We start from the raw sequence: 48999 nt of genomic DNA, 5'->3' as shown, positions 1-48999 counted from the left end.
GCCCCAGGTAATTGCGTGGGCCAAGAATCACAGTGCGACCGCCGTGTACGTCCATGGAGCGCAGGATGATTTCGCGCATCATTTCGGTCATGTGGTACTTCATCATGGCGGTAACCACCGAAGGTGCACACTCGGCACACGCTGTGGCGGTCAGAATACGCGACGCTTCCAGCTTGTAGGTGAGGCCGCCAATTTTACCGGTGGCTTCCTGAACACCTTCAAACTTGCCGATGGGCAACTTGAATTGGCGGCGAATGCGGGCATAAGCGCCAGTGGCCAGATACATGCCCCAACCTGAGGCGGCAGACAACGCTGGCAGGGAAATACCGCGGCCAGCCGACAGGCACTCCACCAGCATGCGCCAGCCTTTGCCGGCCATTTCACGACCACCGATGATGGAGGTCAAAGGAATGTACACATCGTTACCGATGATGGGGCCGTTCATGAACACAGCACCGGGGAAATGACGGCGGCCAATTTGTACGTTTGGCGTGTCGGCGGGCAGCAGTGCGCAGGTGATGCCGTAATCCACTTTGGTTTTGTCGCCCAGAAGACCATCGGGGTCTTTCAGTTTAAAGGCCAAACCAACCACAGTGGCCACTGGGGCCAGGGTGATGTACCGCTTGCTGAAGTTCAACACGATACCCAGCTCTTCTTTGCCGTTTACAGTGCGCTTTACCACCACACCTGTGTCGGGCAAGGCGGAGGCGTCTGAACCCACTTCAGGACCGGTCAGGCCGAAACAGGGAATTTCACGACCATCCACCAAACGTGGCAGCCAGTAGTCTTTTTGCTCTTGCGTGCCGTAATGCATGATCAGCTCGCCTGGGCCCAAGGAGTTGGGCACCATCACAGTGACCGATGCGGTCAAGGAGCGGGTTGCAATTTTGGCCACCACACAGCTTTGTGCGTAGGGAGAGAATCCCAAACCGCCATGCTCTTTGGCGATCAGCATGGCAAAAAACTTCTTCTTGCCCATGAAATCCCACACTTCTTTGGGCAGGTCTTTCAGTTCAAACGTGATCTTCCAGTCGTCGAGCATTTTGCAAAGCTCTTCGGTTTCGTTCTCGAGGAAAGACTTTTCATCGGCGGTCAGCTCGGTGTACTTCACGTTCATGAGCTTGGACCAATCGGGTTTGCCACCGAACATTTCAGCTTCCCACCAAGTGTCACCGGCTTCCAGAGCATCCTTTTCAGTTTGGCTCATGGCAGGCAACGCCTTGGAGAAGGCTTTGAAAATTGGCGCTGTGAGAATGCCGCGACGAAGCGAGGGCACATTCAGCAACACGGCCACAGGCACGTAGATGGCAGCAAATACGGTGAGGCCGACCTCACCCAAGCCACCCAACATGTAAAAGCCCAAGGCTGTGGCGCCGATGGCTGCGGTGAAAGTTAAAAGACTTGCGCCTGTGTATACCAAGCCCACCAAAACGGCGGCGGCGAATACGGCGAACAGAGTGTTTGACATGGCGATACCCCTTGAATGTCATCAAAGTTACTTAGGCGTAACATGCGCCTTAAGTGAACAGCTGTCAACCTCATTGCACCAAAAAAGCACCGCCTTTTCTAGAGCCTGAATTCGAAAAAAATCATGAATTTACGCCGCACCGCAACATTGTTTTCAAACGTTTGATGGACAGCGTTGAAAAGCCCGGGCTTGTGAAGCGATTATGGATATTGCAGCGCACAAGCCAAAATTGTGAACAAATGGGTGCTGCAAAAAATTAGAACAAGTCCCCCAACAGGCCGGGTGCAGATGTGTATCGGCCCTGACAAGCGCGCCAATTAACCGATACACTGCTTGCAAAGGTAAAAAAACAATTCTTTTAACACCACACCAGCGAGGAGAACCATGGCTGTTAACGTCAACGTGAAGATTGAACGCTCTTTCAAAGTTGCCTGCAGTGCCAAAAAAGCTTTTGACCAGTTGGCCGATGTGGCCAGCACCGTGGCCATGTTTCCCAAGCTCGACAAAATTGTCGATCTGGGTGACGGCGTGTGGCGCTGGGAAATGGAAAAAATTGGCGCCGCCGGCTTGTCTCACCAAGTGAAGTACACCGTGAAATACACCAACGACGGCAGCTCAAAGATCGACTGGAACCCTGCCCCCGGCGAAGGCAATGCCAAAGTGTCTGGCGGATGGGTGATTACCGCCAGCGGCGACAAGGCATGCAATATTGCTTTTCGATCCACCGGTGAATTCGACATGCCTGTGCCTCGATTGATGAAAGGCCTGGCCGAGGGTTTGGTGAAATCTGAATTTGACGCGCAGGTAAGTACCTTCATTGACCGCGTGAAAGCCAAACTGGAATCCTGAACTTATCTAAACAGAACAACAATAAGCCCCCGGCCCACGGGGGCCTTCATCCACACTAGGAGATCCAATGCCCTGGATGATTTACGGTGCCAATGGGTACACCGGAGAAATGATTGCTCGCGAAGCCGCTCGCCGTGGCATGCGCCCTATTTTGGCCGGCCGCAACGGGGCCGCCATTTCGGCTTTGGCCGACAAATTGAGCTTGCCCAGCCGGGTGTTTTCGCTTGACCGCGAAGCCGACGTGCTGGCTGGCCTGAACGAGGTTGATCTGGTGCTGCATTGCGCTGGGCCTTTTTCTGAAACAGCCGAACCCATGATGCAGGCCTGCTTGCAAACCAAAACACATTACCTGGACATTACCGGGGAAATTTCGGTGTTTGAGCTGGCGCAAGAACTGGGTGGAAAAGCCAAGAAACAAAAGATCGTGTTGTGCCCCGGTGTTGGGTTTGATGTCATACCCACCGACTGCGTGGCTGCGCGCTTAAAAGAACTATTGCCCGATGCCACGCACCTGGCTTTGGGGTTTGATTCGCGCAGCGGTTTGTCCTCTGGCACGGCCAAAACCACGGTCGAGGCCATGAAATTGGGTGGCCGTATTCGCCAAGACGGCGAAATCAAATCCGTGGGCTTGGGTTACAAAACCCGGGAGATTAATTTTGGCAATGGCACCAAGTTTGCGGTGACCATTCCGTGGGGGGATGTATCCACTGCCTTCCACAGCACAGGCATTGGCAATATTGAGGTGTACATTCCATCGTCAGCCAAATCCGTGCGCATGATGCGCGCTGCCAACCTGGCCCGCCCTATTCTGGGTTTGGGCTTGGTACAAAACATCATGAAGAGCCAGGCCGCCAAGGTGGAAGGCCCCAACGAAGAGCAACGCGCAAAAATGCCAGCTTATGTATGGGGCGAAGCAAGCAACGCCGAAGGCAAAAAAGTGGTGGCGCGTGTTAAAACAGCCAATGGTTATTCGCTGACAGTGTATGGATCACTGGCTGTTGCCAGCTATATTTTGATGGAAAAAAACATTGTGGGCGGTGCCTACACCCCATCCAAATTAATGGGCAGCGATTTGGTAGAGCGCTTGGACGGCTCCACCAAGATACAAATTTACGAACAGTGAATGAAGCAAAAAGCCCCGCGCTTTTGGCACGGGGCTGCTTTGAAAACCTACGCTTTTATTTGCTGAACTCTTCGCGCTGAATTTTCCAGTTACCAGACGCCTTGGAAAGCACCAAAGTTTTGGTGCCCACGTCTTTGTAGCGGTTGGATGTGTACTCTTGCTTGAACTTCACTTCAGCCAAGGTCTCTGACTGCAGATCGATTTGCACATCGCTAACCACCACCTCGATGGTGTCAGGCCCGTTGATTCGGGACTTGCGTTGGCTCTCCCATGCGCCTCGGGATTTCTTGCCGTGCTCAAAAGTATCGGCATAAAAGCTGAGGTAACCATTGACATCTTTGGCAGACCAAGCCGCCGCCCAATTGGTCAGCAGGTCGTTGATGGCCGCAGCATCGCCCACATCGGCTCCCACGGCCAGGCTGGCCTCAGGCGCTTGCACTTCCACAGCATCTGGCGAAACTGCCACGGCAGGCGCAGACTCTGGAGAGCTGACCGCCGATTCAGCCGCATTGGCATCGGCCAACGCTGGGGGCGGAGGAGTGAGCGGCGCAACCCGGATCACCTTTTGATCTTTGAAGTAAATGGCATAAGGCACAAACTCCTCTTGCGCCCCGGTGCCCTGCTTCACAACGTAATCCCAACGCGATTGGTCGTTTTTGTCGCTCAACATGGGGAAACCGACACGGTTTTGCACTTGAAGGGGCGACATGCCCAACCTGATTTTGGCCAAATCGATTTTGGTGATGAATTCCCTTGGACCCACATGCTCGAACTCGGAGTCGAGGTACTCGGGCACATCTTTGAGGGAGGTGATGGACCCACAAGCAGCCAACACCGACACAGACAAAGCCAGCAACAGTGCTTTTGCGGATTGTGAAGGGCCGATGCGATCAAATGTACTCAAAGTTGTCTCCCTTTGATGTGTATTGTGTTTAAGTCGTTCGATAATAAAGGATTGCGCGCACGCGTAGGCGCATCTTAACGAAAGCCAGGCGATTTGATAATACTTCGCCACATTACACAGGAATTAGACGCATGAACACCACCATTATCGGTAGCGGGGTGGCCGCGTGGACGCTGGTGCGCGAACTGCGCAAAGCAGACCCAGACCACCACATTCGCCTCATCACAGCCGACAGCGGGGATTTTTACTCCAAGCCCATGTTGAGTAATGCCCTGGCCAGCGGCAAAACAGCTGACACCCTGGTGATGACCCCCGCCCCAAAATTTGCAGAACAGCAAAAGGTTGAGTTACACCCGCACACCACCCTTAAAGCCATCCACACGGCGACAAACACCATCGACACCACGGCTGGGCAATTTGAGTACAACAACCTGGTGTTGGCCTTGGGGGCCGACACCATCAAACTGCCTTTACAAGGAAGCGGCGCGGCCGATGTCATCAGCGTGAACGACCTGAACGATTACGCAGAATTTCGCAAGCTGTTGGAAGGCAAAAAGCAAGTGGCGGTGTTGGGGGCAGGCTTGATTGGATGTGAGTTTGCCAACGACCTGTTGAAAGCCGATGTACACACCACGGTATTTGATTTGGCAGATCGCCCACTTGCACGCCTCCTTCCACCCGAGGCCAGTGCATTCATGCAAAACAAGTTGCAAGACAAAGGGGTGAGCTGGAAGCTTGGGCGCAGCGTGGAGAGCGTCGAAGGCCACGCTGGGCAGTACACCTTGCGCGATTCAAGCGGCGAAACTACGCAGGCAGAGTTGGTGCTGTCTGCCGTGGGGCTGACCCCGAGAACAGCGCTGGCCAAAGATGCAGGCCTTGAAATTGGCCGCGGCATTGTGGTGAACACTTTGGGCCAAACCAGCAAAGCCAATGTGTATGCCATCGGTGATTGCGCTGAGTACGCGGGCAAGTATGTGCTGCCTTACATCATGCCTGTAATGCAGGCGGCCAGGGCCATGGCGCAAACCCTGGCCGGCAAACCCACAGACATTAAATTCCCGGCCATGCCTGTGAGCATAAAAACCCCCGACTGCCCCGCCGTGGTCAACCCGCCCTTGCCCGAGCATGAGGGACAGTGGGAGATCACCCCCACAGAAGACGGCATCAAAGCCCTGTTTAAAGGGGCCGATGGTGCGCTGCTGGGCATGGCTCTGCTGGGGGATGCCAGCAAAGAGAGGCAAGCCCTAACCCCCCAGCTTCCAGCGATGCTTTAAAATCGCAACATTCATTTTTACACTGGAATCCAGATGGCCCAATATGTATTCAGCATGAACCGGGTGGGGAAAATTGTTCCCCCCAAAAGGCAAATCCTCAAAGACATTTCTCTGAGCTTTTTTCCCGGCGCAAAAATTGGTGTGCTTGGCCTGAATGGCTCGGGCAAATCCACGTTATTAAAAATCATGGCCGGCGTGGACAAAGACATTGAAGGCGAAGCCGTGCCCATGCCCAACCTGAACATTGGGTATTTGAGCCAGGAACCCGAGTTGAACCCCGAGCACACCGTGCGGCAAGCCGTTGAAGAAGGCTTGGGCGACTTGGGCGTGGCCCAGCAAAAGCTGGAAGAAATTTACGCTGCCTACGCCGAACCCGATGCCGATTTCGACAAACTGGCTGAAGAGCAAGCCAAGTGGGAAGCTGTGATTGCAGCGGCCGGCAACGACGCCGACCATTTGATGGAAATTGCAGCAGACTCCCTGCGCCTTCCACCTTGGGATGCCGTGGTGGGTAATTTGTCGGGGGGCGAAAAACGCCGCGTGGCCTTGTGCCGCCTGCTGATGAGCAAACCCGACATGCTGTTGCTGGACGAACCCACCAACCACCTGGACGCTGAATCCGTACACTGGCTTGAACAGTTTTTGCATAAATTCCCGGGCACCGTGGTGGCCGTGACCCACGATCGTTACTTTTTGGACAACGCGGCTGAGTGGATTCTTGAACTGGACCGTGGCCACGGTATTCCCTGGAAGGGCAATTACAGCAGTTGGTTGGAGCAAAAAGAAACGCGCTTGAAACAGGAAGAAGCGAGTGAATCAGCCCGCCAAAAAGCACTGAAGAAAGAACTGGAATGGGTGCGCCAAAACCCCAAAGGCCGTCAGGCCAAGTCCAAGGCGCGTATTGCACGCTTTGAAGAATTGTCCAGCCACGAGTATCAAAAACGCAATGAAACCCAGGAGATTTTCATTCCCGTGGCTGAGCGCCTGGGCAATGAAGTGATCGAGTTTGAGAATGTGAGCAAGGCTTTTGGCGACCGTTTGCTGATCGACAACTTAAGCTTCAAGATTCCACCCGGAGCGATTGTGGGCGTGATCGGCCCCAATGGTGCTGGTAAATCCACGCTGTTTAAAATGATTGCCGGCAAAGAGCAACCCACCAGCGGCAACATCAAGGTGGGACCCACAGTGCGCATGGCCATGGTGGACCAAGCCCGAGACAGCCTGCCCAACGACAAAACAGTGTTTGACGGTGTGGCGGAAGGAGCCGACATTTTGACCGTGGGCAAGTTTGAAATGCCTGCGCGTGCCTACTTGGGGCGGTTCAACTTCAAAGGCGGCGACCAGCAAAAAATGATCGGTAATTTGTCTGGTGGTGAACGCGGGCGTTTGCACCTGGCCAAAACGCTGATTTCTGGCGGCAACTTGCTGATGCTGGACGAACCCTCCAACGACCTGGACGTAGAAACCCTGCGCGCGCTGGAAGACGCCCTGCTTGAATTCGCGGGCACAGTGCTTGTGACCTCACATGATCGCTGGTTCCTGGATCGAATTGCCACTCACATTCTGGCCTGTGAGGGAGACTCACAATGGGTCTTCTTTGATGGTAACTTCCAAGAATACGAAGCTGACAAAATAAAACGCTTGGGTGAGGAAGGCGCTCGACCCAAGCGTGTGCGTTACAAGCCTTTGAAGTAATCAGCCCATTTAAGCGGGATTTGCTTTGTCTTGGGTTTTGGTTTCAAAATCACTGGCATCGTGACGCTCCCACAACTGCTCCTCGGGCTTGCCCCAGGTGCGGTTGACCATGCGGCCCCGCTGCACAGCGGGCCGTTTGGCCACCTGCTCGGCCCAACGCAGCACATGGGTGTATTCGTGCGTGCTTAAAAATTCGGCCGCGTTATACACAGCGCCCACAGCAACACCGCCGTACCATGGCCATATGGCCATGTCTGCAATTGTGAATTCGCTGCCGGCCACAAATTCATTGTTGGCCAACTGTCTGTTGAGAACATCCAATTGGCGCTTGACTTCCATCGCGAAGCGGTTGATGGGGTACTCGTATTTTTCGGGCGCGTACACATAGAAGTGACCAAACCCACCGCCCAGCATGGGTGCGCTGCCCATTTGCCAGAACAGCCAATTCAAGGTCTCTGTTCGCTTTGCAGGGTCTTGGGGCAAGAAAGCGCCAAATTTTTCGGCCAAATACACCAAGATAGAACCCGACTCAAACACCCGTGTGGGCGGGTTGGTGCTGTGGTCTACCAACACAGGAATTTTGCTGTTCGGGTTGGCCTGCACGAAGCCCGAGCTGAATTGATCTCCCTCGCCGATTTTGATCAGGTGAGCGTCATATTCTGCCCCGGAGTGCCCAGCTGCGAGCAGCTCTTCCAGCATCACCGTCACCTTTACCCCATTGGGTGTGGCCAGGGAATACAACTGCAAAGGATGCTTGCCCACGGGCAGCGGCTTGTCGTGTGTGGGACCGGCAATTGGGCGGTTGATGTTGGCAAAGGTGCCGCCGCTGGCTTTTTCCCACTTCCAGACTTTGGGGGGTGTATACACGTCTTGACTCATCGCAATACTCCTGAAACGATGCTTGGTTGATGCTTATGTTGTAGCACAGTGTTTGCGCGTAGGCATTCAAGTTACCTGAACTACACCTTGAAAAAAATGGTCTTGACCCAGTAGGCTTATCGGAACTTCCTATAGAGGAATTTGATAATTCCGATTGGACTGATAGTTTTTGCAAGCCTACACTGATTTTGCTAAAACAATTGCTTAACAGCAGAGGAGAGAAGCAATGAGCAATGAATTGAAGTGCCCAGTGATGCACGACACACCCGCCAACGCACGCGCTGGTGTGTTCACCAATGCCGATTGGTGGCCCAACCAGATCAATCTGCGGCTCTTGAATCAGAATTCCCCCCTCACCGACCCCATGGGCGAGACCTACAGCTATGCCGAAGAGCTGAAAAAACTGGACGTAGAGGCACTGCTGAAAGACATGCGTGCCCTGATGACCGACTCCCAAGAGTGGTGGCCGGCCGACTATGGCCACTATGGACCGTTGTTTGTGCGCATGTCTTGGCACGCGGCAGGCACCTACCGTATTCACGATGGACGCGGCGGTGCTGGCACCGGAATGCAGCGCTTTGCACCTCTGAACAGCTGGCCCGACAACGGCAACCTGGACAAAGCACGCCGCTTGCTGTGGCCCATCAAGCAAAAATATGGCAAGCAAATTTCATGGTCTGACCTGTTTGTGCTGGCTGGCACCTTGGGTATGGACACCATGGGCTTTAAAACCTTTGGCTTTGCTTTTGGCCGCCCCGACGTTTTCGAACCCGAGGAAGTGTACTGGGGCCCTGAGGGTGAGTGGCTGGCCACCAGCGACAAACCCAATAGCCGCTACTCTGGCAAGCGCGATTTGGCCAACCCCTTGGCCGCCGTGCAGATGGGTTTGATTTATGTAAACCCAGAAGGTCCAGATGGCAACCCCGACCCCAAGCTGTCTGCCCATGACATCCGCGACACCTTTGCGCGCATGGCCATGAACGATTATGAGACAGTCGCCTTGGTGGCCGGCGGTCACACCTTTGGTAAAGCGCACGGTGCCGGCAACCCCAACTTGGTGGGCCCTGCCCCAGAGGGTGCACCCATTGAAGAGCAAGGTTTTGGCTGGATCAACCAACATGGTTCCGGCAAAGGCGCCCACGCCACCACCAGTGGCATTGAAGGTGCTTGGAAGCCCAACCCCACCAAGTGGGACATGGGTTACCTGGAAACCCTGTTTAAATACGAGTGGGAGTTGACCAAGAGCCCCGCTGGCGCGCACCAGTGGAAGCCCAAGGGCGACGCGGGCAAGGGCACTGTGGTGGATGCACATGACCCCACCAAGTTCCACCAGCCCATGATGACCACCGCCGACTTGGCCCTGCGCATGGACCCTGACTACGAGAAAATTTCGCGTCACTTCCTGGCCAACCCAGATGAGTTTGCGGACGCGTATGCTCGCGCCTGGTTCAAGCTGACCCATCGCGACATGGGTCCGAAGAGCCGCTATTTTGGCCCGCTGGTGCCCAAAGAAGACCTGATTTGGCAAGACCCAGTGCCCGCTGTGGACCACAAGCTGGTGGACGATGCCGACGTGGCTGCGCTGAAAGCCAAAGTGCTGGCCAGCGGCTTGAGCACCGCTGAGTTGGTGAGTACCGCGTGGGCCTCGGCAGCAAGCTTCCGCGGCAGTGACAAACGCGGTGGCGCCAATGGTGCCCGCATTCGCCTGGCCCCTCAAAAAGACTGGGCGGTTAATCAACCAGAGCAATTGAGTAAAGTGTTGGCCAAATTGGAAGGCATCCAGAAAGATTTCAATGCTTCTGCAAGCGGCGGCAAAAAGATCTCTCTGGCAGACCTAATCGTGCTGGCCGGTGGTGCTGGCGTTGAAGCTGCCGCGAAGCAAGCGGGTCACAATGTCACCGTGCCCTTCCACCCTGGCCGCACCGACGCGTCTCAAGATCAAACTGATGTGGATTCGTTTGAGGTGTTGGAGCCCCATGCCGATGGCTTCCGTAACTTTGCGAAGCCCGGTCTGGAAGACAGTGCGGCAGAGCGCCTTATCGACAAAGCCTCATTGCTGGGTCTTACCGCGCCAGAAATGACAGTTCTGGTAGGTGGTCTGCGTGTGATTGGTGCAAACACCAATGGCGCCAAGCACGGCGTATTCACCCAAAACGTAGGCAGCCTCACCAACGATTTCTTTGTCAACCTGCTGGACATGAGCACCAAATGGTCCAAGACTGACAAAGCTGGCGTGTTGGAAGGCCGTGATCGCAAGACGGGCAATGTGAAGTGGACCGGTACACTGGCTGACTTGGTGTTTGGTTCCAACTCACAATTGCGCGCATTGTGTGAAGTTTACGCAGCCAATGATGCGAAGGAAAAGTTTGTAAAAGACTTCGTTTCGGCCTGGGTGAAGGTGATGGAAGCAGATCGATTTGATTTGCATCCCTGCTAATATTCGCCAGATGACGCAATGAACAAAGCCCACCGGAAGGTGGGCTTTTTTATACCTGCAATCTTCACCCAACGCTACTTCGCAGCGAGCTTGCGAAGTTCTGTGACCTGTTCGCCACGGATTCCCCAGTTGTCGGTGTTGACTTCATCAATTACCACAAAGGTGGTTGCTGGGTTTTTATTTAGAACCTCTTGTAACAAGGTGGTCACGCCCTTGATGAGCGCAGCTTTTTGCTCTTTGGTGACCCCTTCGTCTGTGATTTTGATGTTGACGTATGGCATGGTTGATTCCAATGGTTGAAAAATGACCGGGTTAATCATAAACGCCGGCATTTGGAAAACTAACTAGGCTGGCTTTAATGCCGCCAAAAACTTCTCTCTCAGATCGTCCACCGAATAGGCCTGTTTTGCGGGAATTGCAAGAAGGGGAAGCTCAATAGCCCGACACACCTGGGTTACCAAAGTGTCTCTGGCCTGTGCCCGCTGTGAAGCATGCGACTTATCATTTAACTCCACGGCACAAACAATCGATAGATCACTAGACTTGCAAACAACGAAATCTAGATGCTTTCCAGAGACTCGATTGAGCGCACCTTGTCGCGCGGCCTTACTGAGCCCGGGCTTGACCTTTGCCAGATCAGCCAAACGGACTTTGCCAAGCACCCTGTAGTCGCTACCCACAGCTTGGTCCAAAACGCCTAAAAAGGAACGCTCCGCCGCTGAAAAGAGAAGTTTGGTAGGTTCGTACGGGTAAGAAATCTTGCCACCAACTCCGACATTCTTGGCTTTTAAAACAAACACAAGTATCGAAGCAGCGACTGCAATCAAAACCAAAAACACGAGAAAAAACCACATCATGAAGGCCGCCTGTTGAATCTTTGGGTTTAACGTAGGTGTGAACAAAGACACCAATGAGGTGCAAGCGGCAGAACTTAAATGAAAAGGATATGCAATTCAATCCTGGACAACACTCACACCCAACATCAAAAAGCGGATCTTTCTAAAAGCGCGTTGATAACATAGGTTTTATCAATTTTGGCTTACTGCTCTACCCCGCATTTGAGGGGGCCGAAGACTGAAAAATTACCCTCAAGATCAGTTAAGTGGCGAAGACGCGTGAGGCTCTCTCAATCCTACAAAATTCACTGCCGACGATCATTCTTGCCCTGCCTGTTACCTCCCTTCTTGCCTCGGTACATGGCCTCGGCCCAGTCTTCGGAGGGTGATTTACTCACCTTCACCTGTTCCCCGCGCATGGAGCGTCGGGCCAGCCAAACCGCAAACACGAGAACCAAAAATGGCCCAAGCCACAGCACTGCGTTCTCTGGGCTGTAGGCGGGTTTATAAATTACAAACTCGCCATAGCGGTCTTGCATGTAACTTTTAATTTCGGCGTTGGTTTTACCCTCTCGAATTTGTTCTGCAATTTTTTCTTTCAGGTCTACCGCCAAAGAAGCATGGCTGTCTGCCAGGGATTGGTTTTGGCACACCAAGCAGCGCAATTCACTAGCCACCTCTTTGTATTGCTCGCGTTCTTGGGGGGTCAATTCGTTCAAATTCATCGCGAAGCCTCCAAAGCAGGCAATGCCATGGTGTTCCAGTAATCTTTAGGCACTGGCCCCACTTGTTTGTGCACAATTTTGTTCTGGGCATTCATCAGAAAGGTTTCAGGCACACCGTATACACCCAGCTCGATACCGAACTGCCCCTCTTGATCGACCAGCACCAAGCTGTATGGATTGCCATATTGAGCCAGCCAACGTCGTGTGTTGGCCAGATCGTCTTTGTATGCCAAGCCGACCAGCTTAATTTTTCCTTCGCGGGCCAAGGCCAGCAAATGGGGATGCTCCACCAAACAGGCTTGGCACCACGATGCAAACACATTCAAGACCCAGGGCGTGCCCAACAATGCGTCGGTGCTTTGCAGCGTAGCAATATCGGCAAGCTGCACAGCCTCGCTTTCAGGCCCATCAAAAGCCAATACGGGCAAATTGGCCACAGGTACGGGCTTTCCCAACAATGCAGAGGGCAGTTTTTTGGGGTCTAGCCACAGGCCACGCAATAAAAAAACGCCCAGAAACAGCAGCACCAGCAAGGGCAAATACAGGCGCCAGCGGGGGGCTTTGCTCATGCTATTTCCCCCTGGGGTTTGCTTTTGTACCGGCGATCCCACACGGTAATCAAGCCCCCCAAAGCCATGAGTGCGCAACCCCACCAAATGAGGTTGATCAGCGGTTTGTAATACAAACGTACGCCCCAAGCTCCAGCATTGCTGCTGCTTTGAACAGGATCGCCCAGCCCAATGTACACATCGCTGAACCAATCGGAATGGATGGCCGCCTCGGTCATGATTTGTTCAGAACTTTGGTAGCGACGTTTCTCGGGTTGGATGAGGTGAATAACATTCCCCTCGCCTCGGGTCAGCTCAAATACGCCCAACGCGGCCACGTGGTTTTGGCGTTGCACCGAATCCACCCCAATGAAGGTGAGGCGCCAGGGGCCGATTTCGCTGGACTGCCCTGGCTTGAGCACAGCATCTGTTTCCGTTTCAAAGGTTTTAACCCAGGCCACCCCGACCACGAACACGGCCACACCCAAATGCGCCAGCACCATGCCCCAATATGACAGCGACAAGCGCCGAACGCGATACAACAAACCACTGTGGGGCATGCCTGCACCTGCCTTGCTGGTTGCCTTGGCGGCATGGGCCAAAGTGGCCACCGCCATAAACACGGCGCAGACCACACCCACGGCCCATACCACTGAAAAATGCGAGTGCCACAACGCTGCCCCCAACAACACCAGCAAGGCAACTCCCATGGCCACACCGCCCGGCTTGATGTAATTGGACATGGGCGTTTGGCGCCAACGACTATCGGGCCCCAAGGCCATCAGCAGCACCGCGGGCAACAGGATTGGAGCAAACACCGCCTCAAAGTATGGTTGACCGACCGACATTTTTCGACCGCCAAGCACTTCCACCACCAAAGGGTACAAAGTGCCTAACATCACGGTGACCAGTGCTGCACTCATCAACACATTGTTGGACAACAACAGCGATTCACGGCCGGTGGCCTTGAAATCGCCACCATGTCCCACATCGCCCGTTTTCATCGCGTACAGCACATACGACGCACCCACCACCAAAAACAGCAGCGCAAGAATAAACACACCGCGTTCTGGGTCGGTGGCAAATGCGTGAACTGAGGTAAGCACCCCTGAACGAACCAGGAAAGTGCCCAAGAGCGACAGCGCAAAGGTGGTCAGGGCAAGCAGAAGCGTCCAGCTGCGCAAAGCACCACGCTTTTCGCTCACGGCCAATGAATGAATGAGTGCCGTACCAGCCAACCAGGGCATGAGGGATGCATTTTCCACGGGGTCCCAAAACCACCAGCCACCCCAACCCAGTTCACGGTAAGCCCACCAACTGCCCAAGGCAATTCCAACGGTAAGGAAGGCCCATGCGGTGTTGGTCCATGGCCTGCTCCAACGGGCCCAGGTCATGTCAAAGCGGCCTTCCAACAGCCCCGCCACGGCAAATGCAAAGGTGACAGCAAACCCCACATACCCCATGTACAGCATAGGGGGGTGAATGATCATGATGATGTCTTGCAACAGAGGATTCAAATCGCGCCCATCCGCTGGGGCGGGGTTCAAGTATTCAAAAGGATTGCTGGCCAACAGCAGGTAGAGCAAAAAACCAACCAACACCAATTGCAATGTGCACAGCACCCTGACCTTGAAGCTGGCCGACACATTGAAACGCGACCAAGCCACTGCCATGGTCCAGCCCGCGAACATCAACACCCAGAGCAAAAACGACCCCTCGTGCGACCCCCAACTGGCCGCCACTTTGTAAAACACGGGCAATGCAAGGTTTGAGTTTTCGGCCACATTGCGCACGGTGAAGTCACTCAGCACAAACGAAGCCAACAGCCCTGCAAAGGCCACGCTGACCAAAGCAAACACTAGGTATACATTGCGCTGAATGGACTTTAACAAGGGCAAAGACTGGGCGTGGTTAAACACCCCACGGATGGCCCAAAAGCCGGCCAGGGCGCCCCACAAACTAAGCACAGTGGCCAAAGCCAGACTAAATTGCGACACAAGCGAAATCACTGTTCAACCCCCGGCGGCATGTAGGCTTCATCATGTTTGGCCAGCACTTCGCTGGCCATGAAGGTTTTACCATCCCAGCGGCCATCAGCCACCACGCCGGTGCCTTCTTTGAAGAGGTCGGGTACGATGCCGTTGAATTGCACTGGCACTCGGTTGACTTGGTCTGAAACCACAAAGCGCACCAACAGGGAGTCGGATTCACGCTGCACACTGCCCACCTCCACCATGCCGCCCAAACGATAGGTTTGTTCGCCTTGGGGTGTATCGCCACTTAATATTTGGGTCGGCGTGTAAAAGAACACCAGGTTGTCGTTGAAAACCTTGATCAACGCCACGCCAAAACCCAAGGCCACCACCAACACCGCAGCCAGCCAAGCGGCTCGGCGTCCACGTGCATTACTCACTTCTTTCTCCTTGCTCAAAACGCGCTGTGCGTTTGCCCCGCATGCCTGCCCGGGCCACATCTTCCTTGCTGGGGCCGGCCCTGTTGGCCAACCATGCGTCCAGCAACACCACCAAGAGGCTTAACCCTGTGCACACCCAAACAGTTTGCCATGCTGTCAACATTTGCCCCCCCAACACTCAAAATCAATCATGACTCAATTCCAACGTCGCAGAACCAACAAGCGGCGCCCGCGGTTAAGCACCGTGCCTGCACACAGCAACCAAAAACCCAACACACAAAGCCACATGCCGCGCGCAATGTCGGGGTGAATTTGGCTGCCGCCAAGCGACACGCTGTAGCCCTGGTGGAGTGTGTTCCAAAACACCACCGACAAATAAATCAAGGGAATGTTGACTGCACCAATCAACAATCCAATGGCGAGCACTCGATCAGCCTTGGCGGGGTTGCTTGCCATTTGCCCCAAGGCCATCAAGCCCAAATAAATAAACAACAACAAAAGCTCGGAGGTCATGCGGGCATCCCACACCCAGTAGGTGCCCCATGTGGGCTTGCCCCAAAGCGCTCCTGTGACCAAGGCAACGAAGGTCATCCAGGCGCCCGTGGGAAGCAGGGCACGCATCATGACGGCGGACACATCGTTGCGATACACCCAATTGATAGCCGCATAAGCGCAAGCGACCAAATACAAAAACATCGACATCCACGCGGCTGGCACGTGAACATAAATTGCGCGGTACACCTCACCTTGCGTGACATCGGTGGGCGCCAGCACCAAACCCAGGTACAAACCAAGTCCTAACAAAACGGCGCCCACACCACTCAGCCAAGGCCACAATCGACTGGCCAGGCTGTGGAATCGAGGCGGCGATGCGATTTGCCAAATCATGCTTATTCCTGCAACAAATTATTCAAGCGTTGGGCCACCCATGGACCCAACAAATAACCCAGCACGCCCAGGCTACCCAACACAGCCAGTGGCGCTTGGGCTGAGCGACCAAAATCAGCAGCCTGGCTGGCCTCCAGACCAAAAATTAAGACCGGCACAAGCAAAGGAAGTGCAAACAAATACACCAGCACCGCACCGCCCCGCGTCAGCATCACCAACAAGGCCACCAAACCCAGCAAAGGAGCACTGGCCCACAAACCTGCGGCCAGCGCCAATGTGAGAGCCGACGCCTGTTGCGTGCCCAGACCAAATTGCAAGGCCACCAGAGCGCTGACAGGCACCAACACGGCGATATTTGCCAAGGCAGACACCAAAACACGCATCAGCCAATAGCCCTGAAAATTACGGGGATGCCAAACAAACAGATGGCGCACCCAGCCCACGCGCTGATCTTCTGTAAACCAGTCTTTTGCATTGAGCATCAGCGCCAACAACACGCTGACCCAGGCAGCCACCTGCGCAAATTGGGCACCCGGCTTGTTTAAACCAATGCCAAAAAAACTCAGCACCACCCAGTGAAACAACGCTCCCCACAGCACCAGTTGCGGCGTTGCCCTGAGGAGCGATAACTCACGCCGCAGCAAAGCCAAAGGGCGCGCAGTTGCGGTGTTTGTCTGGTTCATTTGCGCGCTGGCACCAGGCGTGTTGCCATCAACCCCTTCCACCGCGGTGATGCGCCCGTCTTGAAATTGAAGCAGTTCGATCTGTAGGCCCCGGGCATGTGCCTGCAACTGAGTGGCGTCCACATGGCTGGCCATCACCACAAAGCCACCGGCTAAAACCTGTTGCTGTATGGCACTTGCCATCACTGCAACGCCTTGTTGGTCAAGTGCGTTTAGAGGCTCATCAAGAAGCCAAACCTCGCTGGGGTGAGCCAGCATGGCGCACAAAGCCAAACGAGCCCGCTGCCCGGAAGAGAGAGTCCCAATGTGTTCGTACTGCCATTCCAGCAAACCCACCTTTTGTAACAGCTCATCCGATTGCTCGCTGGGCTGCCCCAACATCTGCAAAACAGCACTCAAGTGTTGCTTGACGGTGAGCTCATCACGCAGCCCAAACTCTGGCTTAAACACATGAACACGTCCCACCAAACCATTGGCCATGCCACGCAACAGGGTGGACTTGCCAACGCCATTTTGGCCTTGTAGAACATACACCCGACCTGCCTTCAAACTCAGGCCAATTGGGCCTGTAAGCTGCACGCCGGCCACATCCAGTTGATCGGCCTGTACCTGCAGACAGTGGGCTTGGACAGAAACTTGCATGCGCCTACTTGGAAAACTCGATCAAAACCGGTGAATTTAACTGCGCACGCTGCACCTTGACCCAATCAGAATTGATGTCGCCCTGCCCTGCCTGGGCCACACCCTGCACCGAAAGCCGGGCTTGCATGTACAAGGTGGCTGGCAAATCACTGGCACCACTGGCTTGAATAAAATCGCGCTCCTGAAATTGAACCGTCTGCGGGCCAACCACCAGTTGGTCTGCAGGAATACGCACCACCGCAAGGGGCATGCCCGGGCCAGGTTGTGCCTTGATTTGAACAAACATGGCCGACCCTGGGTTGAGGGTATCGCGGTGTTGGGCCAACACGGTGACCGTGGCACTTGCAATGGCGGGTGGACCAGCTTCCTGCTGGGCTGGCGTGATCAGCTTGGCTTGCTGAACAGCACTCAAACGCTGCCAATATTGCTGTGCCTGTGCAGCATTGCCTGCCTGCTCGGCTGCACTGGCCGCCAAGGCAAGAGCTTTTTCGTGATTAGGGTCACTTTGCAGGGCTTGCTGCACATGCACCATGGGCTGGCCGGCCAACACACGCCCATTGGCCATGGCCAGCATGTCGGCCAAATCGGCCAAAATATCTGGATGACCCGGAGCGAGCCGTAGTGCCTGAGCCAAAGCGTCAGCACTTTTGCTGTAGTTGGACAATGATGCATGGGTGCGAGCCAACAAAACCCAGCCATTGAGGTCTTCAGGCGAATTTTTCAAGCGAGACTCCAATGCGGCCAAACGCTCTTCCATATTGCTGCCATCACCCGGGTGCCCACTGCCCGGGTTGCTGCTCGGAACTGGCTCTGCCGGCGCTGAGCGATTGGCCGCGAGCGCGGGCCATTGTGTTGAACCCGCGTGAAAGCCGCCAACAAAATACGTTAATAGCGAAGACAAAGCCAGAAGCAGACCGACGAATACGGGAAAAGATAGCCATGCGGGAAGTCGGAGTTCTAATTCGCCCCCTTTTGAACTCATCAAAGGGCGGGTCTCGGTGGCCATGTCACGCCAGTGATTAATTAACAGTTTTTTGCTGTCATCGTCCATCACTGGGTCATTCTCAATTTCTTCGCGCCGTGAACTCAAAGCTTGCCATTCTGGAGTACCGATTAAACCATCAGATTCAACTGTAGATTTTTCGAGTTTTGCCGTAAAAATCGACTGCCAGGCTTTGTAAATGCAAACTGTGAGCAAAAGTAAAAAAATTATTCCGGCAAAGACCGCACCAAGACTCAATTGTTAACCCCCAGACTAGAAGTAGGGATACTATCATTGTCAATACTGAAGTAACATCTTCAATTAACACAGTAGCACCCTGCAGTTCCCGCATTACATATTTTGATTAACAAGCAAGGCGAACTGAATGATTCAGGATAATTTATTTAACTATAAAAAATTCGTTTTCCTGAAGTGGGGTTTGGTGTTGATCCTTGCTTCTTCATTGGCCTACCTTTTTGACCAACCCAGAATAAGTGCCAATGGCGGGACGCCCTTGGGCTACACACTGGGTACCATTGGTGCTCTGCTCATTGTTTGGCTAATGTGGTTTGGAATCCGAAAACGCCAATACTACAAACAGGCGGGTAACTTGCGCGCATGGGTGTCGGCCCACATTTACCTTGGCTTGGCGCTATCGGTGGTGGCCACTCTGCACACCGGGTTTCAAATTGGCTGGAATTTGCATTCCCTGGCCTATGTGCTCACCATGGCCACCATTGCCAGTGGTGTGTGGGGTTTGGGCTTTTACCTGCGCTACCCCAGCGAAATGTCTCGAGTGTTGAATCAACGCAGCCCTGAGCAAATCGTGGCCGAAATCGATGGCCTGGACAAAGAAGCACAAAAGCTGCTCAAAAACGCTGAGGCTGCAGTCAGAAGGCAAGTTGAACAATCCATTAACCAAGGGATTTTTAACAGCGCCGCCCAACGCCGACGAGGCAGTGTAAAAAATTGCGCCACCCAGCAAGCGGTGGATTTTCTGCAAAACGAACTCACGCGCTCAGAGTCTGTGGCCGCCCTTCACGCAAACCAAGTACAGCGCTTGCGCGCGTTAAAACAACTGCGCCGTTACCATGGCCTGCGCTACTGGCTTGAACTCTGGCTGGCGGTGCATGTGCCTTTGTCGTTTGGCCTGCTTGCGGCCCTGATTGGGCATGTGCTGTCCGTATTTATTTATTGGTGAAGCAAACAATGGCTGATCAAAAAACCAGCAAGCTGCAACGCGAGCAGCAAGCACTGCAAAAGCCTTTGGGTTTAAAACGCCCGCTTTCCTGGATTGCGTTCTGGCCAGTTTTGTTTGCATTTTTGGTGCTTCCGCTTTTGGCCATCTACCAACCGGGCTTGTTTTCGTGGCTTGAAGTGGGTTCACAAACAGAGGCCGCCGAGCGAACCACCACCACGGCCATGCCCGTGAATGCTCACCCCAGCCTTCAGATGGACGGGCAGGATGTTGCACAGCCCAGGCCAGTCACCGCATTGTCGCTTGACACCGTGTGGAACCCTGGCCCTTTGGCCTCGCCACACTCCAACCTGGAGGGCGATTGCCAAGCCTGCCACGCGGGTGATTTTTCCCGAGTCAAAGACGAGAGTTGCCTGGTGTGCCACAGCAACATGGGCTTACACGTTAAAAAGGCCGATTTGCCTGGCATGCAATTTGAAGAGGGCCGTTGTGCCAGTTGCCACCGCGACCACAAGGGCCGCGAGAGCTTGGCCGCTCAGAACAAACATTTTGTGGGGCAAGATTGCGCCGACTGCCACAAAAACATTGCAGCGGTTGCCCCAAACACTGAAACCCAGCCGGTGAGCGATTTTGTGGGCAACAAACACCCTGCGTTTCGCATTACCTTGGCCAATAGCAGCGAGCCCGGAGACCTCCGCCGGGTGCGCATGTTGGCAGACGCCAAACTGGTGGAAAAAACCAGTCTGAAATTTCCGCACGATGTACACCTGGATCCCAAAGGCATTGATGGGCCCAACAAAAAGGTGGTGATGAATTGTGCAAGCTGCCACGAGGCAAGCGCCACGCCCACGGGTTTCAAACCCATCTCGATGGAAGCCCACTGCCAAGACTGCCACACCTTGTCGTTTGAGCCCGCCCTACCCGACCGGCAAGTGCCGCACGGTTCGGTGCAAGAGGCTTTGAGCACCGTGGAGGAGTTTTATGCCTACCTGGCTTTGCACCCCGAAGAGCGCAACCGCGTGAATGCCCAGCGCGCCGTGTTGGCGGCCAGGCCCGGTGAACAGGGCGAGCGCCGCTCTAACCTGAACAAGCTCAGTGGAAGCCCGCGCGCCCAGGCCCAGTTTGCTGCACGCGAATTGTTCGAGAAAACAGCTTGTGCGGTGTGCCACGAGGTAACGCCACTGCCAGGCAAAGGCAACACAAAAACCACGGGCGCCAACATGCCGCAATACGCCATAGCGCCGATTGTGCCCTGGCACCCATGGATGCCCATGGCGACTTTTGACCACCAGGCCCACGCGTTTGAAAGTTGCGAGAGTTGCCACAAAGCCAGCAAGTCAGAGGAAGCCAGCGATGTATTAATGCCTGCCATCGACGGCTGCCAAAGCTGCCACGCTGGCAGCAAACCCGTGCTGAACAAAGTGCAATCCGACTGTGGTGTTTGCCACGGCTACCACATGCACAACCCCATGGAAGAAAGCAAAGAACAACATGCAAAGAAAAACTAAAGCCCTGTGCGCTTTGGCGCTTGGCCTGGCACTGCCTTTGGGAGTCACCTCGTGCGGGGGTGGAGGCGGGTCTGCGGGTTTCGTTGAAAGCCTGAACTTCACCGTAGAGCCACTGGGTACGCAAAGCCTCGATGTTGCGGATGTGAACGACATCGTAGCGCGTGCCGTGCAGGCATCGATTTCCCGCGGTGTGCAATCTACCATCGCTGTCACGGACCGGGTGGGCAATGTGCTGGCGGTCTACCAAATGAACAACGCGGCAAGCAACACAACCATCACCAGCGGCTTGGCAGGGGCCAACGGCAGAGGCCTGGATGGCCAGGTGGTGCCCAGCACTTTGGCCGCCATTGCCAAAGCCATCACAGGGGCTTATTTGTCGTCCACAGGCAATGCGTTTAGCACGCGCACCGCGAGCCAGATTGTTCAAGAGTTTTTTCAGCCCGGTGAGCGTGGTCAGCCCAGTGGTCCGCTGTATGGCGTGCAGTTTAGCCAACTGCCCTGCTCTGACCTCAACGTGTGGTTATCCCAAAGCAGCAGCATTGGCCCCAAACGTTCACCATTGGGCCTGTCGGCCGACCCCGGGGGTTTCCCAATCTACAAGGGCGGTCGAGTGGTGGGCGGCATTGGCGTGATTTCCTCGGTGAATGCCAGCACCAATGGCATTTACAGCCTGGATCGCGACATCGTGACCAACGAAACCGACCTGGATGAAGAAATCGCATTCGCAGCGCTGAACAACAACTTGCGTGCCCCTGAGCAAATTCGCGCCAATCGCATCACGGCCAACGGCCAAACTTTCCAATTTTCAAATACCACGCCGGCAGTGGCGGGTTTGGCTCCTCTTGTGATTACCGATTTTGTAAACGTGCCCGGTTATACCACCGCCGCAGGCCCAGTGGCGGGAACAGCCTATGGTGCGTCCCCATCCGGCTATGTGGCCACCACCAACCCGGCCTTCAACGGGCTGGACACCTTTAATTTGATCACCAACCCCGCTGATAACACCTCTACCCGGTTCCCGGTTACAGCAGGCAGCAACCTCAGCAGTGCAGAAGTGCAAAACATTCTGGTGGAGGGCATGAAGATCGCTAATCGTGCACGCGCTCAAATTCGCATTCCCTTGGGCGCTGCTGCCCAAGTCACAGTGACCGTGGTAGACACCAACGGCAATGTGCTGGGTTTGGTGCGTTCGTCCGATGCGCCCATTTTTGGTACAGACGTGGCGGTGCAGAAGGCACGTTCGGCGCTTACTTTTAGCGCCGCAGAAGCGCTCACCGACTTCAATTCGATCGACGGTGGAGCACACGCGGCGTTTTCAAACGCAATGAACACGTTTTTTTCCCAGACAGCCAACTCGCTCGATGGCAGCGCGGCATTTTCTGCGCGGGCCATTGGCAACGTTCACCGCCCATACTTCCCAGATGGTGAAGAAGGACGGCCAGCTGGGCCGCTATCCTCGCCTCTGTCCCAGTGGAGTCCTTTTAACCTGGGCTTCCAGCTGAACATTGTGGCCAACAAAGTGCTGGCCACATTCAACGCCCCCGCCCGCGCGGTGGTGGGAGGCAATGCCTTCAACCCAGATTCCAGCCAAACCTGCGTGGACAACGCCAACATTCCGGCAGGCAGGCAAAACCGTTTTGCCAACGGCATGCAAATATTTCCTGGGGGCTTTCCAATCTACAAAGGCGACACCTTGGTGGGTGGCATTGGCGTGTCGGGCGATGGCGTGGACCAGGACGACATGGTGGGTTATTTGGGTGTGATCAATGCGGCCAACGCCATTGGCAGCACCATGCGGCCGGCGCCTGCAAGCCTGCTCAACGCCAGCCAGTTGTCCAACTCTGGTCAGTTTTTGAAGTATGTGCAGTGCCCGCAAACCCCTTTTAACAACAGCAGTGAACAAAACGTGTGCCCCGCGCCATGAAACACAGCCTCAGCAAACACAAACAACATGCATGGCGCGCCAAACGCCTGGTGCTGGCTTTGGCCTTTGCGGGCTTGGCGCCTTGGCCGGCTTACGCGCAACTGCACCTGGGCATCAACGAGCCCACCCAGTTGGCACAAGCCAAAGCGGCCATCAACAAGGCCGCCAACAAAGTGGCAGGCATTCCCGATGAAAGCGAGCTGAACCAAGCTGAGCGCCCTACCGCGCTTCTTCAGGTGTTTGAGCAACGCGTCATCGTGTATGACAAGCCAAGCACCGGTGCCAAACCGATCGGCGAGTTGTTTAAGGGCCAGTTGGTGGATGCCTTTGAGGAGCAACAAGGCTGGTACCGAATTCGCATCCAAGACAGCCTGTTGGGCAGCACCCACGGATGGCTGCAGCAGCGCAGTGGCGAGTATGGCGACCTGGCCCTGGGTGTGTTTGAGCCGCGCGCTTTTAGCAACGACCCTTTGAGCAATCAACAAGGTGCAGCCGTTCGCCCAGCGCACAACGCAACGCCAGGCATAGCACCATCGCCGGTGATGCGGGCCATTCCTGGACGCGACACCATGCTTGCCCCTCGGGATGTGGCCATTCCAGTGATCGACCCGGAACAGGTGCCACCGCCACTGCCCAACCTGCCTCGCGAGAGTGTGGCTGTGCCTGACCGCTGGCGCATCATGCAGTCGCTTGGATTTAAATTTCCACTCTACGACCCGTACAATCAAAACGTGATCAAGGGCGACCTGCCGGTGCTGCAAGACACCCTGGGCCCCGACTGGTTTTTTAACCTGGGCGTGATTGCCGACACCCTCTATGAACAACGGCGCTTTCCTGTGCCAGTGCCGCCAGCATCCTCCAGCCAAAGCAACCAACGCAATATTTTTGGAGACGGCGACCAATCCATTTTTGCGCACAACTTGATCGTGAGTTTGTCGCTCACCAAAGGCAACACCACTTTCAAACCACCAGATTACGAATATCGTCTAACCCCGGTGTTCAACTACACCGATGTGCGGGTCAACGAGGATCGCCTGTTAAAAATTTCCCCTTCCTCGGGCACGCAACGCTCGGAAGGTTTTGTGGGCATTCAAGAAGCTTTTGTGGACGTGCATTTGCGCAACGTGTCCGAGCGCTATGACTTCGACAGCTTGCGCGTGGGTATTCAGCCATTCATCAGCGACTTCCGCGGCTTTTTGTTTCAAGACCTGCCTTTTGGTGTGCGCTTGTTTGGCAACCGTGACAACAATATTTACCAATACAACATTGGCTACTTCAAGCGAGTAGAAAAAGACACCAACAGCGGCTTGAACGACATTCGCCAGCCGCTGCGCGACGATGACTTTTTTGTGGCCAACCTGTATCGGCAGGACTTCCCGTTTTTGGGTTTCACAAGTCAGGCCTCGTACATACACAACCGCAACAATGAAGACGATGCCCGCTATTTCGATGCCAACGGCTTTTTGGCACGCCCGGCGGCCATTGGTGACCAACGGCCGTTTGCCTACCATGTGGACTACTTCGGACTCAGTGGCGATGGCCACTATGGGCGCTTGAACATCACCACATCAACTTACTACGCCGCAGGCAAAATTGACCGCCATCCCCTGGCCCAGCGCGAACAAAACATTGATGCCTGGTTCCACGCCACCGAATTGTCCAGGGATTTCGACTGGTTCCGCCTGCGTGGGCACTTTTTGTATGCCTCTGGCGACCGAGACCCCTTTGATGGCAAGGCAGAGGGCTTTGATGCAATTTTCGAGAACCCACAGTTTGCCGGGGCAGACACCAGCTTCTTTATTCGCCAAAACATTCCTTTGGTGGGTGGCGGCGGCGTGTTTTTATCGGGCCGAAACGGCGTACTGCCATCGTTGCGCTCCAGCAAAGAGCAAGGCCAATCCAACTTTATCAACCCCGGCTTGTTGTTGCTGGGCGTGGGTGCAGACATCGACGTGCTGCCTGAATTGCGTGTGGTGACCAGCGTCTCCAAGCTTGAATTCGAGAACACCAATGTGCTGGGAGTGTTGCGCCAACAAAAACCACCCTCTACAGACCTTGGGATCGATGCCTCGGTGGGCTTCCAATACCGTCCGTTTTTCAATCAGAACGTGGTGATTAATGGGTCTTTGGCCCGTCTTTTCCCGGGAAAAGGTTACAAAGAGTTGTTTGACAATGAGAATGCCAAGCGCCCTTATTCCCTATTGTTCAACGTGATTTTGAGTTTTTAAAGCAGGTTGCTGCCCATGAATTTTAGCTTTGCCAAAGCCAGGCTGTTTAAAACGCCAAGCGGGGCCCGCCATTGGGCTGCCTTGGCCTTGGCTGTGAGCGCTGTTGCCTTGGGTTTTACAAACACAGCCCATGCAGCAGGGGCCAAGCTACCCGAGAAAACGTACACCATGGCGCCTCCAGCGCCCGAGCGCCAGACCGCGGAGCAGGCTTTTGCCAAAACCGAAGGTTGCATGAGCTGCCACACCCAAACCGATCAACACACCATGCACGCAAACCCCGGCGTGGTGCTGGGTTGCACCGACTGCCACGGAGGCAATGCCTCGGTCAAATGGAACGGCCCCGAGAAAAAGCAAGGCTCGCTGGCCTATGACCACACCCGCGCTGCCCGTGAAAAAGGTTTTGACCCAGCGTACCGGGCTGCCTTGGACAAGGCCCACATCGCTCCGCGCGACGAAAAGTTTTGGAATTACCCATCGTCGGCCAATCCGCAGCGCTCCTATGCGAAACTCAACCGCGAGCACCCTGCGTATATACGTTTCATCAACCCTGGCGATTTGCGCGTTGCCCGTGAGGCCTGCGGCGCCTGCCACCTGCCGGTTATTCAGGCCCAAGAACGCAGCCTGATGAGCACATCGGCCATGCTGTGGGGGGGTGCCTCTTACAATAACGGTATTCTGCCCTTCAAGCGCTACATTCTGGGCGAGGCCTACACCCAAGACGGCCAGCCTGCCGCCCTGAAAAACCCGGTGGACGCCAACAATGAGCTGTTTACCCACAAGGGCATTTTGGGCTCGCTGGCGCCCCTGCCCGCCTGGGAAACGGCCCCACCCGCGGACGTGTTTCGTGTGTTTGAACGTGGCGGGCGCGTAATCAACTCAATTTTTCCTGAAGTGGGATTGCCCAACGTGCTGGGGCAGATTCAAAGGTTGGACGAACCGGGCCGCCCAGACATCAAGCAATCCAATCGGGGCCCGGGTACTGGCCAACGAATTGCTGTGCCTTTGATCAACATCACCAAAACCCGTTTGAACGACCCGCACCTGTGGTTTTTGGGCACCAATGAACAGCCAGGCGACTACCGATCCTCGGGCTGTACAGGGTGCCATACCGTTTACACCAACGACCGAGACCCCAAACACAGTGGTCCGTACGCCAAGTTGGGCAACGATGGCAAAACCCAAACCATCGACCCCACCATTCCCAAGGGCGAAAGTGGACACCCTGTAAAGCACGAGTTCACTCGCGCCATCCCCAGCTCACAGTGCATGGTTTGCCACATGCACCAGCCCAACGTGTTTGTAAACAGCTATTACGGCTACATCATGTGGGATTACGAAAGCGATGCGCCACACATGTGGCCAGAAAAGCAGCGTTACCCCACCGATGCCGAGATGCGCGAAATTCTTGACCGCAACCCCGAAGAGGCAGCAGTGCGCGGCAAGTGGAGCGACCCAGAATTTTTGAAAAACGTGTCTACCCTCAACAGCAAACTGAAAGACACCCAGTTTGCCGACTACCACGGTCACGGCTGGAATTTCCGGGCTGTGTTCAAGCGCAACCGCAAGGGGGCATTGCTCGATGCCCAAGGCAATGTGGTGGCCGATGACGATCCCAAAAAATTTGAGAAGGCCGTGCACCTGAGCAGTATTCACCTGGATGTGGGCATGCACTGTGTGGATTGCCACTTTGCTCAAGACATGCATGGCAACGGCCACATTTACGGTGAGGTGGCCGCTGCGGTGGAAGTGGACTGCGCCGACTGCCACGGAACCGCCACCCAATACCCCACCCTGCGCACCAGTGGCCCGGCAGCCCCCCCTGGCGGCACCGACCTGACCCAACTGCGCACCCAAGATGGTCGAAAGCGCTTTGAATGGCGCGATGGCAAGCTATACCAACGCGCAGCGCTGGACCCCAACAAAGAGTGGGAAATGAGCCTGGTCAAAGACACCATGAACCCAAGCAACCCTCACTACAACGCCAAGGCTGCCCGGGCCAAGCTCATGGGCGCAGGTGACGAGGGGCGCGATGGCAAGTGGGGGCCCGGTGTCAAAGAGCTGGCGCACGACAACGAAAAAATGACTTGCTTTACCTGTCACCTGAGCTGGACCACCAGTTGTGCGGGTTGCCACCTGCCGATTCAGGCGAACTGGAAAACCGAGCGCCTGCATTACGAAGGGGGCGAGACCCGAAACTACGCCACCTACAACCCGCAGGTTGCGCGTGACGATATGTTCCAGCTCGGTGTGCATGGCCCCGTGAAAGGCAATCGCATTGCTCCCATTCGATCCAGCTCTGCTTTGGTGTTGTCCTCGATGAACGCCAACCGGGAGCGGATTTATATTCAACAACCCCCTGTGGCTTCCAGTGGATATTCGTCGCAGGCCTTCGCCCCCCATTACCCGCACACAGAGCGCAAAGAAGAGACCAAAACCTGCACAGACTGCCACCTGTCTCGCGAGGATGACAACAACGCGATCATGGCGCAGCTGCTGTTACATGGCACCAACTTTGTAAACTTTGTGGGCTTTAACGCCTGGGTGGGTGCAAGCGATCACATCGCCGCCATCACAGTAACCGAATGGGATGAACCCCAAGCCGTGATTGGCAGCTACCTGCACAAATACGCCTATCCCGACTTTTATCAAAACCATTTGAACAAGAACCGTGAACTGGCTGACACCGTGGTGCCTGCGCTGATGGACGACACCACCATAGGGGTCGCGAATTGCATCCAACTGCGCGGGGAGTACGTGTTTGTGGCTGAGGGCAAGGGCGGATTCAGGGTGTACGACGCCGCCAACGTGGCCAACAAAGGCTACGGACAGCGGGTAATTACAGCGCCGTTCAGCCCCATGGGCCACGACACCCATGTGGCCAGCAAAAACGCGACCTGCATGGCCCTGCCCACCAACCAGCCTATTGCGCCCGAACGGAACCAGGGCGACTTGATGCGCATCACCAACATGGAACAGCCTTTCCACCCCATTTACAACTACGCCTTCATCACCGACAGCGAAGAAGGCCTGATTGTGGTGGATGTAAACACCCTGGCCGATGGCGAGGCGCGTAACAACTTTTTGAAGCGCGCTGCCACCTGGAATGCCAATGGAGTTTTAACCGGCGCTAGCCACATCACCTTGGGTGGGCATTATGCCTACATCACCACACCCAAAGGGCTGGTGTTTGTTGACATCAATGACCCATTAAAACCCCGCCATATCACCACCCTGCCCCTGCAGGATGCGCGCGCCACGGCAATTCAGTTCCGCTATGTGTTCGCAACCACAGCGCGCGGGCTTGAAGTGATCGACGTCACCCATCCAGAGAAGCCCACGCACACAGGTACGGTGCTGCCGCTTAAAAATGCGCAACGCCTTTATTTGGCGCGCACCTACGCCTATGTGGCAGGCAAGGAAGAAGGTTTGGTGATTGTTGACATTGAAAAACCCAGAAAGCCTTTTGTGCTGACCAAATACACAGCCAACGGTCAACTGAACGACGCACGCGACGTGATTGTAGGCTCCACCAATGCCTCGCTGTTTGCCTATGTGGCTGACGGGGTAAACGGCCTGAAAGTGCTGCAACTGACATCGCCTGACACTCAGCCGAAGTTCTATGGGTTCTCGCCCACCCCCGTGCCTGAGTTGGTGGCTTGGCGCAAAACACCAAGCGCAGCCGTGTCCATTTCAAAAGGCCTGGATCGTGACCGAGCGGTGGACGAAACCGGAGGGCAGATTGCCGTGTTTGGTCGAATTGGCTCACGCCCCTTTAACCGCAAAGAAATGGATGTCTTCTATATTCGACCCGATGGTCGGGTGTGGACAGTCACCGACCAGGTAGAAAAACAAAACTATGTGCCCAACCCCAGGGCGAACTCCGTGGTTTACAAAAAGGACAAACCATGAAGGCGAAGATGAATGATGTAATTCGTAAGGCTTGGGCCATCGCACTTGCTTCGCTGGCTATGGGCCAGGCCGCGCTTGCGCAAACCATGCCCCACCAGTCGCCGCACCAATCGGTGGGTACGGTGAACTGCGCCAGCAGCACCTGCCACGGCAGCATCGAAGAACGCACAGCCACCCCAGTGCTGCAAAACGAATACACCACATGGCTGCGCCGTGACCCACACACGCAGGCCTACGCCGTGCTTAAAAATACCGAGTCGCAGCGCATTGCCAAAAACCTGGGGCTAAAGCAGCCTGCGCACGAGGCCAAAGTGTGTCTGGATTGCCATAGCCACAATGTGCCAGCCAACTTGCAAGGCCCCCGTTTTGACAAAACCGATGGCGTAAACTGCGAGGCCTGCCATGGGCCGGCAGAAAAATGGATTTCTAACCATGTGGAACCCAAAGCAAGCCATGTCAAAAACATAGAAAACGGCATGTACCCAACCAGCAATGCCTATGCTGTGGCCAAACTGTGCACCAGTTGCCATGTGGGCGATGCCACCCGGCCCATCACCCACCAAATCATGGGTGCGGGTCATCCGCGAATTTCCATCGAGGTGGAGACCTTCCTCGCCCTGGAACCACCGCACTACCGAATTGACGACGATTGGCGTAAACGCAAAGGCGCTTTCGATGCTGGAAAAATATGGGCCATGGGCCAATTTGCCACCAGCGCCAACCTGCTTGAACTGATTGCCGACCCAAAACGCAATCGCCAAGGCATTGTGCCCGAACTCATGATGTTCGATTGCCATGCATGCCATTCCCCCATGAGCCGAAAAGACTGGAGCAAAGACCTTGCGCTTACCCCGGGTCAGCCCCGCATCAACAACGCGAGTTTAATCATGGTGCAAGCGGTGTTGAAGGCCACAGCCCCTTCGCATGAGGCTTCTGTACGGCGTTTGATTGAGCAGTTGCATGTTCAAAGCACCTCACCTGCAGCCAGTATGCAAGACGTCGAACGCACTGCCAGGGCGCTCAATGCGGAGCTTGATCGCGCCAGGGCTGCGGTGATGCAGGCTCAATTCACCGAAGCTGTGATGGAAAAACTGTTGCGTGAGTTGGTGAACATGGCCTCAAGCAACCAATACCCCGACTATGCAAGCGCCGAGCAAGCGTACATGTCGATTAGTAGCGTGGCCAACGGTTTGGCCAACAAAGGCAACTCGAAGGTAGCGCAGGCAGTCAACGCGCGCATGGGCCGCTTGTTGAAGCTGCTGAACAACGACGAACAATACAACCGTACTGAATTCCAAAAAGAGCTGTTGGCCTTGAAAGCCGCAGTGGGAGGTTAAACAGATGGCCAACCCCACCCCCATGTTTAGTGATTTGTCTGCCGACCTGGACATCGCCATTGTTGGCTCTGGCCCAGCGGGTTTGTCAGCAGCCGCACGTGCTCAAGCGCTGGGTTGCAAGTATGTGTTGTTTGAGTCCGAACGCCATGCCTCAGACACCATTTACAAATATCAAAAAGGCAAGCATGTGATGGCCGAGCCTGGGTTTTTGCCTTTGCGCAGCGGCATGTCGTTTCAGGCAGGTAAGCGTGAAGACATTTTGGGCACTTGGGACAATGAACTGGCTGGACAAAAAATCAATATTCAGTACCAAAAAACAGTCAGCAAGATCACCAAGCTCAATGACGGGGCGGGTCCCTTTGAATTGACCTGCGAGGACGGCAGCACCACCACGGCGCGAACAGTGATTTTGGGCATTGGCTTGCAAGGCAATATTCGCAAAATTGGCACACCTGGCGATGACCTACCCAATGTTCAATACACCTTGGCCGACCCCGATGAGTTCAACAACGAGACCATCATCGTGATTGGTGCGGGTGATGCGGCCATTGAAAACGCCCTTGCCTTGATGAAAAACAACAAGGTGATTCTGATCAACCGCAAAGATGAATTTGCGCGCTGTAAAGAAGGCAACCTGAACCAAATTTTGGCCGCTGACCGCAATGAAGATCTTCGGATTTTCTACAACACCAGCACCAGCTCTGTGGAAGCGATAGCAGACGCCAAAGAGGGTGAACCCACCCTGAATTATCGTTATAAAGGCCCTGAGGGCGAGCAGGCCATGCCTGTGCATCGCATCATTGCGCGCCTGGGCGCAACACCGCCCCGCGGCCTGGTCGAAAGTTTTGGAGTCACCTTTCCCAACAGCGATCCCAACGCTGTACCGGCCTTGAGTGAAACCTATGAATCGAATGTGCCCGGTTTGTTTATTGTGGGGGCCTTGGGTGGCTACCCATTGATTAAACAGGCCATGAACCAAGGCCATGAGGTGGTAGACACCATCATGGGCTTGCCTGTGGTGCCAGCTGACGAACCGCTCTTGGCCGAAAAATTCAAACCCTTGGGCAATGTGTCGGTGTCTGAAGTGCTCGACATGATTTTGCGCAATGTGCCGCTATTTAACCAAATGACGCGCTTGCAATTGCGCGAATTCATGCTGGAATCGACTTTGCACCAACCCAAAAAAGGGTCGGTTATTTTTAACAAGGGCGACTACACCAGCACATTTTTTGCCATCGTCAAAGGCAGCGTGGGCATTGAATTGGTGAACAAAGATGGCAAGCCTTTTATTCTTACCCTGGACCAAGGCAATTACTTCGGTGAAATGGGCCTGATTTCTGGCCGGCGACGCACAGCAACGGTGTACGCCGGGGACAACTGCGTGCTGATTGAAACACCCCGGAAGGCCATGCTCAAGCTGATTGCCTCGGTGGATGCGGTGCGCCGAACCATTGACGAAACCTTTGTACGTCGGGCCTTGTCCACCCACTTGGCTCCGCAGCTTGAAGCGCCAGAGATTGAACAACTGATTGCGTCGGGCATCAGCGTGACCCGCTATGTGCGGGGCGAAAAGTTATTCAGCGAAGGTGACAAAACCGATGGTCTTCACCTGATTCGACGCGGCTCGGTGGCTGTGTCCAAAACACTGGATGGCCAAGACTCTGTGTTGTCGTATGTTTCGGCGGGCAGCTATGTGGGCGAAATCGATTTGGTCAACGGCACCAACCGCCAAACCACTTGCACGGCCACCGTGCTGACGGAAGTACTTTTGATTCAAGGCGATGCTGTCAAAGATGTTTTAAGCAAAAACAGCAACTGGAAACGGGCATTGCAGGCCAAAATTGGCAAACGGGTGCACGACGCCATATTCCGCGAAGGCACGGCCAAGCGTGAAAGCGACTTGATCCACTTCCTGATGCAACAGGGGCTTGGCGATGCCACCAATGCCCTGGTGATTGACGAAAGCCTGTGTGTGCATTGCGACAACTGTGAACGCGCATGCGCCGAGACGCACGACGGCATTCCACGCCTGGATCGTGACGCCGGCCCCACCTTCCAAAACATTCACCTGGCGCATTCATGCCGACATTGCGAACAACCGCATTGCATGAAAGACTGCCCACCCGATGCCATTCGCCGCAATGAAAAAGGCGAAGTGATGATTGCCGACACCTGCATTGGCTGCGGCAACTGCGCGAAGAACTGCCCTTATAACGCCATTGAGTTGCGGGTGAAGCCACCCCCCAAAAAAACCGGTTTGTTGTCTTGGCTACTGTTTGGCTTGGGTGGCCCGCTGGGCGAACGGCCAGCAAAATACGACGCGAACTCAATCAAAAAGGCCTACAAGTGCGACCTTTGCCACGGCAAGGAAGGCGGACCTGCTTGCGTGCGTTCTTGCCCAACGGGCGCGGCCTTCCGCATTTCGCCCGAAGTGTATTTGAATCAGCAAAATGAGTTGATATAAAAAAAGAGCTGACCCGGGGTCAGCTCTTTTAACTTGGTTTAGGCCTTGTAGAACAGTTTACCCACCTACTTGGTATCAAACTGGGTCACGCCATCCCAATTTTCTGGGGGTGGCGACACTTTAAAGTGTTCAATACGAGCGGTGTACAGCGCGTAAAGCACAGTGAATTCTGGCGCAAGCGCAAACCATGCATCCAGACTGGCTTTGGCTTCGTCCCACTGCTGGGCTTTGAATTGTTTTAGCATGGTTTCCCAAAGACCCAGGCACTTCAATTGTTGCTCACTCACCGCGCTGCGTTCACCCAGCGGAGCGTAAATAAACACGGGCTCGTTTTTGCCTTTTACCCGCACAGCGTCCAATTCCTGGAACACCAGGTCAGGGCAAACAGCCTTGGTATTTTCACCCACAATCACACCCACACCGTAGGTTTTCGTGATGCCTTCCAGACGCGAACCCAAGTTAACGGCATCGCCCATCACCGTGTAAGCGCGTCGAATTTTCGAGCCCATGTCGCCCACACGCATTTGCCCTGTGTTAACGCCTACGCCGATGGCCAGTTCTGGCCATTTTCTGGCTTTCAAGCGCTCGTTTAAGCGCACGGCCTCATCCTGCATGGCCATGGCCGCTTTGGTGGCAAGCGTGGCATGGTCAGCATCGGCAATGGGCGCCCCCCAAAACGCCATGATGGCATCGCCAATGTACTTGTCTAGCGTTCCCCGGTGAGCGCGAATAATCTCGGACATCACGGTGAGGTACTCATTGATGTATTCACGCAGCTCGTTGGGCTCCAGCGACTCTGAAATGGTGGTGAACCCGCGAACGTCTGAGAAGAGGACGGTCAGCTCGCGGCTTTCGCCTTCCATGGAATAGCTTTTGGGATCGTCTGCCATTTCGGTGACCAATTCGGGTGCCACATACTCGCCAAACAAGTCGACCATTTGCCGTTTGCTGCGCGACTCAGCCAAATACCCATAAGCCACGTCAAACATGAAAATAGCAAGCACCAGCAACAACACCACCGCCACAGGTAGAACCAAATTGGCCTCGAAATACAGGTAGGAGTTGATCGCCACACTGCTTGCAGCCACCAACACAGCGACCAGCAAAGACCATGTGGGCGACAAAATTGGCATCAGCAAACTTAAAATGCCACCCACCGCCAACACCGTGATGAACAGCAAACCCTGCGCATACTCGGGTTTCATTTTGTACTCGCCATCCAGCATGGCACTGAGCACGTTGGCATGTACTTCTACCCCGGGGTACACCGGGCTGACTGGCGTGCTTCGCAAGTCCAGCAGGCCGGGGGCCGTCGTGCCCACCAACACAATTCGGCCCTCGAACTCGGTAGGGTCTAAACCACCCGCCAACACATCCGAAGCGGACACATAGCGATACCCACCGCCATCAGGACCACCTGTTGCCCGGTAATGCACGCGCGTCAACAGGCCACGCTCAACAGGGATATCCAGTTCGATCTCTGGAGAGCGCAAGGCCACCATCTCCAAGGCACCATAGTCATCGCCCACCCCATCAGGAAACACAGGAATAAGCTGAGGGTTGCCCAAGGCGCGGCGCAGCGTGGCCAATGCAAAGCTTTGGTAAAAAGCGCCGTCGTACTCTGCAATCAAGGGGATGGAGCGCACCGAGCCATCTTCATCCACCATGGGGTTGAAATAGCCCCCCTCTGCATTGCGCTGGAGCACGGGCAAGTTGGCCCCGTAACCTTGCCACGTGGTGCTGTCGAGCGCAAGATCGCCCAATTGGCTGCGCTTAAAAAGTGCTTGAGGCAATGCGCCAGACACCGCAGTAGGGTCTTGGTTTAAGTAATAACCCAACACCACAGGGCGGCCTTCCAACACCTCCGCCAGTTGGCGGTCACGGTCGAAGGCCATGGCAATATCGGGCTTGAGCGTTTCTATGGCTTGCTTCAGTTCGGGCTGCACGGTCAACAGCTTGTCCAGCGCAGGCAAGGCATCGCTGGCCTGCGGCTCGGCAAACACCACGTCAAAAGCCACCACAGCGACACCCAGTTTGTCGGTGAGTTCAGTGACCATGTTGGCCACCACGTCACGCGACCAAGGCCAGCGCCCCACCTCGCCCAAGCTTTTCTCATCAATGTCCACAATGATGACGCGGGGATCGATTTCCGGCTTGCGAGCGTCGGCCTTCAAGCGCACGTCATAAATGAGATAGTCCAGGCGTTTGACCACTTCAGAAGGCGCATACCCCAGCACATGGGCCACAGCAACGGCTGTGAACATGAAGCCCATCAGGATTCGAAACGCCTTGCCTGCCAGTTTCCTCCAGGATTTAATTGCCATTCAAATACATGTCCTTTAAGGCGCGCACTGCGGTGCGCTAAATGGTGGGGCGGCCAACGTGTTGTCTTTGGCCAGCACATCGGGAGGCGCAACAAGCACCTGTGGTGGGCGATTACTCTGGGGGGCAAACACCAAACCTTCGCCACGATTGACGGGCAAGGGGGGTCCGCCCTCGCTGGTGGACACCACAATCGTGCCGTCATTCACAGCCACAAACAGTTGCACATCCCCTTCAGAGCCGTTGCCGGAAGAGCCGCCACCTCCTTGCGAAGATCCACCGGGGGCCTGCACTGGCGTGGTAGACAACGATTCAAAGTTTACAGGCGTGTTTTCTGGCAATGGGCCAGCGTTGGGCACATTGCCCAGCACATTGCTCAGTCCGTTGACCACCTGAATGCCCACGGCACCCGCCACGATGGATGCTGTTTGCCCCGCGTTGACCAACGAGGTAGTGCCCCCACTGGTGACCACCACTCGCCCATCCCGAATTTCAACGGTGAAGTTCACAGAGCCCGAGCACTGCACCAAGCCACCATCGGTGGAGGTGCAAGAAATATCAACCGCCGTGCCGCGTATGCCCACGGTGGCCGTTTCGGTAAAAAACTTCACATTGTTGGGCTCAGCCTTACCAATGGCCCCGGTCACAGCCCGCACTGCGCCCTTCAGCAACTTGAATGAGGCCACGGAGGTTTGCGGTGAAGCGGGTGCGTAGCTGTACGCGGCCACTTGCATGCTGCTGCCACCGGGCAATGTAAGCCGGGTGGAATCGGCCATGCTCAGCACGGCAAATCCGCCTTCGGCCACTTCAACGGTTTCGCCGGCAAACACGGCAGACCCTTTCATAAGTGGCCTGCGCTGCCCTTTGTCGTTGATGGCAAACATGGCGCCTGTAGATTGTGACACTCGGCCTGCCACATCTGCTGAAGAGGCGTTGTTGCTGGTCGCACTGCTGGTTTCCCCTTTGGCAGTTTGTGCACATTCTTTGCCCTTGCACAAACGCATGGAAAAGTCGGTACCACGAATACCGATGGTCGCTGTTTCGCTTTTCATGGCAAAGGCATCGGCATTGCCACGCTTGCCAATCAAGCCAGTAAGGGTTCGCAGCCCCCCTTTGACCAGCTTGAATTCGGCTTTGTCTGCCACCGGCTCCTCGGGTTGGTATTCGTAGTTTTCCACCACAAAACGAGTGCCTGGGCGCAAAGCCACCTGGGTGGTGTCAATGAATTCAAGCACCGTGGTGCTTTTTGCCTGGGTGTTGATCACATCGCCCACATACAGCTTGGTGCCCACGTTGGCGAATTTGTTTTTGCCCTGCGCTGTTTGTAAATTAACCAGGCCCGTGATGGTTTTGATGGTACCCACCACTTTGGCCTCGCTGGAAGCCGCCGCTTCTGGCGCTGCCTTACCCCCTGCGACATCAGCAGGTTTAAGATTTTGCGCTTGCAGCGCCATGGGGGCCGCCAGGAGCGATGCGTACATCACCATGCGAGCGGCGCGAGCCGAAAGCGATCGAAGTGAATAATTCATCATTTGCACACCGCCGCTGCACGTGTGGGGTTGCTCTTGGTTTGCGTCATTTGAATATCGTTTGAGCGCTGTGAGGTGGTGGTGTCGCCAGTGCTTTGATTGGCGGCCGTGACCGTCTCTTCCTGCTGGGTTGGGCTGCTTGAAGTGGTGGTTGAGCCACTTCTGCTGGTGGACCCCGTACTACCCGACGTGCTGGTGCTGGAGGACGGTGCAAAAGCCTGGTTGAGGTTTTGTGAAACCTGCGAGCCACTTCCACCTGTGGATGTGGTCAGTGTGCTTGGTGCCGGGCTCGTGGTGGGCGTTGTTTGGGGAGGTGGTGGGGGTGGCGGGGGTGGAGGCTGAACCGCAAAGGTTGAGGTGCGCAGCAACTGACCATTGGTAGCACCGAACACGGCTGGGTCGGCAAAAGCGTAACTGGCTGGTGTGCCGGTTTTGGTGATGGTCCCAAAGCTGCCCGCAATCGCATTGGCAGTGAGGAAGTCGTAGTTGTTACCGGCCCCCAGCGTGCCACCAGAAATGTCAATCAAGTTGAGCTGGCCAGCCAAATTTGCATTGCCATTGACCACGATGCAATCGTAATCCACGCCCTGCACACCGCCATTGCTCTGAATTTCAATGTCCAACACGCTGTTGGCATTCAGGTTGAGATCGCCATTGACGGTCATCAGTCCAGGGGAGGCACCCGGTACGATGCGGCCACCCGCCGCATTGAGATTGCCGGAAATCGTTGCAAAGCCCCGCAACGTACCGCCGTTGATATTGATCGCACCAGCCAAAGTGGTACCCGGTTGAACCGTCGTGGTGCCACCGCTTTGATTAAATCCGGTGAGGAAGGCGAAGCTGCCCGGGTTAAATTGCACATTTCCGGCGTTGCTAAAGCCATTGTTGAACTGAATGTTCTGCCCTGGGCTTGCACCAGAGAAAGTAAGGGTGGACGCAGCGCCATTCACCAGGTTGTTTCCAAAACTGCCAGAGCCCTCAAAAATTAGGGAGCCGTTATTGATCAGGCTCCCACTGCCCGAAGGCAAGGTTGCAAAACGATAGCTGCCCTGGTTGGTCACCGTGCCGGTGTTGCTCAAACTGTTGCTCACCGTGCTGCCATTGCCATTGCCAAGCACGAGGTTGCCGCTGTTGTTAATCGAGCCCGTGCCCAAAATCAGACCATTGAAGGTGTAATTGCCCTGCAGGCTCAAGGTACCGTTGTTGTCCATTTCGTTGCTTAGCGCTTGGTTGGCGCCGTTGGCCGCAAAAATGAGGGTTGAATCGGCGCCGTTGACCACGCGCTTTCCGCTGGCCAGGTCTGTGAGGTTCACTTGGTTCTGGCCGGAAACAAAGCGAATTTCACTCGCATTTTCGATCTGGTAACGAATGGCTGCCAAATTGGTGCCCTCGGCAAACGCCACACCGCTGTTGGCCACTGTGGGGGCCGACTGGTTAAGCACTGAGGTGATGCGCCCCTGGAAATTCACGGTCTGCACCACATCAAATTTCACGCAGAAATCGAGAGCAGTGCAAGTAGGAGTAGAAATAGACGAGTCTGGATTGCCATCGACCACAAACGATGGGTTTGCAAACCCACTCAACACCGTGGTGGCTGGTGTGGAAAATCCGTTGAAGTTATCGTATTCAATCAAGCCAACCATCTCGGTGGTGAGCTGGCCAATTCTAAACACCGGTCGATTGGTATCGGGTGCAGAATTAATGCTGTCGTAGTAAAAGGCCAAACCCTCTGGCAAGCTGCTGGCGTTCCCAGCCACATTGATGGTAATGCCTTGGCCAATTGTGAGGTTGGCTGCATCGGGGGCGGCATCAAGTTGCGCATTGTCGAACACACGCCGACCCGCCAATATGGCGTTGCCTTGTGTTGCACTATTGAAAGTCGCAGTTCCCGTGATGCTGCCATTGCCCTGGGCATCGGTTTCTACCACAAGGAATGAATCGCCACCAAAATTGATGGTGGCATTGTTCATGACGACAGGTGCAACCGTTGCGCCGTTTTTGTCTTGAGCTGCAAGCAGTAAGGCTGCCTCAGGCGCCAAATCTACACGTGTGGCCAACTCGGTGCCCTGCAGTTCCAAAAAGCCATCACTAGTCACATTAATGTTGCCGGCGCTGGAGCCACTGCCCAAATATCCACCCGCAATGGTCAGGTCGTCGTTTACAAAAATAGTGCCCTTGGTCAAAGGCGAGGCTGTAGAAGCATTGCTCGCGGTTACTGCGGAGTTATTCCACAACCCAGTGGCAGCCAGGCGACCTCCATTGGTTCGATTTACAACAAACAAATCTGCGCTGGTAAAACTGCCATCCAAGCGCAATGCCGAGCCCGCGCCATTCACACTGAGTTGTCCACTGGTGGTAGACACAGTGGACCCTGTAAGGCGAACCCGACCGCTGTTCACGGTCAAGTTGCCCCGGAAATCCACACCCACCAACGGGGGCGGTGGTCTCATGCCAAGGGATTGAGAAAACTCATACTGCCCAATGCGCAGCGAGCGCTCATCTTGCCCAGCGTTGACAGTGATGTTTGCACCGCTAATTAATAGGTTGTTAATTGGTGTGCCGAGGCCACTGCTATCGGTTGGAAAATTTTGTTCTTGCACTGCAATTTGATTCTGCAGGCCAGACACCTGAATGTTCACCGGAGCTTCCAGGCGGCCATCCAAACCAGTGAGGTCAAGTGTGGCACCCACTGGACCAAACGAGGACGAGGGGGAAATCTCTGCGGGCTGAATTTCACCTCCAAACTCAACCGGGTTGACGGGTGGAGCAATGGTGCTGGTGCCCACCATGTCGATTCTTGCGCCACTGGCGGCCACAAACTGCCCACCCGTAGAGGAAATGTAAGCCCCAGGAGCCTTTGCAGCCACGGGCCCGAGCGTACTGGCAAAACTCGAGAAAGACTTGCCCAGATCAACAAACGAACCCTCTTCGATGCGCAACACCGACGCTGAGCCCATGCCAAGGTTATGTAACTCAATAGCGTTAAAGCCCGACCTGACATTAATGGCACCAAACAGATTGGTGTCGTACCCGCTCACAAAGGCGGATTGTCCACTGAATGCATCTTGCAATACATCCATGGTGCCATTTAAGTTACCCACACCATAGTCCAAGGAGGCGCCTGACACATCAAATTGCGTACCGGCAGCGGTGTTCAATTGGGCAATGTCGTAACTCGCAAAAGTAGATGAAAAATTTGGATCGTTGAGTGGGCGAATGGTGACGTTGCCACTATTCAAATTGAGCGAGCCAATAAAGCCGGTGCCACCTTCCAGGTTATAGCGGCCCTCCACATTCACAGTATTCAAAAAGGTGGATGCAGCGCCAAAGTTCAAGAACCGGGCGGTTGCACTTGCACCGTCTTTGATGTTCAAGCTGTCGGCGTCCAAAAACTCGTAGGTGAGCGATCCGAGTATGGGGGAAGGCAATTCGAAAGTATCTGCACCCACGTTGACCTCTACAGGCGCAGTGGATGATCCAAAACTGTCAATGGTTTGAACCGCAAGATTGGCCCCGAGAATATTTAGCTTACGCACTCGAGTGCCGTCTGGAATAGTGGGAGCCTGAGAACTAAGAGGCGAACCACCCGGATTAAAGTCAGCAAACTCGATAGCAGGCAAACTCAAGGGGGTTGCGGGGTCTGCACTGTTCATGCCAGACAACAGGTTTACACCGTCTAAGGGTAACTGACCCGGCGTGCTCACTGGCAGCGTGGTGCCAATGTCGTAGGGTGCCAGGGTTAAAAGGCCACCCTGGCCCAAATACAGAGGCGCATCGACGTACACCGGCTTGGCGATGTCGTAATTCAGGGTGAGTCTAAAGCCATCAAACGCGGTGCTGATGGGGTTGATCCCCACTGGGGCGTCAATGTTGATTGTGCCTTGGGCTTCTAAAACCAATTCTGGAATTGCTCCTGGGAATTCACTTAAGTTGTTGGTCACTAACACAGGCGCAGCAATGGTGAGGTTACCCTCCCCGGGGCTGGAGCCAGTCGTGTAAATTTGCACAAATCCATTTTGCTCCAAGCCATCCACAACCGTGGTGTTGAGCAAATACGACTCTGGGTTGCTTGAAAGGTCGCTGGAATAAGAAAACGGACCCTGCCCCATCGCCTCTAAGCCGCTATTCCCTGGAGGAATTTGATCCACCACGGTGAGGTTTGCCGGGTCGAGCAACCATTGACCCGCTTTGCCCTTGGGGGCGCTGGTGTTGGCAGCGGCCCGAACGTCCAGGCTTTGCTTGCCCGAAGTTTCTACCCGACCGCCGTCTCCACCCAAGGCGCCGCCTTTGGCTTGTAGGCTGGAGTCGACCCGAGTGTGCCCATCGGCCCAGGCCACCACTTCACCACCCCGGCCCTGCTGGTTTGCATTGGCCGACACGCTGGCCCCCGCCTGCACCACGGTGTGTTGTGCATTTTGAAGCGCTGGGTTTTTGCCCTGCCAGCCCCCGCCCAGGTGCACCGTGCCTCCGCCATCCCGACCATCCGCCTGAACTGTTGCACCCGACAGCACTGCAACACGCTCGCCGGTGACCGTAACCGTGCCACCCTGACCTTGTTCACCGTTGGCCTGCACTTGCCCGGCCACGACCGCATCGCCTTGGCCCGCGCTCACATGCACTTGGCCACCACTGCTTCCATTGGCCAGCGCAGAAGAACCCGCATCCAACTGTGCCCCGCGTGTGCCCACAAAACGAATCACACCACCGGGACCTGCTTCCACGCCGGTGGCCTCTACAACACCCGTGTTTTGCACCAAGGCACCGAACAAAGATGCGTTTTGGCCAATCAGTTGCCCCAGGTTGAGCGCTCGTTCGCCTTCCTTGGCCGCCACAGTAAGCCCAATGGTGGGGTGTCGCATGTCCACAATGGTCACACTGTGACCTGCTGCCAGCAGCACTTCACCCTGGGCATGAATAATGCCGCTGTTTTCAATGCTGGGGGCCAACAACACAATTGACCCGCCCGAATGGCTCTTGAGCAAGCCCTGGTTCACGATGGAGCCAGCTCCGCCCTGCTCGGCAGAAAACTTAAGGTGCCCATTTAACAGATCGGTGTTGCTGGCCGCCAAGCTGCTGGCCAAAAAGCCAGCCGTGTCGATGACCGCACCTGCTCCAAAAAACACGCCCGCTGGGTTGATCAAAAACACTTGCCCATTGCTTTGCAAAGTGCCAAGAATTTGCGACACATCGCCGCCCGTGACGCGGTTAAACACTTGGCTGTTGGCGCTTTGCTGGATAAATTGCGTGGTTTGGCCCACATCAATATTGAACTGTTGCCAATTGAGGATTGCGCCCGGCGTGTTGGTGATTTGCGTGAGGTTGCCCATTTGGGTCATGGTCGCCTGCCCCGCCACCACGCTCATGCCAGAGGGGTTGGAGTATGCAGGCGTGGCCAGGGCGAGTGCAACCGCTGCCGCCACAGCACTGTGACGGAATGAAGGCTGGCTTGAGTGGGTACGTCGTGGGTTGGGACGGTTCATGGTGCCCCTCCTTACAATGGTGTGGCAAAAGAGACATGCAACATGATGTCTCCATGAGGTTGAATGGGCACGCCAGAGACCACGCGCGCCAAATCAAGCCTGAATTGGTGTTTGGTGTTGAATGCGAAACGAAGCCCCATGCCGAAAGAAGCGATATGTGGCTCGTTTGCGGTGTTGGGCTGGGGATTATTGATTTTGAGTTGAGCGGCTTCGGCAAACCCAACCCACTGCAATCGTTCAAAGACCCCACCAAAATGCTTGGCGACGTTGGGGCCACTCAATTCAAGCGATTGGCGCATGCCCCGGTCACCCGACACCACACGCTCTTCGAACCCACGAACAGAGTACATACCACCGGCCCCGAACTGCTCGCCAGAAATCAGGCTGAAGTCGGTGTGTTGTAAATCAAACTGGGCTGTTAAACGCCAGTTGGGCGCCAGTTGGTCAGACCAGCTGGCGTTGACGCGAATGACATCAAAGTTGGCCCGTGCTGCGGGGTTGGTGCGTACATATTGACCATCCGAGTTCTCGCCACCGGTGACATGATTGACAAAATACCCCACCTGAAAAGTGCGCTGGCGCGAATTTTGGGTGTCGAGCAAAGTGTACGTAAGCCCGATGGGCCGGCTTTCAAGCTCGGGAACCAGGCTTGGGCCTGTGCCGTTGAGCTGCACTTGGCTAACAAATTTTTTGATTTCGTACGATGTGGTGAGCCGCTGGTCAAACACATCCAGACGGGGCAACAGCTGCACCCACTTCACAGCGTAATTGGTACCCGCACCGGCCACAGACACCGAACTGGAACCCACGCTCAACGTTCCGGCGTTCACGTTGGAGTCAGAATAAGCCATCTCCAACATGGCAGCCTGCGTATAAAAAGGCACCTTGTAATTCAGGCCAAACACTTCAACGTCTGAAATTCGCCCGGGCGAGGTCACATATTGAAAGGCGGCCATGTGGCCGCGGTTAAACGCGTTGTTGTGTTGCAAGGCCAAACCCAGGCGGTTGTCACCAGTGGCGTTGGTGCCTGTGTTGTCCAGCGTTAAAAAGGCAGCAATGGGCTTTTGGTCAGATACTTGCACCTTGGCATCGACCAGATTGGGTTTGTCGCTGGGCTCCAGGCGCACCCGCACGGTTTTGGCGGGGTTGTCGTTGATGAGGCGCAGGTTTTGGTCCATTTGCACCGTGTTGATCAGGGTGCCCGGGCGCAGCACCCACAGGTCTTTTAAGATGGCCTCGGAAGTAAAGTGATCGTTGCCTGCCACCGTGATCACATCCAAACGGGCGTCCACAATTTCGATTTCAAGGCTGCCACCGGGTTGCAGATCTTGCTCGGGAATCAACACCCGAACCACCTCGTACCCAGCCAAGGCATGACGCCTTTCCACCAGGGTGGTGGCATGGCGCAGCTCTTCAAAGGTGATTTCACGCCCGGCAAAAGCACGCAAAATGCCCTCCACCTCATCGCGGGGCACCAGCTCGGGGCCTTTTATCCTGAAAGATTCCACCACAAAGCGTGGCTCTTGGTAGGAGCCCTCAGGTTCCGAGGCTTGCGCGGATGCAGGGTTTGTATTTCCAAATGCCAACAGCAGTGCCGATGCAAGCACTGCAAGGGGTTTTTGAATGATCAATTGAAAGACCCAATCAAATAGTGAATGTCATCCCAGCCGACAATATGCGCAAGGGCTGGGCGCCTGGGTACTGCTGGAGTTCATGCTCTATCAAGGTTCGGTCTTTGGGTTTGAGGTGACTAATCCAAACTTCACAACCGGGAACCGTGATTTTTTTTAATTCATCAAATAACAAACTGGGGCACAAATGTTTGGCCAAATCAGCCAGCCACTTTTCTTTGTCAGGGAAAGCAGCTTCAATAAACAGATAATCCACCTTTTTGGTGGCGTTGATAAGGTCAAATAAGCGGTCTGTTTGGTGGGTATCTCCAGAAAAGCACCAACCCCCGGTGGGAGTAAACAGAAAAACACCAATGGCAGGCACGGTGTGAGCCACTTCCACCACCTGAATTTGCCGTTTGCCAAAATGCAAAACCTGTTCGGGAGATATTTCCTGATAAACCATCACCGGATTATCTGCCGATGGAATTCGAGTGAAGTCGGGCCAAATAAAGTGGTTAAACACATGCTGCTTAAGCGCATCCAGCGTTGGCTTGGAGGCATACACCTTCAACGGGCTGTTACGGCCAACGCCCACCGTGTCCACCATGAAGGGCAGACCACAGATGTGATCAAGATGCGAATGCGTGAGAATCACATGCTCTATTTTTTCCAGGCGATCGAATTCGAGTTCGCACAGGCCAGTGCCAGCATCGATCAATATGTCGTCGTCAATCAGGAAGCTGGTTGTTCCTTGCCCTGGAATGCCTATGCTGCCGCTGCACCCCAACACCTCGACGGTCGAGTGTTTATGCATCCAATCCTCTTGAAGATTCGCACTGCTTTTTATGTAATTTTACGGACAAGACTCAGTATATCCGGTATTGCGCGTTTGCCCGCTTCGTAACCCAAGTTCACAATTTCCTCCCTCCGCTCAAACTCCATCAAACCGATGTTTTGAATGTCGGGCTGAATGTGCAGGTCACTAATGACCCGCGCTTGCCTGGATTTTTCAATGCCGCCCAATTCGATCACTCGCATCAGGGATTTCATCAGGCTTGGCATGTGGGCCACCCCATCGTCGGCCATGTGGGCGGTGATGTCTTCTTCCAAACCCACATCCACAGTCATCACCTTGCTTGCGCCCTTGGCCCGCATGGTGTCGGCCGGCACGTTGTTCACCAATGCGCCATCCACCATCACCTGGCGACCATCCAAAAACGGCTCGAAATACACGGGGATGGAGGTGCTGGCGCGTATGGCTTTCCACACCAAACCCTGCTCAAACACATGCTGCATGCCGGTGGTGAGGTTACAACTTACCGCAAAATACGGAACAGGGTAATCCTCAATAAAGGCCTCACCAAATGCATGGTGGTACACCTCGTCGACTGCGCGGCTTTTAACAAAGCCGTAACGGGGTATCCAGTAATCGGTCAATTTGAAGGGCAGCCCCTTTTTAAAGCTCTGAGCCAGCACAGCTTCAACCTCGGCAGCGCTGCGCCCAGAGGCAATCAAGGCCCCCACGAGCGCGCCCATGGAAGTTCCGCCCACGTGATCCACCACAATGCCAGCCTCTTGAATGGCCCGGTAGAAGCCCGCATGGGCAAAGCCCCGCGCGCCACCGCCCCCCAGGACCAGCCCCAGGGTACGCCCCAACACATGCCGAGCCACCCGCGCAAAGTCATTTTGGTTGCCGTGGCGAACATGCAAAACCCGAAAAGACTCCCCGAACTGCTCTCGCACGCGCCGGGCCACATTGGCCTCAACCCAAGCTGCCTCGTGCACCAACACCAGCCACACCGGAAACTGGTGTTCGGCTTGCTTGATGCGAGCCTTCAATTGCTCGCAGGCCTGGGCGTCGCTCAAGGTGCTGGCGCAAAACAACACCACCATGCTGTCGAGGTCATCAATCAGGCGCTCATCGAGCGGGGTATGGATGTCAACCGCCAACCATTCGGCCACACAAGGCAAATTGGTCACGGGTGGGCGCAAGGTAAGCGCACGCCAATCGGACCAGCGCCTTAATTCGGCTTGCTTTTTAATGCCCGCACACAAGGCTTCTTCAGCACGCTCGCTCAAGCCATCGGGCTTGACCAGGGAATGGAATGCAATGAGCTGATGCTGCGAGACCGGTGCGCGATAACCCAACTCTTTTTTAAAGCGGGCCACCAAGACACGAATCAGATGCTGGTAAACGGCATGGCTATGTTCGCCAAAACGATTCAGGGCTTGCTGATCGATCTCCAAGAGCACGCTATCGCGTCGGGCACAAATGGTGAGCGTTCGCAGGGACTGATCAAAAAAACCTAGCTCTCCAATCATCTCACCCGGGTAAAACGACAGCGTAAGGTCCATTTGCCCGTCGGGTCGCATGCGCTGCCCACGCAGTTGCCCCTGCAAAATCAGGTAAAACTGCCTGCTGGCATCGCCTTGCTGAAAGAGCGTGTCCCCACGCTGCAGCGGCACCAAGCGAGCCAGACCGATGAGCTGCTCAGCCTGATGGGTTTGAATGTCCAAGCGCTTGGCCAACAACGTGGCTGCTTGGCGTAATTCATCAGGGGAAAGACCGGCAGAGGTGGACAATCGATGGGCCTTGCAAAATGGGTGCTTGCATCGATGGTAACAAACAAAGCAGGCCCGGTATGCCCCCCAGTGGGACATGCGGGCCTGCAAGTGAATACAAAGGGTATTAGCGGTTCAGAAATCCTTTGAAGGCGTCCCGCAGTTTGTCCTCGGCCTTGCCTTTGAGCTCTTCGCGCTTTTCATCAATCTTGGGCTGAAGCTTGGCTTTGGCGGCCTCTTTGGCGAGGTCTTTGAATTGCAACTCCCACTGAATGTTGGCAAATGGGCCAAACACACGCACGGGCACAGTGACGCCATTCAACCCGGCATCCAGAGTTTTGCCACCCTGCCCAGTGCTGGTGGCCACAATCGATGTGCGAGCCAGGTAATCCACCGTGTTATTGACCAGATTCACCTGCCCTTGCCCACCAATGCGAAACAGGGGTGCCATCAAGTTAAGATCGTTGGAGGAGCCCACACCATCTTTAAACACAAGGCTTAACGCCATGGAACTAAAGTCAGTTTTTTGGGTGGTGTCAGAGGTGCTTGTGGTGTTGCTGCCGCCGGTTAACATCGCTTTGGTGTTGCGGAATCGCTCGGCCAGGTTAATACCTTTCACAGCACCATCTTGCAAAGCCACAGCCACCGTGCCGTTCAAGCCGGCCTTTAATGCGTTCACGGTATTGCCCTGCGTGGTGAGGTTGATGGTTACATCGCCACGCCCCTCCAACATGTCTTTGTCCAGCAGGTCTTTCATGAAAGGCTGAATTTGAACGCCGCGCACCTGCTGGTTAATTGCAATGCGCTGCGTGTTGGCATTCACGGTGATGGACCCGGTGCTGTTGCCACTGTAGAGGTTGCTTTGCAAGGGTTGCACGGTCAGCAGACCATCGCGCGCCACCGCCTTGGCTTTTAGATTGGCCGCCTTCACGTTGCTGACTTTCAATTTGCCAATATTGGCGGTCACATCCATGTTCAAGCCCTTTAAGGCGCTTAAATCCACTGGGGTATCGGCAGCGGGCTCTTTGCCATCTGCGGCTTTGCCTTCCGCTTTGGGTTTGGGTGGAAACAATGCATCGATGTCTAGCGTGTCCGCATTCAACACCGCCGTGATAAACGGTTTGGTGAAATTTTTAACGTCGGCTTTTAAATCGAACTTGGTGGACTCAAACTGCGAATTCAACACCACATCCACAGTTTGAGCCGAGTTGTTCAAAGCAAAACTGCCAGCCAAGGGCATGCTGGCCGATTGCTTGGGCAATGCGGGGTCTTTGACCTCCAGTTGCCCTGCCAACTTGGCCAATTCCAGGTACTGGGTTTGAATTTTTGCGGTCAGTGGGCTATTCAAGCCCAGGTTGACGGTGCGCTCACCCTCGACCAGCTTGACTGCTGTTTGAAGTTTCCCTTGCACCAGCTCGCGCAAGTTGCCAGACAATTCAGTCAAGGTCAGGTCGACATCCACGGTGCGAGCGGCTTGCTCCAGCTTGGCTTTCAGCGTGAACGCCTCTCCCCGGGCTTGCTGCTCATTCAACTCCAGCATAGGCGCAGCCACAGTGGCATCCAATTTGCCCACGCCGGGAACCGTTGCCTTCACCGCGGCCTTTAATGCATCCACCAAAACAGCCTTGGTTTCGGCGTTCACATTTAAACGGTCAGCCTGCAGGTTCACATCAGCCACCTGTTGGTCCAATTCGCCCAGCACGCTCGCTTTCAGGTTTTCGAAATTGGCGTATTGTGGCGCAGCCATTCCAAACTCAAGCTGGGTGCTGACATCCAGGTTAAGGTCTGCCTTCGGCTTGTTGCTTTTGATGTTGCCGCCCAGCAATACATTGGCCGGCACACCCGGCTGAAGACGACCCGTTTGGACGGCAAAATTACTCAATTGCGCTTCTTGACCTGTTTTCAAGTTGGTGTAGCGCAAATTCAAATCGCTCAAGGCGACCGAATCCACTGAGAAATTCAATGATTGACCCGCTTGCTCAGGATCTGCCTCGGGTGCTGCCTCTTCCGGCGCATCGGTTTTGGATGCAGCCAACAAGTCGTCGAAATTAAACTTGCCATCCACGTCTTGCACCACATTAACCACCAAGCCCTTGGCCTGAACGGCATCGACGACCACTTCAGACTTAAACAAAGGCATGAGGGCCAGGGAAACCTGTAGCTCTTCAACCTTTAAAAAAGCGTCGCCGCTATTGGGCTCGGTCAGCGCAACACCCTGCAGGCGGGCACCGATTGAGGGAAACCAACTCAGCTTTGCTGGGCCAGAAAAACTTAATTCGCGCTGGTATTTGTCACGCACCGCATCGGAGGCCTTGGCAAGCAAGGTTTGCTCATCCAGCGTGCTAACCAAAATGGCGGCTGTGGCTGCCAACACCACAGGCACCCCCAGCACAATGCCAACACCCCATGCCAGCGCTTTCTTCATGCCAAACACCTCCCTCAGGCTTGTGCAGTTTGCTCAAGCGCCGTTGTCCACACGCTTGGGCCTTTGGATTCCTTTTCAATGTCTTTTAAATAGGCTGCATGCAATTGCAACTCTTCTTCGGTGGGCTCGGGCTCGGGCAGGGCCAGGCTGTTTA

General features: G+C 55.1%; 32 protein-coding genes. 12 read left to right on the top strand and 20 right to left on the bottom strand.

Annotated elements, in window-relative coordinates:
- A partial coding sequence (locus tag ACEQU8_RS10745) for an acyl-CoA dehydrogenase (protein WP_370263504.1) occupies window positions 1–1468 on the bottom strand: 1468 nt, incomplete at its 3' end.
- Window positions 1469–1852: 384 nt separating this feature from the next.
- On the opposite strand from ACEQU8_RS10745, the gene ACEQU8_RS10740 reads away from it, so the two are divergent.
- Both ACEQU8_RS10740 and ACEQU8_RS10735 read left to right on the top strand, forming a co-directional pair.
- Window positions 1853–2317, top strand: coding sequence for an SRPBCC family protein (locus tag ACEQU8_RS10740; RefSeq protein WP_370263503.1), 465 nt, complete (start codon window positions 1853–1855; stop codon window positions 2315–2317).
- 67 nt (window positions 2318–2384) lie between these two features.
- Window positions 2385–3440 carry a trans-acting enoyl reductase family protein gene (locus tag ACEQU8_RS10735; RefSeq protein WP_370263502.1) on the top strand — a complete coding sequence of 352 codons (1056 nt, stop codon included), beginning with the start codon at window positions 2385–2387 and terminating at the stop codon, window positions 3438–3440.
- A 55-nt stretch (window positions 3441–3495) separates the two neighbouring features.
- Here ACEQU8_RS10735 and bamE read toward each other — a convergent pair whose 3' ends face one another.
- Window positions 3496–4344 (bottom strand): outer membrane protein assembly factor BamE, encoded by an 849-nt coding sequence (bamE, locus tag ACEQU8_RS10730; RefSeq protein WP_370263500.1) that lies wholly within the window; start codon window positions 4342–4344, stop codon window positions 3496–3498.
- Between the two features lie 131 nt (window positions 4345–4475).
- On the opposite strand from bamE, the gene ACEQU8_RS10725 reads away from it, so the two are divergent.
- Window positions 4476–5618: an NAD(P)/FAD-dependent oxidoreductase gene (locus tag ACEQU8_RS10725; protein WP_370263499.1), complete on the top strand. Its 1143-nt coding sequence runs from the start codon at window positions 4476–4478 to the stop codon at window positions 5616–5618.
- 33 nt (window positions 5619–5651) lie between these two features.
- Window positions 5652–7313, top strand: coding sequence for an energy-dependent translational throttle protein EttA (gene ettA / locus ACEQU8_RS10720; protein ID WP_370263498.1), 1662 nt, complete (start codon window positions 5652–5654; stop codon window positions 7311–7313).
- Window positions 7314–7322: 9 nt separating this feature from the next.
- On the opposite strand, the gene yghU is transcribed toward ettA, so the two are convergent.
- Entirely contained in the window at window positions 7323–8192 is an 870-nt protein-coding gene (yghU, locus tag ACEQU8_RS10715; RefSeq protein ID WP_370263497.1) for a glutathione-dependent disulfide-bond oxidoreductase, read from the bottom strand.
- Between the two features lie 226 nt (window positions 8193–8418).
- Between yghU and katG the strand changes: the two genes are divergently transcribed.
- Window positions 8419–10629, top strand: coding sequence for a catalase/peroxidase HPI (katG, locus tag ACEQU8_RS10710; protein WP_370263495.1), 2211 nt, complete (start codon window positions 8419–8421; stop codon window positions 10627–10629).
- A 74-nt stretch (window positions 10630–10703) separates the two neighbouring features.
- Here the strand turns inward: katG and ACEQU8_RS10705 are convergent, their stop codons facing one another.
- The 10 genes from ACEQU8_RS10705 to ACEQU8_RS10660 all read right to left on the bottom strand — a co-directional run bounded on the left by ACEQU8_RS10705 (window position 10704) and on the right by ACEQU8_RS10660 (window position 18454).
- On the bottom strand, window positions 10704–10910 hold the full coding sequence (locus tag ACEQU8_RS10705) for a 4-oxalocrotonate tautomerase family protein (RefSeq protein ID WP_370263494.1): 207 nt from the start codon (window positions 10908–10910) through the stop codon (window positions 10704–10706).
- 63 nt (window positions 10911–10973) lie between these two features.
- Complete coding sequence (locus ACEQU8_RS10700; protein WP_370263493.1) at window positions 10974–11486, bottom strand: DUF2726 domain-containing protein; 513 nt, start codon at window positions 11484–11486, stop codon at window positions 10974–10976.
- A 284-nt stretch (window positions 11487–11770) separates the two neighbouring features.
- Window positions 11771–12190, bottom strand: coding sequence for a cytochrome c-type biogenesis protein CcmH (locus tag ACEQU8_RS10695; RefSeq protein WP_370263491.1), 420 nt, complete (start codon window positions 12188–12190; stop codon window positions 11771–11773).
- Window positions 12187–12759 carry a DsbE family thiol:disulfide interchange protein gene (locus tag ACEQU8_RS10690; RefSeq protein ID WP_370263490.1) on the bottom strand — a complete coding sequence of 191 codons (573 nt, stop codon included), beginning with the start codon at window positions 12757–12759 and terminating at the stop codon, window positions 12187–12189. Before ACEQU8_RS10690 ends, ACEQU8_RS10695 begins: the two co-directional genes overlap by 4 nt.
- Window positions 12756–14735, bottom strand: coding sequence for a heme lyase CcmF/NrfE family subunit (locus tag ACEQU8_RS10685; protein WP_370263487.1), 1980 nt, complete (start codon window positions 14733–14735; stop codon window positions 12756–12758). The genes ACEQU8_RS10690 and ACEQU8_RS10685 overlap by 4 nt, the downstream gene beginning before the upstream one ends.
- Window positions 14736–14743: 8 nt before the next feature.
- Window positions 14744–15151 (bottom strand): cytochrome c maturation protein CcmE, encoded by a 408-nt coding sequence (ccmE, locus tag ACEQU8_RS10680; RefSeq protein ID WP_370263485.1) that lies wholly within the window; start codon window positions 15149–15151, stop codon window positions 14744–14746.
- On the bottom strand, window positions 15144–15314 hold the full coding sequence (locus ACEQU8_RS10675; RefSeq protein ID WP_370263483.1) for a hypothetical protein: 171 nt from the start codon (window positions 15312–15314) through the stop codon (window positions 15144–15146). The genes ccmE and ACEQU8_RS10675 overlap by 8 nt, the downstream gene beginning before the upstream one ends.
- A 32-nt stretch (window positions 15315–15346) precedes the next feature.
- Complete coding sequence (gene ccmC / locus ACEQU8_RS10670) at window positions 15347–16039, bottom strand: heme ABC transporter permease CcmC (protein ID WP_370263482.1); 693 nt, start codon at window positions 16037–16039, stop codon at window positions 15347–15349.
- A gap of 2 nt (window positions 16040–16041) precedes the next feature.
- Complete coding sequence (locus ACEQU8_RS10665) at window positions 16042–17364, bottom strand: ATP-binding cassette domain-containing protein (RefSeq protein WP_370263480.1); 1323 nt, start codon at window positions 17362–17364, stop codon at window positions 16042–16044.
- Window positions 17365–17368: 4 nt separating this feature from the next.
- Complete coding sequence (locus tag ACEQU8_RS10660) at window positions 17369–18454, bottom strand: tetratricopeptide repeat protein (RefSeq protein WP_370263479.1); 1086 nt, start codon at window positions 18452–18454, stop codon at window positions 17369–17371.
- 277 nt (window positions 18455–18731) lie between these two features.
- Between ACEQU8_RS10660 and ACEQU8_RS10655 the strand changes: the two genes are divergently transcribed.
- From ACEQU8_RS10655 to ACEQU8_RS10625, 7 genes are read left to right on the top strand one after another with little or no spacing between them, the layout of a single operon-like run.
- Window positions 18732–19547 carry a hypothetical protein gene (locus ACEQU8_RS10655; RefSeq protein WP_370263477.1) on the top strand — a complete coding sequence of 272 codons (816 nt, stop codon included), beginning with the start codon at window positions 18732–18734 and terminating at the stop codon, window positions 19545–19547.
- Window positions 19548–19555: 8 nt separating this feature from the next.
- The gene (locus ACEQU8_RS10650; protein WP_370263475.1) at window positions 19556–21052 is read left to right on the top strand and encodes a hypothetical protein; all 1497 of its coding nucleotides are present in this window, start codon (window positions 19556–19558) and stop codon (window positions 21050–21052) included.
- The gene (locus tag ACEQU8_RS10645; RefSeq protein ID WP_370263474.1) at window positions 21036–22976 is read left to right on the top strand and encodes a heme-binding protein; all 1941 of its coding nucleotides are present in this window, start codon (window positions 21036–21038) and stop codon (window positions 22974–22976) included. Before ACEQU8_RS10650 ends, ACEQU8_RS10645 begins: the two co-directional genes overlap by 17 nt.
- A complete protein-coding gene (locus ACEQU8_RS10640) occupies window positions 22973–25204 on the top strand; it encodes an SH3 domain-containing protein (protein ID WP_370263473.1) in 2232 nt (743 codons plus the stop codon). The genes ACEQU8_RS10645 and ACEQU8_RS10640 overlap by 4 nt, the downstream gene beginning before the upstream one ends.
- 15 nt (window positions 25205–25219) lie before the next feature.
- Complete coding sequence (locus ACEQU8_RS10635; protein ID WP_370263471.1) at window positions 25220–29113, top strand: hypothetical protein; 3894 nt, start codon at window positions 25220–25222, stop codon at window positions 29111–29113.
- A complete protein-coding gene (locus tag ACEQU8_RS10630; protein WP_370263470.1) occupies window positions 29110–30450 on the top strand; it encodes a multiheme c-type cytochrome in 1341 nt (446 codons plus the stop codon). The genes ACEQU8_RS10635 and ACEQU8_RS10630 overlap by 4 nt, the downstream gene beginning before the upstream one ends.
- A 4-nt stretch (window positions 30451–30454) precedes the next feature.
- Entirely contained in the window at window positions 30455–32914 is a 2460-nt protein-coding gene (locus tag ACEQU8_RS10625; RefSeq protein WP_370263469.1) for a cyclic nucleotide-binding domain-containing protein, read from the top strand.
- Between the two features lie 65 nt (window positions 32915–32979).
- Here the strand turns inward: ACEQU8_RS10625 and ACEQU8_RS10620 are convergent, their stop codons facing one another.
- The 7 genes from ACEQU8_RS10620 to ACEQU8_RS10590 form a co-directional block, all read right to left on the bottom strand.
- Complete coding sequence (locus ACEQU8_RS10620) at window positions 32980–35238, bottom strand: CHASE2 domain-containing protein (RefSeq protein ID WP_370263467.1); 2259 nt, start codon at window positions 35236–35238, stop codon at window positions 32980–32982.
- A 15-nt stretch (window positions 35239–35253) separates the two neighbouring features.
- A complete protein-coding gene (locus tag ACEQU8_RS10615) occupies window positions 35254–36768 on the bottom strand; it encodes a FecR domain-containing protein (protein ID WP_370263466.1) in 1515 nt (504 codons plus the stop codon).
- The gene (locus ACEQU8_RS10610; protein WP_370263465.1) at window positions 36765–42245 is read right to left on the bottom strand and encodes a filamentous hemagglutinin N-terminal domain-containing protein; all 5481 of its coding nucleotides are present in this window, start codon (window positions 42243–42245) and stop codon (window positions 36765–36767) included. The genes ACEQU8_RS10615 and ACEQU8_RS10610 overlap by 4 nt, the downstream gene beginning before the upstream one ends.
- An 11-nt stretch (window positions 42246–42256) precedes the next feature.
- Complete coding sequence (locus ACEQU8_RS10605; protein ID WP_370263462.1) at window positions 42257–43876, bottom strand: ShlB/FhaC/HecB family hemolysin secretion/activation protein; 1620 nt, start codon at window positions 43874–43876, stop codon at window positions 42257–42259.
- Window positions 43877–43889: 13 nt separating this feature from the next.
- Complete coding sequence (locus ACEQU8_RS10600; RefSeq protein WP_370263460.1) at window positions 43890–44672, bottom strand: 3',5'-cyclic-nucleotide phosphodiesterase; 783 nt, start codon at window positions 44670–44672, stop codon at window positions 43890–43892.
- A 29-nt stretch (window positions 44673–44701) separates the two neighbouring features.
- A complete protein-coding gene (locus ACEQU8_RS10595; RefSeq protein ID WP_370263459.1) occupies window positions 44702–46441 on the bottom strand; it encodes a patatin-like phospholipase family protein in 1740 nt (579 codons plus the stop codon).
- Between the two features lie 106 nt (window positions 46442–46547).
- Window positions 46548–48845, bottom strand: a complete 2298-nt coding sequence (locus tag ACEQU8_RS10590; protein WP_370263458.1) for an AsmA family protein — start codon at window positions 48843–48845, stop codon at window positions 46548–46550.
- Window positions 48846–48999: the final 154 nt, after the last annotated feature.

Origin of the sequence: Limnobacter sp. (genome assembly GCF_964228395.1) — a bacterium.
Classification (GTDB): domain Bacteria; phylum Pseudomonadota; class Gammaproteobacteria; order Burkholderiales; family Burkholderiaceae_B; genus Limnobacter.
This window is presented reverse-complemented; position numbering and strand designations above follow the sequence as displayed.

Excerpts from the sequence above, each read along its gene's own strand:
- ACEQU8_RS10740 (WP_370263503.1), top strand. The coding sequence starts at position 1,853 with ATGGCTGTTAACGTCAACGTGAAGATTGAACGCTCTTTCAAAGTTGCC.
- ACEQU8_RS10735 (WP_370263502.1), top strand. The coding sequence starts at position 2,385 with ATGCCCTGGATGATTTACGGTGCCAATGGGTACACCGGAGAAATGATT.
- ACEQU8_RS10725 (WP_370263499.1), top strand. The coding sequence starts at position 4,476 with ATGAACACCACCATTATCGGTAGCGGGGTGGCCGCGTGGACGCTGGTG.
- ettA (WP_370263498.1), top strand. The coding sequence starts at position 5,652 with ATGGCCCAATATGTATTCAGCATGAACCGGGTGGGGAAAATTGTTCCC.
- yghU (WP_370263497.1), bottom strand. The coding sequence starts at position 8,192 with ATGAGTCAAGACGTGTATACACCCCCCAAAGTCTGGAAGTGGGAAAAA.
- katG (WP_370263495.1), top strand. The coding sequence starts at position 8,419 with ATGAGCAATGAATTGAAGTGCCCAGTGATGCACGACACACCCGCCAAC.
- ACEQU8_RS10705 (WP_370263494.1), bottom strand. The coding sequence starts at position 10,910 with ATGCCATACGTCAACATCAAAATCACAGACGAAGGGGTCACCAAAGAG.
- ACEQU8_RS10700 (WP_370263493.1), bottom strand. The coding sequence starts at position 11,486 with ATGATGTGGTTTTTTCTCGTGTTTTTGGTTTTGATTGCAGTCGCTGCT.
- ACEQU8_RS10695 (WP_370263491.1), bottom strand. The coding sequence starts at position 12,190 with ATGAATTTGAACGAATTGACCCCCCAAGAACGCGAGCAATACAAAGAG.
- ACEQU8_RS10690 (WP_370263490.1), bottom strand. The coding sequence starts at position 12,759 with ATGAGCAAAGCCCCCCGCTGGCGCCTGTATTTGCCCTTGCTGGTGCTG.
- ACEQU8_RS10675 (WP_370263483.1), bottom strand. The coding sequence starts at position 15,314 with ATGTTGACAGCATGGCAAACTGTTTGGGTGTGCACAGGGTTAAGCCTC.
- ccmC (WP_370263482.1), bottom strand. The coding sequence starts at position 16,039 with ATGATTTGGCAAATCGCATCGCCGCCTCGATTCCACAGCCTGGCCAGT.
- ACEQU8_RS10665 (WP_370263480.1), bottom strand. The coding sequence starts at position 17,364 with ATGCAAGTTTCTGTCCAAGCCCACTGTCTGCAGGTACAGGCCGATCAA.
- ACEQU8_RS10655 (WP_370263477.1), top strand. The coding sequence starts at position 18,732 with ATGATTCAGGATAATTTATTTAACTATAAAAAATTCGTTTTCCTGAAG.
- ACEQU8_RS10650 (WP_370263475.1), top strand. The coding sequence starts at position 19,556 with ATGGCTGATCAAAAAACCAGCAAGCTGCAACGCGAGCAGCAAGCACTG.
- ACEQU8_RS10645 (WP_370263474.1), top strand. The coding sequence starts at position 21,036 with ATGCAAAGAAAAACTAAAGCCCTGTGCGCTTTGGCGCTTGGCCTGGCA.
- ACEQU8_RS10640 (WP_370263473.1), top strand. The coding sequence starts at position 22,973 with ATGAAACACAGCCTCAGCAAACACAAACAACATGCATGGCGCGCCAAA.
- ACEQU8_RS10635 (WP_370263471.1), top strand. The coding sequence starts at position 25,220 with ATGAATTTTAGCTTTGCCAAAGCCAGGCTGTTTAAAACGCCAAGCGGG.
- ACEQU8_RS10630 (WP_370263470.1), top strand. The coding sequence starts at position 29,110 with ATGAAGGCGAAGATGAATGATGTAATTCGTAAGGCTTGGGCCATCGCA.
- ACEQU8_RS10625 (WP_370263469.1), top strand. The coding sequence starts at position 30,455 with ATGGCCAACCCCACCCCCATGTTTAGTGATTTGTCTGCCGACCTGGAC.
- ACEQU8_RS10620 (WP_370263467.1), bottom strand. The coding sequence starts at position 35,238 with ATGGCAATTAAATCCTGGAGGAAACTGGCAGGCAAGGCGTTTCGAATC.
- ACEQU8_RS10615 (WP_370263466.1), bottom strand. The coding sequence starts at position 36,768 with ATGATGAATTATTCACTTCGATCGCTTTCGGCTCGCGCCGCTCGCATG.
- ACEQU8_RS10610 (WP_370263465.1), bottom strand. The coding sequence starts at position 42,245 with ATGAACCGTCCCAACCCACGACGTACCCACTCAAGCCAGCCTTCATTC.
- ACEQU8_RS10600 (WP_370263460.1), bottom strand. The coding sequence starts at position 44,672 with ATGCATAAACACTCGACCGTCGAGGTGTTGGGGTGCAGCGGCAGCATA.
- ACEQU8_RS10590 (WP_370263458.1), bottom strand. The coding sequence starts at position 48,845 with ATGAAGAAAGCGCTGGCATGGGGTGTTGGCATTGTGCTGGGGGTGCCT.